Genomic DNA, 55,597 nt, shown 5'->3' on the forward strand with positions numbered 1-55,597 from the left:
CGGCCCTTCGTTCGAAAACGTAACGCTGAGCGCAGAAGAACGATTTACCTCCGGCGGCAGCCGTTTCCGGGTTTGTCAGCAATCTGAAGCGGCCCCCGGGGGGGCCGCCTGATCGGATGCGCGCCGCCCGGTTCCTCACAAAGAACCCGGCGGTCTGTGATCTGCGGCTCAGACAGCTGCCCTGAGCTTGTCTGCCAGATCGGTGCGTTCCCAGCTGAAGCCGCCATCGGCCTCCGGCGCACGACCGAAATGACCATAGGCAGAGGTACGGGCGTAGATCGGCTTGTTCAGCTCCAGATGCTGGCGAATGCCGCGGGGCGTCAGGCTCATGGCGTTGCGAATCGCCTTTTCAACCGCCGCATCCTCGACCTCGCCGGTGCCGTGGGTGTCGCAATAGATCGACAGCGGCTCGCTCACGCCGATGGCATAGGAAAGCTGGATGGTGCATTTGCTGGCCATGCCGGAGGCCACGACGTTCTTGGCCAGGTAGCGCGCGGCATAGGCGGCGGAACGGTCCACCTTGGTCGGATCCTTGCCCGAGAAGGCGCCGCCGCCATGCGGCGCGGCACCGCCATAGGTGTCCACGATGATCTTGCGGCCGGTCAGGCCCGCATCCCCGTCGGGGCCGCCGATCACAAAGACACCGGTCGGATTGACGTGCCAGACGGTGTCGTCGGTCACCCAGCCCTCGGGCAGAACCTCAAGGATGTAGGGTTCCACGATGGCGCGGATGTCATCGCTCGACTGGCTTTCGGATTCGTGCTGGGTGGACAGAACGATGGAGCTGACACCAACCGGCTTGCCGCCTTCGTAACGCACGGAAAGCTGGCTCTTGGCGTCGGGGCGCAGGGTCGGCTCGGTGCCGTCCTTGCGCACCTCGGCCAGTCGGCGCAGGATCGCATGGGCATAATGGATCGGTGCCGGCATCAGCTCGGGCGTCTCGTCGGTGGCGAAACCGAACATGATGCCCTGGTCGCCTGCACCCTCGTCCTTGTTCTCGGCCGCATTCACCCCCTGGGCGATATGCGCGGATTGTTCGTGCAGCAGATTGGTGATTTCGCAGGTCTCGTGGTGAAACTTGTCCTGCTCATAGCCGATGTCCTTGATACAGGCGCGTGCGATATCCTCGATCCGGCCCATGTATTCGCTCAGCTTTGCCTTGTCGGACAGCCCGACCTCACCGCCGATCACGACGCGGTTTGTCGTCGCAAAGGTCTCTGCCGCGACGCGGGCCTCGGGTTCTTCGCTGAGAAATGCGTCGAGAACCGCGTCGGAAATGCGGTCACAGACCTTGTCGGGGTGACCCTCGGAAACGGATTCCGAGGTGAAAATATAGTTCTGTCGGGACATGTCGTGCTCCAAATAAAAATCAAGACGCCACGTCAGGAAGCCGTTGTGGCGCGATTGGGTTGGCTTATCCGGCCTTCAAAGAGGCGTCAATCGCTTAGGGGATTCAACCTGAAATCGGCGTAAGAGTGATGCGCCAAACGCAAAATCATGCCCGGTTCCGACGCAACGCGCGCCCGCCGAGGAACGCCAGCGCGATGGTCACAAGCAGGGCAAGCGGCAGATCGCCGCTGCGCGCATAGGGTGTCACCGCCCCCGGCGTCGGCAGGGCCGCGTCGATGTAGCCGGCGGTGTTCAGCGGCAGGCTGGCGGTGATCCGGCCATGGGGGTCGATCATTGCGGAAATGCCGGTATTGGCCACGCGGGCAAGCGGCAGGCCCTGTTCGATGGCCCGCATCCGGGCCTGGGCCAGATGCTGGCGCGGACCGGCACCGCGCCCGAACCAGGCGTCATTGGTGATCTGGATCAGGAAATCCGGCCGTTCCGGCGCGGCATTCACGTCATGGGCAAAGACGGCCTCGTAGCAGATCAGCGGCAGCGCATGACCCAGCGGCCCGAAATCCAGCAGCCGCGCCCCCGGCCCTGCCGAATAGCCGTGGCCCTGGTTTGCCGCCAACCCATAGATGCCGAAACGGGCCAGCAGATCGCCCAGCGGCATGTATTCCCCGAAGGGCACCAGGTGGTGTTTGTCATAGGTCTGTGTGACCGCGCCGCTTTGGTCCAGGGTGATCATCGCGTTGAAATACCGCAGCCCGTCGCTGCGCTGCACCCCCAGCGCCACCGGGGCATCGCCCCCGGCGCGGGCGATCTCCTCCAGGGCGGTCCCGGCCCATTCAAGGCTCCAGGGGATCGCGGTTTCCGACCAGAGCACGAGGTCGGGCGCGGTCTGCTGGGGCGGGGCGGCTGTGAAGGCAAGTTGCCGTTGAAAGAAGACAGGGATCTTTTCCGGGTCCCATTTCTCCTTTTGCGGCGCATTGGGCTGGACCAGCCGCACCGTATGGCCCGAGAGCGGGGCATCGCTACGCATCACCGGCAGCAGCAGCGCCAGCAGCGTGGCCAGCACCACCGTTTCGCGCAGGATGCGCCAGCGCAGGGCGTGCGGCGGGCCTGTCAGCGCGCTGGCCGCCCAGACCGCCACCGCGATCAGGATCGCGTTCAGCCCGTGCGGCCCGATCCAGGCAAGGGCCTGTCCCGCCAGAACACCCACGCCGGACTGCGCCGGGCTGGCCCAGGGGAAGCCGGTAAAGATATAGGCACGCAGCAGTTCCGCCGCAGTCCAGCAGGGGATCAGCGCCCAGGGGCCTGCCCGCGACAACCGGCGCGCGCCCCAGAATGCCACGCCCCAGAACAGCGCCATGCCCGCCGCCATGAAGACAAGCGCAAAGGGGGCCATCCAGCCGTGGCGCGCCACATCCACCATGAAGGGCGACACGATCCATTGCAGCGCATGCATGAAATAGCCCAGCCCGAAGGCCCAGCCGGTAACGCCTGCCTGACGGGCCGTGACGCGGCCCTGAAACAGCCAGACCGCGCCGATCATGCCCATAAGCATCAGCGGCGGCAGATCATAGGGTTGCTGGCCGAATGCACCCCCTGCCCCGAACACTGCCGCCAGAAGATATGCCTGCCACGCCGTCAGGCGCTGGGTCATCCCGAGGCTCCGGTGGTGCGCACGCGCAGGCGTTTGATCCGTCGCGGATCGGCGTCGATCACCTCGAACTCCGGCCCGTCCGGGTGCAGCACAACCTCGCCCCGTGCAGGCACCCGCCCCGACAGCATGAAGACGAGACCGCCCAGCGTGTCGATCTCTTCCTTGTCCACATCGTCGTGGTCGGTCAGGGAATGTCCGATCTCGGCCTCGAAATCCTCAAGCGGGGTCTTGGCAAGGGCCAGATAGGTGCCCGGTTTTTCCTTGGTCCAGTATTTGCCTTCGTCGACGTCGTGCTCGTCCTCGATCTCGCCGATGACCTGTTCGATCAGGTCCTCGATGGTCACCAGACCGTCCACACCGCCGTATTCGTCGATCACCAGCGCCATGTGCCGGCGTTCCGCCTGCATCTTGGTCAGCAGGACACCGATGGTCATGCTCGGCGGCACGAACAGCAAGGGACGCACCATGGCGGCCAGATCGAAATCATGGGCTTCGCCGTTGAACCCGTATTGCAGTGCCAGGTCCTTGAGATGTGCCATGCCGACGGGGGTGTCGAGCGTGCCGTCATAGACTGGCAGCCGGGTCAGGCCGCTTTCCTTGAACACTTCCACCAGCTCATCCATCGTGGCGGTGACCGGCACCGCGATGATATCGGCTGTGGGGACCGACACGTCATCGACCCGCATCCGCCGCAAGTTCATCATGCCGCGCGCGCTGACACGGTCCACGGGGGGCAGCGTCAGTTCGCTTTCATCATCTGAATCGGAGGGGCTGAGCGCCCCGATCACACGAGAGAAAAAGCCGCCCTGTCGGGCATTGCTGTCGTCGATTTCGTCCAAATTGTCTTCGGCCAGCGCGCTACGCGCTGCACTAGAAGATCCGTCTGTATCGCCCATTGGGTCCTGTCTTAGTATGCGGGCAAATGCCCCTTCAGTTCCTATATGGGTCATTCAGACCCATTTTGCCAAGTATTTTGACTTCCAGCCCCTCCATGAGGGCCGCATCGGCGTCGGTTTCGTGATCATAGCCGAGCAGATGCAACAATCCGTGAACCACCAGATGCGTGACATGGTCGGAGACCGGCTTTCCGGCAGCATGCGCCTCGCGTGTGCAGGTGTCAAAACTGATCGCGATGTCGCCCAGTTCGCACAGCCCGTCAAGGCCGGGTTCCGGCGCCTGCGGATTGCCGCCGGGCTGGTCGGCCGCGCGCTCCTCCGCAGGCCAGCTCAGCACGTTTGTGGGGGTCGGCTTGGCGCGGAAATCTCCGTTCAGCACCGCGATACGAGCATCGTCACAGGCCAGCAGCGTGACTTCGCAATTGTCAGGCTCCAGCGCCAGTTCGGTCAGCGTGGCGCGGATTGCCGTTGCGGCAAGCCCCGCCAGCCCCAGCGCCTCCCAGCGCGGATCCTCGATCACGATCGACAGGTCATCCACAGCGCACCGCCCGGTGCCCGTCAGTGCCGGTCAGGAAATTGCCCCGATTCCGTTGCATCACCCGGTGCCTGTATCCGCCTCGTAGGCTTCGATGATGGCAGCGACCAGCGGATGGCGCACCACGTCCTTCGAGGTGAAATAATTGAAGCTGATCTTGGGAATGGTCTTGAGCAGTCGTTCCGCATCCGCCAGCCCCGAGGCGACACCGCGCGGCAGGTCGATCTGGGTGCGGTCGCCAGTGATCACCATGCGCGACCCTTCGCCGAGGCGGGTCAGGAACATCTTCATCTGCATCGAGGTGGCGTTCTGCGCCTCGTCCAGCACGACAAAGGCATTCGACAGCGTCCGCCCGCGCATGAAGGCCAGCGGCGCGATCTCGATCCGCTTTTCCTCCAGCAGTTTGGCCAGCTGCTTGCCCGGCAGGAAATCGTTCAGCGCGTCATAAAGCGGCTGCATGTAGGGGTCGACCTTGTCCTTCATGTCGCCGGGCAGATAGCCCAGTTTCTCACCCGCCTCGACCGCCGGGCGCGACAGGATGATGCGATCCACATGTCCGCCGATGAACATGCTGACGCCCACCGCGACGGCCAGGTAGGTCTTGCCGGTGCCTGCCGGACCGATGCCAAAGGCCAGTTCATTGTCGAACAGCGATTTGACATAGGCCTTCTGCGCCTCCGTGCGCGGCTCGACCCGTTTCTTGCGGGTCTGGATCTCGACCGTTTCGCCGATCTGCATTTCGATCTGGTCGCCCTGCCGCACCCCGGTGCCCGCATCGGACCCGCCCATGCGCAGGGCGCTGTCGATGTCCGCAGGTTCCACCGAACGCCCGCCTTCGAGCCGGGCATAAAGCGCGTTCAGCAGGCTGGCGGCGCGGTCGGCCGCATCGGCCTCACCCAGCACGCTCAGGTGATTGCCCCGGCGGACGATCTGCACCTCCAGCGCCTTTTCGATGGCAGCAAGATGCGCGTCATAGGCACCGCAGAGGTCGATCAGCAGGCGGTTGTCGGGAAATTCAAGCACACGGTCCACCGGGATATCCGGCGCTGTGGTCAGGTCGCTTGGGGTCAAGGGATGCTCCTTGGTTGGGTCATGAAGCTGAACTTAAGGGAGTCGTTTAATGCAAGCATAGAAAAAGGGCCGGCGTGTGCAACACGCCGGCCCCGATATTGCGACAATTGAGGTCAAATCAGTTCGGGTCCCAGATTTTGGAGCCACCTTTGAAGTCACCCACGGTATGGTTGGGCGGTGCGACGCCGGAACAGACCGGCTTGCCGTATTTGTCCAGACGCTGTGACAGGTATCCTTCGACACCATCGTCGATGATCCAGTGGTCACATCCGTTCGGGTCGACCCAGATGCCTGCCTGAAGCTGGCTCAGGTGTTTCTTGTCGATGCCCCGGTCCACGGATTTATCCGACGGATAGCCGCGGCCCAGGCCACCTTCGTAATCGGCGCAGGCTGACAGGCCAAAGGCACAGGCGGTCACCATAAGAATTTTAGTTTTGATCACGTGACTGTCCCCTTAGCGAATGCAGATGATTTCGACGCGGCGGTTCTTGGCCATGCCCGCAGCGGTGTTGTTGGGTGCCGCAGGCAGACGCTCGCCATAGCCGCGCACATCCGCAATCCGTGCCCCGGCCTGGGATGCGATTGCAGCAACCGCATTGGCACGGTTGTAGCTCAGACGCATGTTATAGGCATCCGAAGCGCGGCTGTCGGTATGTCCGGTGATGATATAGCTGACGGCACCGGTGGTCTGGAAGAAGTTCAGCAACCGTGCGCGGCCCGCGCTGTGAATGCGATAGCTGTCTGTGGCAAAGAACTGGTCGGTCTCCATCACGCCGCAGACGTTGCCCCGGTGGCAGACCGGAATACCCTGACGGCTGACATGCGGCGACATGTACCCTTCGGCACCGTCATCCATCACCCAATGTTCACAGCCATCGGGATCAACCCAGATGGTCGGGACATAAACCCCTTTGTCGCGTCCCGATTGCGACCGTGTCTGCGCGTCGGCAGCTGACGCTTGCAAGGCGATTGCCGCCACCAGCGACAGGCTCGCCACGGTGCGGATCGCTTTGGAGATAATATTCACCACAGCATTTTCCTTTTTATTCCCCCACGATAGGGCCGTCCGTCCCAGGTTCGGAACAGCCCCGCATATTCGGCAAGGTTAGGTAAATTTTGCCAAGCTGTGAAGCATGTATCACAGATTTCCGCCCTGTTTGTGCCGCGCAATCAATGAAATAGCGGTTTTCTTTCACGAATGACTTGAATTGCGCGGGTTAAACCAGCTTTGCGGTGCCGGTTCGGTGGCAGAATGGCGCAATCGCAAGACAGCCGCGCCGCAAAACGAATCTCGCCAATGCAATGCGCCGCCTTGGCGCGATTCACCCTGTCCGGCAGCGTCGGCGTGGTCAGGGCGATTTCGTGTTTCTCCGGGCAGATTTAGGGCAAAGTGGTGACGTGCAATTTCCCGATAAATACACGTTGGGGTAGTGCCCCCACACTATTGATCACGACCCCGGCACAATACCCGTAGTCACATCAGGATTGTCCACTTTGCGCCCGATTTCCTTGAAGAATTAGCTTGAAATGCCCCAGTTCTGCCTTAATCGTTGTTCCATTCCGTTCATGTCGCGACGGCCGGGCTGCTAACTGGCGTCATCACATTCGACCAAAACGGGCTGCAATGCCGAGCGTATCGGCCTTAACACCGGGGTGTGGGAAATGATCAAGAAAATTGTACTGGCTGCCGCCGTGGCCGCCATGGCCGTGCCGGCCGCTGCGGACCACAAGAGACACACGACCTACAGCTATCACTACGGCGATTACGGACCATCCGGCAACCGCATCGTGGTCAGCTGCTGGCGCGGCCCCTGGCAAGAGGTGATCTGGGACCGCCCGAACGCCGTCTTCGTCGATACGCTGGTCTCTGTCGGCTACGATTATTCGACAGCCGATGCCATCGCCACGCGGATCTGCCGCGACCCGAACCTTGTGGGGCGCCCCGGTGCGCTGAAAGCCACGATGGAGCGGATCTGGGCCGATCCCGGTTCGCACCGCCGCCACAATTACTGAAAATTGAACCCGGGGCCTGACCTTCGGGTCAGGCTCTGCGGGCTCAGATCTGGACGCCGCCGAGCGAATTCGTCTTGGCGTCCAGCACCCTGACGCGCGCAATCTCGCCCACCCCGGCAGAGCCATCCTGAACATGGACGGAATGCAGGTATTGCGATTTGCCGATCATCTGGCCGGGGTTGCGCCCCGGTTTCTCGATCAGCACATCCAGCTCGCGCCCGACCATGCTTTCCTGAATGTCACGCTGATGCGCGGTGATCAGCGCCTGCAGCCGTTGCAGCCTTTCGTCCGCCACCGCCGGGTCCACGCCCGGACGCTCTGCCGCCGGGGTGCCGGGGCGCGACGAATATTTGAATGAATAGGCATAGCCGTAGCGGACCTGCCGGACCAGCTCCATCGTCGCCTCGAAATCGGCGTCGGTTTCTTCGGGGAAGCCCACGATGAAATCGCCTGACAGCACGATGTCGGGCCGCGCTTCGCGGATGCGTTCGATCAGCCGCAGATAGCTTTCCGCCGTGTGGCTGCGGTTCATCCGTTTGAGGATGCGGTCGCTGCCCGATTGCACCGGCAGATGCAGATAGGGCATCAGCTTGTCCACTTCACCATGCGCCGCGATCAGGTCGTCGCCCATGTCGTTGGGATGGCTGGTGGTGTAGCGGATACGTTCCAGCCCGTCGATGCGGGCCAGTTCCCGGATCACCCCCGCCAGGGTCATGCCGCCGTGGTAGGCGTTCACATTCTGACCCAGCAGGGTCACCTCGCGCACACCCCGCTCCACCAGGTCGCGGGCCTCTTCCAGCACCCGGGTCGCGGGACGCGAGACTTCGGCGCCGCGGGTATAGGGCACCACGCAGAAGGCGCAGAACTTGTCACAGCCTTCCTGCACGGTCAGGAAAGCCGCCGGTGCGCGCCGCGCCTTGGGGCGGCCCTTCAGGTGGTCGAATTTGTCCTCCGCCGGGAAATCGGTGTCGAGCGCCGGTTTGCCCGCGCGCACCCGCGCCTCCATCTCGGGCAGGCGGTGATAGGTCTGCGGGCCGACAACCAGGTCAACGGCCGGCTGGCGGCGCATGATCTCTTCGCCCTCGGCCTGGGCGACACAGCCCGCCACGCCGATCTTCAGATCCGGGTTCAGATCCTTCAGCGGCTTCAGGCGCCCCAGTTCCGAATAGACCTTTTCCGCTGCCTTTTCACGGATGTGGCAGGTGTTCAGCAGGATCATATCCGCATCTTCGGGCGTCTTCGTCTCCACATAGCCCTGCCCGCCCAGCGCCTCGGCCATGCGTTCGCTGTCATAGACATTCATCTGACAGCCGTAGGTCTTGATAAAGAGCTTCTTGGTCATCGGTCCGGTCCTGATGCGGGGGAGATTGCCGTCTAACAGGGCGCGGCAAGGCTTGCAATGCACCGGGAATTAACCGATTCTGCCGCATAAAACCATCCAGAGCGCAGATATGCAGTACCCCGGCCTGACCGCCATGATCAAAGACAATACCGCGAAACTGGCCAAGGGGCCGGTGGCGCTGATCATGGTCGAAGACGATGTGGAGGTGGCCACGACCCTGCGCCACCACCAGCAGGCCGGGTTTACCAGCGTCGTCGCCCTGATGCCCGAGAGCTTCGATCTGCCCCGCGACCTGCAGGACACCGTGCTGCGGGTGGATTACAACATGAGCCTGGAAGGCGCGATGGAAACCGCCGTAAACACCGTCATCGATGCGGTGCCGGGCCAATGGCTGTACTATTGTTTCAACGCCGAATACCTGTTCCACCCCTTTTGCGAGACCCGCAATGTGATCGAGATGCTGGCGTTCCACAGCGAGGAACGCCGCGATGCGATGCTGACCTATGTCGTCGATCTATATGCCGAAGACCTGAAGCAATACCCGGACGCCGTATCGCTGGATCAGGCGCATATGGACCGCTCGGGCTATTACGCCCTGGCCCGCCCGGACGAGGACAACCACGGCCACCCCAAGGAACGGCAGCTTGATTTCTTTGGCGGTCTGCGCTGGCGCTACGAGGAACATGTGCCCGCCGTGCGCCGCAAGATCGACCGCATCGCGCTGTTCCGGGCCAAAAAGGGGCTGCGCCTGCGCTGGGACCACACTTTCAACGATGAAGAATACAATACCTATGCCTGCCCCTGGCATCACAACATCACGGCGGCCATCTGTTCGTTCCGCACTGCCAAGGCGCTGAAAAGCAATCCCGGCAGCAAGTTCGAGATCGAGACCTTCAAATGGCACAACTCGGCCCCGTTCGAATGGCACTCGCGTCAGCTGCTTGACCTTGGCCTGATGGAACCGGGGCAGTGGTTCTGAGGAGATGCGATGTGTTTCCGGCAAGCATCGTGGCATGAAAATTTCGCCACAAGCGTCGCAAAGCTGACCTTGACCGCGACTTGGAGCAAGGGCCGCTGAGCGGGACATTGCTGCCATCGTTTACTGGCACCCAGGCCCGGAACAAGCCGAAGGCGCCGGGCCATCGCCTGCCCGCCCGTCGCACCGAAGGTGCGTCGTTGATCGTCGGCATGCCTTTGGCATGACGGGTAGGCGATTTGGTGAGGCTGGGTGTTCCCTCGATGGAGTTCATCACGGTTGAGAAATTAAGTGGCATTTACACAAGTCGGCATCGCCCACCCCGGGCAGGCGCTGGCCCGGCTTGCGCTTCGCGTCACGCAGGGCTCAAACCCGCATTTTGCCGCATCGCTCACGAAAATCAGCACCGCGCATCACGGTCAAATTCCTGACCGGATCAGAGTGCCAGAACAAACCTTTGTCACGCCCCCCAAAGCACCGGAAACCAGTCTTCGCGCAGTTTTTGCCCCGGCACCATGTCATGCCCCGGAAACGGCGGCGAGGTCGGGCCGGGCCGTTCCACATAGCGCGCATCGTCGCCCACAAGCCGCAGCGAAAAAGCCCGCCTGCGCGCCGCGCTGGTGTTGCCCCGCGCCCCGTGCAGGATGCCATAGTTGAAAGCCACCGCATCGCCCGGCGCCATCTCCCATTCGCGGATATCCATGCCTTCGGCATCAGGGTCCGGCACGGGCATATAGGGTTCGGGGTCAAAAAACGCATCCCCCTTGACCCAGCGGGTCGGCAACACAGGCTTTTCCCACAGGTGCGACCCTGCGACGCAGCGCAGCGATGCCTCGCGCACCGGATCAAGCGGTGACCAGAAGCTGACCGTCTGCTGCCCTTCGACAAAGTAATACGGCCCGTCCTGATGCCAGGGCGTGGCCATGGAGGTGCCGGGTTCCTTGACCAGAACATGATCGTGGAACACCTGCGCCGTGGCGCTTTGCATCAGCTCCGCCGCCACCTGGGCCGCGTCGGAGCCGCGGATCACATCCTCGAATTCGGGAATGCGCTGCCAGTTGCAGTAATCGTCAAAGAAACGCCCGGTCTCGCCCGGTTTGTCATTGTTCGACGCATAGGGTCCGGGTTCGGCCATATTGCGTTCGACGCCGGCGCGCAGGGTGTCCACATGATCTGCAAACAACCCCTTGATCAGCACGACACCGTCGCGCTGATAGGTCTCGATCAGATCTGCGGAGAGCAGCGGATGGGTCATGGCCAGATAACCCTGAACGCGGTCAGGCCTTGCGCCGCAGGCGGATCACCACATCGACGGAGGCAATCTCGGCCCCTTCGGGGGCATCCGGCAGGTTCGAGATGATCAGCTGATCCGAGGGCGCGTCAGTCAGCTTGCCATCATCTTCCCAGTAGAAATGCGGGTGGTCATGGGTGTTGGTGTCGAAATAGCTTTTGGACCCGTCTACGGTGACTTCCTGCAAAAGCCCCGCTTCGCAAAAGGCGCGCAGCGTATTGTAGACAGTGGCAAGCGATACCGCATCGCCCTGCCCCTTGGCCGCCTCGAACAGGCTTTCGGCGGTGACATGGCGGTGCTTGCCGTCCCCCACCAGCAGACGCGCAAGTATGGCACGCTGACGCGTCGGGCGCACGCCCGCCTGCTCCAGCCATCTTGTTCCATTGTCCTGATGTGTCTGCGCCATCCCGGCCCCAATTGTCTGTTCCTCCTTCTGTACTAAGCACTTCGGGCGGGATTTTCAATTGATATTCGGAAATCGGGCAATAGGCTCGGGACCCTTGCGGCGCGCAATATCGCAATGCTAGACGGGACAGACTGGAATGACCCGAGCAGGAGAGCCGCCGCATGGCCGACTACCCCACGAGTTTCGACAAGGACGCACTGCTGAAATGCGCCGCCGGAGAATTGTTCGGCCCCGGCAATGCGCAATTGCCCGCGCCGCCGATGCTGATGATGGACCGGATCACCGATGTTTCCGGCGATGGCGGTGCCCATGGCAAGGGCCATATCACGGCCGAATTCGACATCACCCCGGATCTTTGGTTCTTCGAGTGCCATTTTCCCGGCAACCCGATCATGCCGGGCTGTCTGGGCCTTGACGGCCTGTGGCAGCTGACCGGCTTCAACCTGGGCTGGCGCGGCTGGCAGGGGCGCGGCTATGCGCTGGGTGTGGGTGAGGTCAAGCTCAAGGGCATGGTGCGCCCCGACCGCAAGATGCTGACCTACAAGATCGACTTCACCAAGGCGATCCAGACCCGCCGCCTGACCATGGGCGTGGCCGACGGCATCGTCGAGGCCGACGGCGAAGTGATCTATGAAGTCAAGGACATGAAGGTCGCGCTGAGCGAAAGCTGAGCCGCGCCGCCGCCCTGCCCCCTGCCGCCTGTGCGGCGGGGATGACAGGAAATACCGGCACGCGGCAAAGGGCCAGGGAAGGCGCCGGGCGCGCGCCCGCGATCACGTCCGGCCCGCCCAATCCGGTTGCGTGTCACGACAGACCTGTCCTAAACAGAACAAAGACCATCAAAGGAGTGCGCCCATGCGCCGCGTCGTCGTCACAGGTTTGGGGATCGTCTCATCCATCGGAAACAACGCCGAAGAAGTGCTTGCCGCTCTCAAGGCGGGCACATCGGGGATCGTTGCAAGCGAGGAAATGGCCGAACACGGCTTTCGCAGCCGCATCGCCGGGACGCTCAAGATCGACGTGACCGACCACATCGACAAACGCACCCTGCGCTTCATGGGGCCGGGTGCGGCCTATGCCCATATTGCCATGGGCCAGGCGATTGCCGACGCGGGCCTGGATGAAGCCACCATCAGCAACCCGCGCACCGGTCTGATCGCGGGCTCCGGCGGGCCCTCGACCTCGGCCATGCTCACCGCGCACAACGTGGTCCGGGACACCGGCGCGACCAAGCGCATCGGCCCCTTCGCCGTGCCCAAATGCATGTCCTCGACGATCAGCGCGAACCTGAGCACCGCCTACAAGATCAAGGGCATCAACTATTCCATCACCTCGGCCTGCTCCACCTCGCTGCATTGCATCGGATCGGCGGCAGAGCAGATCATGATGGGCAAACAGGACGTGATGTTCGCCGGCGGCGGCGAAGAACTGGACTGGACCCTGTCCTGCCTGTTTGACGCCATGGGCGCCATGAGCAGCAAATACAACGACACGCCCGAAAAGGCCTCCCGCGCCTTTGACGCCAACCGCGACGGTTTCGTGATTACCGGCGGCGGCGGCATCGTGGTGCTGGAAGACCTGGAGCACGCGAAAGCCCGCGGCGCGAAGATCTACGCCGAGGTCACCGGCTTTGCCGCCACCTCGGACGGGCATGACATGGTCGCCCCCTCCGGCGAAGGCGGCCAGCGCGCCATGGAACTGGCGCTGGCCACCCTGCCCAAAGGCCGCAAGGTCAGCTATATCAATGCCCATGGCACCTCGACCCCCGTCGGCGATGTGGGCGAGATCGAAGCCGTGCGCCGCGTCTTTGGCCAGGGCAAGACCCCGCCGGTCAGCTCCACCAAGTCGATGACCGGCCACGGACAAGGCTCTGCCGGCGCGATGGAGGCGATCTTCTGCCTGCTGATGCTGGAACATGATTTCATCACCCCGTCGATCAACGTCGAATCGCTGGACCCCGCGCTGGACCCTGCCGAAATCGCGACCAGGCGGGTGGATAATGCAGGTCTGGATTCGGTCATGACCAACTCCTTCGGGTTTGGCGGCACCAACGGGTCGATGATCCTGTCGAAGTTTCAGGGATAGGACCGGATCATGTCGGATATGCTCAAGGGAAAACGCGGCCTCATCATGGGGGTCGCCAACGAACGCTCCATCGCATGGGGCATCGCAAAGGCGATGGCAGAGGCAGGCGCGGAACTGGCCTTTACCTATCAGGGCGAAGCCTTTGGCAGCCGGCTGAAGCCGCTTGCGGAAAGCATCGGCGCGGATTTCATGGTTGATGTGGATGTCACCGACGACGCCTCGCTCGACCGCGCATTCGACAATCTGGAGGCGCGCTGGCCGACCATCGACTTTGTGGTCCATGCGATTGCCTTTTCGGACAAATCCGAACTGACGGGCCGGTTCCTGAACACCAGCCGCGCCAACTTCAAGCATTCACTCGACATTTCCGCCTATAGCCTCATCGAGGTGGCCCGCCGCGCCCATCCGCTGATGGTCGAGAATGGCGGCACCCTGCTGACCCTGACCTACCAGGGATCGAACAAGGTGGTGCCGAACTATAACGTCATGGGGGTGGCAAAGGCCGCGCTGGAAAGCGCGACGCGTTATCTCGCCAATGATCTGGGCCCCGATGGCATCCGGGTGAACGCCATCTCGCCCGGCCCGATGAAGACATTGGCCGGTGCCGCGATCGGCGGGGCGCGCAAGACCTACAAGCACACCGACATGAACGCGCCTCTGCGCGCCAATGCGACGCTGGAGGCCGTGGGCGGCACGGCGGTCTACCTGGCCTCCGATGCGGGCGCCTGCACCACCGGTGAGATCATCCATGTCGATGGCGGCTTTCACGTTCTGGGAATGCCACAGGCCGAAAACCTCTGAACCCGGGCGCGCAGCACGGAAGGGTCGCGCTGAAACCAAAACGGTGCGAGAATCGGACCTGAGACGTATTGATTGACGGAAACATAGCCCGCTTACCAGACTTTCACGCGCCTCGCGCCGAAGGTCCGGTTTGAGCCCGATCTGCGCTCTCCAAGTGAAGACCAATTGCCAAAGCAAAGCTTTGGCAGCGCCCGAACCGCCCCCGTCGCGCCAAGGTCCGGTTTGGACCCGAACTGCATGGCGCGATATGTGGATCCCCTGAAGTTCTGGCCGTCGAAAGAGGCAAAGAGTCGCGTTATCCAGTCCATGCCCCCCGGCCTCAGCGCAGCACCGGTGTCTGCCAGAGCCAGATCTTCATGCCGCCATGGGCCACCGGCGCGCCCTGCGGCTGCCAGGGCAGCCCTGTCGCCTTGGCCAGCGGCGGCTCGCTGGTGACCAGCCCGACACGCCAGCCCCTGAACCGGCTCAGCAGCGTCTGACCCAAAGTCCCGTAAAGCGGATAGAGCAGTTTCTTGTTGCCGATCCGCGCGCCATAGGGCGGGTTCACGATCACAAGGCCGGGGGGGCCCTCGGGCGGCATCACCTCGCCCGCCCCATGGCAGGCAAAGCTGATCCACTCCGCCACGCCTGCGCGCGCGGCATTGGCGCTGCTCATCCTTATGGCCCCCGCATCGCGGTCCGATCCAAAGAAGCGGTTTTCGGGCGGCGTGCCCGGCGCAGTGCTGCGCATTTCTTCCCAGCGCGCCGGATCGAAACTGGCAAGGTTCTCAAAGGTAAAGCTGCGGCTGCGTCCGGGTTTCAGGCCCGCCGCGATCTCCGCCGCCTCGATCAGAAAGGTGCCGGAGCCGCACATCGGGTCCAGCACCGGCCCGGTGCCGTCATACCCGCATTGCCGCAGGAAAAGCGCGGCCAGGTTCTCGCGCATCGGGGCCTTGCCCACCGCTTCCTTGTGGCCGCGCTTGTGCAGGGCCTCTCCGCTGGTGTCGAGGCTGATGGTCACCGTGTTGTCATGGATCCGCACCTTGATGACCAGCTCGGCCTCTGCCGAGACCGTGATGCCGTGACTTTCGCGCAGCGCCGTCTCGATCCGCTGGGTCGCGGCACCCGCGTGATAGATTTTCGAGGCCTTGCAGGTCACCTGCACCTTCACCGGCACATCCGCACGCAGCACCTCGCCCCAGGGGAACTTGCGCGCGCGTTTGTCCAGCTGCGCCAGGTGAAAGGCCATGAACTGCCCGATGCGCACCAGCACCCGCGTGGCCCCGCGCAATTCAAGGTTCGCGCGCCAGACCTCGGGCCAGCCGCCGCTGATCGTCACGCCACCCGGACCGGGTGCGGGCGCGGCAAAGCCTTTCTCGACGACCTCCTCAAGCAGGACGGTCTCCAGCCCCGGGGCGCAGACAAGGAAGATTTCAAAGGTGCTATCGCTGTTCATGCCCCTCCATAGGCCCAAGGACCGACATCTGCGAGGGGGGATCGGACTTTTCGAAAAGTCCGGCCCGGAAAATTCGAATTTTCCGTCCGCGTCAGAAATCAAAGGCGCGCCCTGTTTTTGCCGAATTCGGCTCGTAGAGGGCGGGCATGGACTTCTTCGAGACATACCGCCACGAAGTGCTGCAATCGCGCCGGGACCGGTCGCGTCGCGCGCTGTTCTGGTCCCGCATCCTGGGGATCGTGCTGATGCTGACCATCGCCGCCATCCTGCGGGCCGAGCCGGACCTGCGCCGCGCGCTGACAACCGCGGGCAGCGATGCGATCCTGGCCATGATGGGGCGCGATGCCGCGGCCACGCCGCAGGCCAGCCCGGCCGTGCTGCCGCAGGGCGCAGAGAACAACGCGGTTCAGGTCAGCACCCGCCCCCGCGACCGGGTCAAGGTGAACCGGCCCACCGCTGGCGCAACAGGCCCCGCGCTGGATCCGGCGGCAATGGCGAATGAAACAGGGGCGCAGCTTCAGACCCTGAAACCGCGCCCCTGAATTCCGGATGCGGGGTCCGGCCCCGCCTGCAAGCCTCAGCCGATGCTGACAACTTCGATGTCGAACTGCAGGTCCTTGCCTGCCAGCGGGTGGTTGGCATCCAGCGTCACGGTTGCTTCGTCCACATCCACCACGGTCACCGGCAGGGCCTGCCCGTCCGGGGTCTGCATCTGCAACTGCGTGCCGATTTCAAGCGGGATGTCCGCCGGGATACCTTCGCGCGGGACAGCCTGGCGCATTTCGGGGTTCACCGCGCCATAGGCTTCGGTGCTGGGCACTTTGACCACTTTCTTTTCGCCCACGGCCATGCCCGGCAGGGCACCGTCGAGGCCCGGAATGATCTGGCCGGAGCCGACTTCGAATTCCAGCGGGTCGCGCCCTTCGGAACTGTCGAATGTGGTGCCGTCCAGCAGCGTGCCGGTGTAGTGAATAGCAACTTTATCGCCTGATTTAACCTCAGTCATGAAGATCTCCAATCTGTTCGGGAATGTATTAAAGGCCGCGTATCTGCGCGGGTGCTTCGGATTCGCGCTACCCTTTCAAAGCATGGCACGGGTGTAAACCCCCCGCGCCCGGGGCGCGCAAAGCGCCATTTCGGGTCTTTCAAGCCCGGACGCACCGTGACAATCTGCCCCCAAGCAAGGAGACCGCGCATGCCCATCACCACCTGCGTTTTCGACGCCTATGGCACGCTGTTCGATGTCGCCGCCGCCGCGCGTCAGGCCGCATCGGAACCGGCATTTACCGCGATTCGGGACGACTGGCCGGTGCTGGCAGAGCATTGGCGCAGCAAGCAATTGCAATATTCCTGGCTGCGCGCCGTCACCGGGGCGCATGAGGATTTCTGGATTGTCACCCAGAACGGATTGGACTGGGCGCTGGAAAAAACCGGCCACGCGGGCGATCCCGCCCTGCGCGAAAGGCTGCTGGCGCTTTACTGGGAATTGCAGGCCTACCCGGAAGTCCCTGCGATGCTTGCCGCATTGAAACAGGGCGGGATGAACACCGCGATCCTCTCCAACGGATCCCCCGCGATGCTGCAGGGCGCGGTCGACAGCGCCGGGATCGGCGATCTGCTGGATGTCTCGCTCTCGGTGGAAAGTGTCGGCATCTTCAAGCCCGACGCCTCGGTCTATGGTCTGGTGGGCAAACATTTCGGTTGCGCGCGCGACGAGGTGCTGTTTGTTTCCTCCAACGGCTGGGACGCGGCGGCGGCAACCGGCTATGGCTTTGTCACCGCCTGGGTCAACCGTGGCGGAGAGCCGCTGGACCGCCTGCCCTGGACCCCTGCGCACCGGCTGCAAGACCTGACCGGCATCCCGGCACTGGCGGGCCTGTGATGGGGAAATTCACCACGTCCGACGGGTTGTCCCTGCATTACACCGACGAGGGCGACGGCCTGCCGATCCTTTGCCTTGCGGGGCTCACCCGTACCGGTGCCGATTTCGACTATGTCGCCCCGCACCTGGCGGGCAACCGGCTGATCCGGTTGGATTATCGCGGGCGCGGGCAATCCGGTTTCGATCCCGACTGGCAGAATTACACCCTGCCCGTCGAATGCCGCGACGTGCTGGAACTGCTGGCGCATCTGGGTCTCGACAAGGTGGCGATCCTGGGCACCTCGCGCGGCGGGCTGAATGCCATGGGGCTGGCAGCGGGGGCAAAGGACCGCCTGCTGGGCGTGGCGCTGAACGATGTGGGCCCCTTCATCGACCCGGCGGGGCTGGATTTCATCATGGGTTACATCGGGCGCAACCCGGCGGCAAAAACCCATACGGAAGCCGCCGCCGCCATGGCCCGCGCCTTTCCCGAATTCGAAGGGGTGCCCGAAAGCCGCTGGCTGGAAGAGGCGCAAAAACACTATGTTCAGGACGCGGAGGGGCTGAAGATCACCTATGATCCGCAGATGCGCAAAGCGGTTGAGGCGGCGATGGGCCAGCCCGCGCCCGACCTCTGGCCCTTTTTCGATGCTATGGCGGGCCTGCCGCTGGCGTGCATCCGGGGTGCCGCGTCAAACCTGCTGAGCGCCGAGACCCTGGCCGAAATGCAGAAACGCCGCCCCGACATGATCACCGCCGTGGTGCCGGGGCGCGGCCATGTTCCCTTTCTGGATGAACCGGAGGCGATTGCCGCCCTGAAAGAATGGATAGGAAAACTGTCATGAACATCGAGATGATCCGCGCCGCTGCCCAGCGCCTGGAGGGCCAGGCGCGGCGCACCCCGCTGCTGTCATCGCCCTTTCTGGACGAGATCGCGGGCCGCCGCCTCTGGGTGAAGCCGGAATGCCTGCAGCACACCGGCAGCTTCAAGTTTCGCGGCGCCTACAACGCGCTGGCGGCGATGGATGCGCAGGTGCGCCAGCGCGGTGTCATCGCCTTTTCCTCGGGCAACCACGCGCAGGGTGTGGCGCTGGCCGCGCGGATGCATGGCGTGCCCGCCGTCATCATCATGCCCGCCGACAGCCCCGCGCTGAAACTGGCGAACACCGCCGCCCTGGGGGCCGAGGTCATCACCTATGACCGCGCCACCGAAGACCGCGACGAGATCGGCGAAAGGCTCAGCGCGGAGCGTGGTCTGACGCTGGTCAAACCCTTCGACGAACCGCAGGTGATCGCGGGGCAAGGCACCTGCGGGCTTGAGATTGCACAGCAGGCGGCGGAACAGGGGATCGAGACCGCCGATGTCATTGTCTGTTGCGGCGGCGGCGGCCTGACCAGCGGCATCGCACTGGCGCTGGAGGCCGAAGCGCCGGGGCTGCGGGTGCGCCCGGCAGAACCTGCCGGGTTTGACGATGTGTCGCGGTCACTCGTCTCCGGGCGGATAGAGCGCAACGCGCAGGGTTCGGGCAACATCTGTGACGCGATCCTCACGCCGCAGCCGGGCAACATCACCTTCCCTATTCTCAGCCGCCTCTGCGGTCCCGGCCTTGTGGTGACCGAGGAGGAGGCGCTGGCGGCGATGGGTCAGGCCTTCAACCGGCTCAAGCTGGTGGCAGAACCCGGTGCTGCCGTGGCACTGGCTGCCGCGCTCTACCGCGCCGATCAGATCGCGGGGGAGGACGTGATTGTCACCATTTCCGGCGGCAATGTGGACCCCGCCATGTTTGCCCGGGCGCTCGCCACCCTATGACCGCTTTCACGATCGCCAGTTTCAACGTCAAGAACCTGATCGGGCCGGACAAGGAATATTACCGGTTCCAGTCCTACACGCCCGAGGAATACGCCTGGAAAGAGGATTGGCTGGCCGACCAGATCGCCACGCTGAACGCCGATGTGATCGGCTTTCAGGAAATTTTTGAAGAGGACGCCTTGCGCGCCACCATCGCCCGCGCCGACCGTTATGGCATGGACAGCAATGCCGCCAGCCTGCCGGGCGCGGACAAGCGCTATCGCCACCGGGCGATTTTCGACCGGCTGGCTTACCGCGATTACGGCAATGCCGCGCTGGCCTTTGCGCCCAATGTGCATGACGGCGCGCCGGGCCAGCGTCGCCCCGGTGTGGCGGTGTTGTCGCGTCTGGGGTTTGCCGAAGAGCCGCAGATCATTCAGGTGCTGGACCGGCCCTTGCAGATCCCCTTTCAGACCTTCGGCGGCGACGAGGGCGGGCATTTCACCATCCACAAGCTGAGCCGCCCCATCCTGAAGGTGCGGGTGCCGGTGGCAGGGCGGGTCATCACCGTTTTCAACTGCCACCTGAAATCGAAACTGGGCGAATACATCCGCCCGGAGGGGGCCGAATTCGCGCCAGAGGCCGACCTGACGCAGTATGATCCCATTGGCCGCGCGCTGGGTGCGGCCCGTGCCGCGATGCGCCGCATGGCCGAGGCCTGGGTGCTGCGCGGCGCCATCGTTCAGCAGTTGCGCGCAGGCAACCCGGTGATCGTGCTGGGGGATTTCAACGATGGCGAACATGCCGTCAGCACCGAGATCATCACCGGCGAAGTCCCCTTCAGGAACTATGCCTGGATGCTGCGTCATGATGCACAGCATCGCGGCGACCGTTATACCGAAGCCGAAAGCGCACAGATCACCGAAGACATCGAAGCGCTGCGGCTGCATCCGGCGGAAAAGCTCTTTGTGCGCAAATCCCTGCGCGACATGGTCTATACGGCGGCCTTCGGCGGCAATTACGAGAGTATTGACCAAATCATGCTGTCGCGGCATTTCCTGCCGGACTGGAAGGGGCATATCGGCGAAATGACCTATTTCAGCGTGTTGAATGACCACCTGACCGATGGCAGCCACCCCGAGGCGCCCTATAACAAGCTGGCCTCGGATCATGGGCAGATCATGGCCACCATAGAACTGAACGGAGACCCCTGATGAAGATTTTCGATACCGGCGACGTGCGCCTGCATTACCGTGTGGACGGCCCCGAAGACGGTGCGCCGGTGGTCTTTGCCAATTCGCTGGGCACCGACATGCGGCTTTGGGATCCGATCCTGCCGATGCTGCCTGACGGGCTGCGGATCATCCGCTATGACAAGCGCGGGCATGGGCTGTCTTCCTGCCCGCCTGCGCCCTATTCGATGGGTGCGCTGATCACGGATGTCGAACGGCTGCTGGATTTCCTCGGCGTCCGGCAATGCGTCTTTGTGGGCCTCTCCATCGGCGGCATGATCGGCCAGGGGCTGGCGACCAAGCGGCTGGACCTGGTCCGCGCCATGGTGCTGAGCAACACCGCCGCCAAGATCGGCAACCCGGATATGTGGGCCGAACGCATCGCCACCGTGGAAAAAGACGGCATCGAAAGCCTGGCCGATGCGGTGATGGAACGCTGGTTCGCCGCCGATTTCCGCGCCCGGCCGGAACTAGAACTCTGGCGCAACATGCTGGTGCGCGGCGAGGATGCCGGATACGCGGGCTGTTGCGCCGCGATTTCCGGCACCGATTTCTACACGCCCACCGCCTCCCTGCGCCTGCCGCTGCTGGGCATCGCAGGCTCCGAGGATGGCTCCACCCCGCCCGATCTGGTGCGCGAAACCATTGATCTTGTCCCCGGCTCGAAATTCCACCTGATCCGCAAGGCAGGCCACCTGCCCTGCGTGGAACAGCCCCGGGAATATGCCGGCGTGCTCAGTGATTTTCTGAAAGGGGTCGGACATGTCTGACACATCCACTCTGTCGGAGGGCCGGTTCTGATGGCGGCCTCGGTTTTCGATTCACCGCTTTTCGCGCAATTGTTCAACCCCGGCGAGACCGGTCGGCTGTTCACCGACAGCGCGGCGCTGCGCGCGATGCTGCTGGTCGAAGGGGCGCTGGCCAAGGTTCAGGGCGCGCAGGGTGTGATCCCCGAAATCTCCGCCGCCGCAATCCATCGCGCATCGCTGGAAATTGCCGTGGATCCGGGGGCGCTGGGGGCCAGCACCGGGCAGAACGGCGTGCCGGTGCCGGGCCTCGTGGCGGCCTTCAGGGCCGAGATGAACGCACCGGAACATGCGCAATACGTCCATTGGGGGGCCACCAGTCAGGACATCGTCGATACCGGGCTGATGCTGCGCCTGCGGCAGGCCCTGGCGCTGGCCGAAGCGGATCTGCGCCATATCCTCAAGGCGCTGGGGCAGAAAGCGGCGGAACATGCGCATCAGCCGATGCCCGCCCGCACCTATGGCCAATACGCCACGCCCACCACATGGGGCGCCGTGCTGGCCCAGTTCGGAACGCCGCTGCTGGACGCGCTGGCCGGGCTGGATCACCTGTGCAAGACCTCGCTCTGGGTGTCGCTCTCCGGCGCCTCCGGCACCGCCTCGGCACTGGGCCATGACGCGGCGGCGACACGCGCCGGTCTGGCAAAGGCCCTGGGCCTGCATGACCCGCAGCGGTCCTGGCACACCGACCGCACGCCAATCCTGCGCATCGCGGACTGGCAGGGTCAGGTCATGGCAGCGCTTGCGCATATGGGCCAGACCCTGATCGCCTTGTCAGGCAGCGACACGCAGGAAATCTCGCTCGGCTCCGGCGGGGCCTCCTCGACCATGCCGCAAAAGCAGAACCCGGTGGCCCCCTCGGCCATGGTGGCGCTGGGGCATCAGTTCACCGGCCTGCGCAGCAGCCTGCAATCCGCCGCCGCCCACCAGCACCAGCGTGACGGCGCCGCATGGTTCGCCGAATGGATGGCAGTGCCGCAGCTCACGCTGTCGCTGGCCGCTGCCCTCGGACATGCCAGGGAATTGGCCGACGGATTTGTCCCCCGCCCGGTCCGGATGCAATCTAACCTCGAAAGCGGGCTGGGCCTGATCCACGCCGAGGCCCTCAGCTTTGCCCTGGCCGAGATCATGCCGCGCCCCGAGGCGCAGAAGGTCACCAAGGCGCTTTGCCTCGACGCGCTGGACAAGCGCACCTCGCTGGAAACACTGGCGCTCGCCGATTACCCCCAGCTTGACCGCGCGGTCTTTGCCCCCGGCTCCGGCACCGGCGACGCCAGCAGGCAGGCGGAGCGCTTTGCCGCACGGACGCAGTCGCTCTGACACGGATGCGGCCCGCCGTCGTCTTCATCATGCTGACCGTGATGATCGATGCCATCGGCATCGGTCTGATGGTCCCGGTGATGCCGGATCTGATCCGCGAACTGCGCGGCGGCACATTGGGCGAAGCGGCGCTTTGGGGCGGCCTGCTGGCCACCAGCTTTGCGGTGATGCAGTTTCTCTGCGGCCCCGCGCTAGGCAGCCTTTCCGACCGCTTTGGCCGGCGGCCCGTCCTGCTGATATCGCTTCTGGTCATGGCAGCCGATTACGTGGTCATGGCGCTGGCGGGCAGCATCTGGCTGCTGCTGGCAGGCCGGATCGTCGGTGGCATCACCGCCGCCACCCAGAGCACCGCAACCGCCTATATGGCCGATGTTTCCGCCCCCGGCGAGCGCACCCGCAACTTTGGCCTGATCGGGGCCAGCTTTGGCGCGGGATTTGTGCTGGGGCCGCTGATCGGCGGCGTGCTGGCCGAATACGGCACCCGCGCGCCGTTCTGGGCCGCGGCGGGGCTTGCCAGCGGCAATGTCCTGCTGGGCTGGGTGGTGCTGCGTGAAACCGTCCGCCCGGAGAACCGCCGTGCCTTCGACTGGCGGCGCGCGAACCCGCTGGGCGTGGTGCGCCACCTGGGCCGCCTGCCCGGCCTGCGGCAATTGCTGCTGGTCTATTTCCTCTATCACGTGGCCTTTGCGGTCTATCCTTCGGTCTGGTCCTACTTCGGCCAGGAGCGTTTCGGCTGGACACCCGCCGTCATCGGCCTGTCACTGGGTGTCTTCGGCGCGGTGATGGCGCTGGTGCAGGGCGGCGCGATCCGGCTGGCGCTGCACTGGTTCGGCGAGCGCGGCACCGTCGTGCTGGGCCAGGTCTTTGCCATTGCCGCCTATGGCACGCTGGGGATCATCTCTTCCGGGCCGCTGGCATTGGCCCTGACACCGCTGGCGGCACTTGCCGGGGTGATCCCGCCTGCCCTGCAGGGCATCATGTCACAACGGGTCGCCGCCAATGCCCAGGGCGAATTGCAGGGCGCGCTGACCTCTGCCGCCTCGCTGGCGATGATCCTCTCTCCCCTGGCCATGACCTGGACCTTTGCCACTTTCGCCCAGCGCGACACCGCGCATTATCTGCCCGGCGCGCCCTTCCTGGTGGCCATGTGCCTCTCTGTTGCCGCGCTCTTGCTGTTCATCCGTCCCGCTGTGCGAACCGACGCAGCGTAAAGCGACACTCCCCGCCGCTTCCACGGTTGCGCCGCACCGCGGTTCCGGGTCAGGCTACCGCCCAGAGACCACGCCACTTGCCCCGGAAAGGATTTTACCCGTGCAAATGATCAAAGCCGCCGTCGCCCATGAATTCGGTGCTCCCCTCGTGATCGAAGAGGTGCAGCTGCGCGCGCCCGAGGGCAGCGAAGTCGAAGTGACGCTGGATGCGGTCGCGATCTGCCACTCCGACATTTCCTATGCCGAAGGGGCCTGGGGCGGCACATTGCCTGCGGTCTATGGCCACGAGGCCGCGGGCCGCGTATCGGCGGTTGGGGCCAATGTGCGGGGTCTTGAGGCGGGCGACAGCGTTGTCGTCACCCTGATCCGCGCCTGCGGCGCCTGCCCCAGCTGCGCCAGCGGCAGCCCGACGGTCTGCGAAACCCCCTATGACGGTGACAAGGGCCCGCTGAAGACGGCAGACGGCGGCACGCTGCATCAGGCCATGGCCTCGGGCGCATTTGCCGAAAAGGTCGTGGTCGAACAATCCCAGGTGGTCAAGGTCAGCCCTGACATCCCCAAGGAAGCCGCCGCCCTGATCGCCTGCGGCGTGATCACCGGGGTTGGTGCCGTGGTCAATGCGGCAGGTCTGCGCGCCGGTCAGGACGTTGTGGTGATCGGTGCAGGCGGCGTGGGGCTGAACGCCATCCAGGGCGCACGCATCGCAGGCGCGCGGCGCATCGTCGCCGTGGACATGAGCGAAGAGAAACTGGCCGTGGCAAAAGAATTCGGTGCCACCGACGGCGTGCTGGCCAGCGGGCCCAAGCCCTGGCGCGCGGCGCAAAAGGCGATGGGCCGCGGCGCTGACGCGGTCATCGTCACCGTGGGCGCGATCCCGGCCTATGACGCGGCACCGCGCTATCTGGCGGGCGGTGGCAAGGTGATCATGGTGGGCATGCCTCATTCCGGCGCAATGTCCTCTTACGAACCGGTGACCATGGCCTTCATGGGACAGGGCATGGTCGGCTCCAAGATGGGCGATGTGGTAATCCAGCGCGACATCCCCTGGATGGTGGACCTCTACCTTCAGGGGCGTCTGAAACTGGACGAGCTGATCTCCGGGCGCTGGTCGCTGGAGCAGATCAACGAGGCGATTGCCGATACCAAGGGTGGTGCCGCGCGGCGGAACGTGATCCTGTTCGACAGGTAACGCCCGGGTGGCCTGCCGCCCGGGGTACGTCGGACATACAGAAGGATTGAAGGCATGAAGCTGGCCGATCTGGACATCATCGTGACCGCGCCCCCGGCCCCGGGCTGGGGCGGGCGCTACTGGATCCTGGTGAAGGTGACGACGGATACCGGCATCACCGGCTGGGGCGAATGCTATGCCGCCTCTGTCGGTCCGGAGGCCATGCGCGCGGTGATCAAAGATGTCTTCGAGCGTCACATGGCCGGGGAGAACCCCGAAAACATCGAGCTGATGTTCCGGCGGGTCTATTCCAGCGGTTTCACCCAGCGGCCCGACCTGACGGTCATGGGGGCCTTTTCGGGGCTGGAGATTGCCTGCTGGGACATCCTGGGCAAGGACCGCGACCGCCCGGTGCATGCGCTGATCGGCGGGCGGATGAACGACAGGGTCCGCGCCTATACCTATCTCTACCCCCTGCCCCAGCACAGCCTGGCCGATTTCTGGACCTCACCCGGGATGGCGGCCGAAGCCGCCGCCGATTGTGTCGCGCGCGGCTATACGGCGGTGAAGTTCGACCCTGCCGGGCCCTATACCCTGCGCGGCGGCCATATGCCCGCGATGAGCGACATCAGCCAGTCCGTCGCATTCTGCGCCGCGATCCGCGCGGCGGTGGGCGACAAGGCGGATCTGCTTTTCGGCACCCATGGCCAGTTCACCACCGCAGGCGCGATCCGGCTGGGCCAGGCCATCGCGCCCTATTCCCCGCTCTGGTACGAAGAACCGGTGCCGCCCGACAATGTCGCTCAGATGGCGCAGGTGGCCGGTGCCGTCGGCATTCCCATCGCCACGGGCGAAAGGCTGACGACAAAGGCCGAATTCGCGCCCGTCCTGCGGGCCGGGGCGGCGGCGATCCTGCAACCTGCCCTTGGCCGGTCCGGCGGCATCTGGGAGACCAGGAAAATCGCCGCCATGGCAGAGGTCTATAACGCCCAGATGGCGCCGCATCTCTATGCAGGGCCGGTCGAATGGGCGGCCAACATCCAGTTCGCCGTCTCCATCCCCAACCTGCTGATGGCCGAAACCATCGAAACCCCGTTTCATGACGCGTTGATCAAGGGAAGTATCAGGGTGGAAGACGGCTTTATCCCCGCGCCCACCGCCGCCGGCCTCGGCATCGAGGTGGACGAGGATCTGGCCCGCGCCCATCCCTATACCGGCACCGGCCTGCACCTGGAAATGCAGGAAGCGCCCTGCGACTATGTGAATGGCAATAATTTCGAAGGGGGCGCACCCGCCCCGCGCGACCAAAGCGTCTGACGAATTACCTGAAGCATCAGAGATCACGTGACGCGTTGAAATCTCTGATTTCAGGCAGCGTCAGGTGATTGTGGTTTTTCGCATGACGCAACAGGATCAGAGTTCCGCTTCCGGCCCGGTTGGCTGCAATGCGCCGACAGCCGCGAAATGCGCATGCCTGAGCGCCTCGGTATCGCCGGCAGAGCTGCGCGGCGCGACCTGGCTGAGCACCTGAACCAGCACACCATTCAGCGCGGCATAGCTGTGCAACACGGTTGTCGCCTTCTTCGGCCCCGCAAGGCGATAGGTCAAAGTGCCAAAAGGTGCGCCATTGATCGACCGGCTGTCCAGATCGACAAATTCGAAGTCCTGCCCCACAGCCCCGGCGCGGGCATTGATCATCTCGATGATCCGCGCCTCGATCGCCTGCTGGGTGGCGGCAATCGTGCCGTCCTTTTCGGCCAGAACCTTGGAAATGAAGCCATCAGGATGCAGCCAATAGCTGATCCCCATGCTCTGCCCCTTGTCGATGCGCATGAAATCTTCCCCCGCGCAGAAGTTCAGCCCCGGCCCGGCGCGGCTGCATGCCGGATGGCCATCAGCCGCCAGGACCGGCTGGACACAAACGGAAAGAAGACAGGCGGCAAAAAAATTTCGAAACATGGGAACTCCTGTTGCGCTTTGCGCGTTAAAGCTAACCCGCGAGCGTTTTCAAAAGCAAAACACGACTGCAATATTCCGTTCACAATCCGGTTTGTTGCCCAAATATGGTGCAAAAATGCCCCGGCGGCACTCTCCGTAGTTGTGAATCCTCAACAAAACAGCGCCCGGCGGGGCCGGAGGCTGCGCTATGCCAGCGGGCATGGGATCATTCTCTTTTTGGCAGGAAATATCCGGAGGGGGAGTTTGAGGGGGAGGAACGCCCCCTCAATCCGGTGCCTTGCAGCGTCCCGCCTTTGACCTGATACACTCAGTATCGCCGATGTCCCGAGAGCGCGAAGCGCGGCAGGGTATCGGCGATTCAAATTTAAGGCGGGGCGCTTTAGCGCCCGGTCTTGAAGCTGTGACACGAACATCCTGCCGCGCCTGCGGCGCTTTCGGGACATTCATGTCACACGTTGCGTCAGATATAAGGTCGGGCGCTTTAAAAGAACGCCTGCAAGCCGGTCTGCGCACGGCCCAGGATCAGGGCATGCACGTCATGGGTGCCCTCATAGGTGTTCACGGTCTCCAGGTTCATCATGTGACGGATCACCTGGAATTCGCCGGAAATGCCGTTGCCGCCGTGCATGTCACGGGCGTGGCGCGCGACATCCAGCGCCTTGCCGCAGTTGTTGCGCTTGACGATGGAGACCATCTCGGGCGCCGCATTGGCCTGATCCATCAGACGGCCCACCTGCAGCGAGCCCTGCAGGCCCAGCGAGATTTCAGTCATCATGTCGGCCAGTTTCTTCTGGAACAATTGCGTCTGCGCCAGGGGCTTGCCGAATTGCTTGCGGTCAAGCCCGTATTGGCGTGCCGCGTGCCAGCAGAATTCCGCCGCTCCCATGGCACCCCAGGAAATGCCGTAACGCGCACGGTTCAGGCAGCCGAACGGCCCCTTGAGCCCCTGCACATGCGGCAGCAGCGCCTCTTCGCTCACTTCCACACCGTCCATGACAATCTCACCGGTGATCGAGGCGCGCAGCGACAGTTTGTTGCCGACCTTGGGCGCGCTCAGCCCCTTCATGCCCTTCTCAAGCACGAAGCCGCGGATCTTGCCGTCGTGTTCATCGGATTTCGCCCAGACAACAAAGACATCGGCGATGGGCGCGTTGGAGATCCACATCTTGGAGCCGGTCAGCTTGTAGCCGGTGGCAGTCTTGACCGCGCGGGTCTTCATCCCGGCGGGGTCGGAACCGGCGTCAGGCTCGGTCAGGCCGAAACAGCCGATCCATTCGCCGGTGCAGAGCTTGGGCAGGTATTTCTTGCGCTGCGCCTCTGACCCATAGGCATAGATCGGATACATCACGAGGCTGGATTGCACGGACATCATCGACCGATAGCCGGAATCCACCCGTTCCACCTCACGCGCGACCAGCCCGTAAGAGACATAGCCGCTGCCCAAGCCACCGTATTCCTCGGGGATGGTGATGCCCAGCAGTCCCATCTCACCCATCTCGCGGAAGATTTCCGGATCGGTTTCCTCGTTGGCAAAGGCGTCGATGACGCGGGGCTGCAGTTTTTCCTGGGCATAGGCATGCGCGGAATCGCGGATCATCCGCTCGTCTTCGGTCAGCTGGCTGTCCAGACGGAACGGGTCGGTCCAGTCAAAGGTGCCCAGATCGGGGGCATCCTTGGCGCGCAGGATTGGGGCTTCGGCGTTCATGGCAGTTCCTCCATTGGGGGGTGCGGTTGCGCGCAGTATTGCAAAAACGGCCCTGAATGACTATCGCTGCTTTGTCCTGCATATATGAGAAAAAGTCATAGATGATCGCCCCCCGCCGCTTCCTGCCGTCGATCTCTGCCTTGCTTGCCTTCGAGGCGGTGGCGCGGCTGGGCGCGGCCACCCGCGCGGCAGAGGAACTGTCGCTGACGCAATCCGCGATCAGCCGGCAGCTCAAGACGCTGGAAGCGCAACTTGGCGTCGAACTGCTGACCCGGCAGGGCCGGCAGCTTGTCCTGACCGAAGCCGGACAGACCTATGTCCGCCACGTCCGCGACATCCTGAACCGTCTGGCGCAGGCCAGCGTGGCGGCGCGGACCAACCCGCTGGGCGGCGCGCTGAACCTGTCGATCCTGCCCGCATTCGGAATGCATTGGCTGGCCCCCCGCCTGCGCGATTTCGCCCGCAGCCATCCGGAAGTCACCGTGAACCTCTCCACCCGGCTGAAACCCTATGCGATCGAGGACAGCACCTTTGACGCCGCGATCCATTTCGGGCGCGAGGACTGGCCCGGCGTCAGCTACCTGCCACTGATGCCCGAAACCGTGGTGCCCGTCTGCGCCCCCGACCTGATGCAGGCGCCGGTGCATGACGCGGCAGAGATGCTGAACCACCCCCTGCTGCATCTGGAAACGCGACCAAAAGGCTGGGCGCGCTGGCTGGCCGCCCTGGGCGTTGAAGCGGAGCCGCCCGCGGGCATGGTCTTTGATCAGTTTTCCACCATGGCGCAGGCGGCGATCCATGGGCTGGGCGTGGCGCTGCTGCCAACCTTCTTTGCCGACCCCTATCTGCGCGACGGGCAGTTGATCCTGGCCTCCGACCAGACCACCCAGAGCATCGGCAGCTACTATCTGGTCTGGCCGCGGGACCGCGACACCGGCGCGGCACTTGGCTCCTTCATCACCTGGCTCGCGGCCCAGGCCGGACAGGCCGAGGATTGAAGCGCTTCGCCTTTACCTGAAACCTTCGTCATCCCCGCTTGAAATCATGGATTTCAGGCGACCACAGGTCATTCAGACTGGCGTCCGAGCCATAGGCTTTACGCATTACGCGTTACACTTTCGACTTTTGCCGCCTGCTCCCTGCTCCCCTCACTTGCAGACATGTCATGCAAGACCTGTCATTTTTGACATGTCTTACATGACATGTCGTCCGTAGCGGAACGGCGCGCAGAGGCGTTTTTCGTAACGTTGAAATCCCTGATTTCAAGCAACGTTGCTTGAGTCAGGCTTTGCGCAGGACGGTTTGGGAGCAGGACGCCGGTCAGGAACTTATCGCGCCCTGCCTTGAACCTGCATCGCCAATACCCTGCCGCGCTACGCGCTCTCGGGACAGTGGAGATGTGATCTGCCCCGGGTCAAAGGCGGGACGCTGCAATAGGGGCACAAAGCGGCAATTCGCCAAATTTATGCCGCATTTACCTTCTAAGCAAATTTATCCGTAACCGGGTGGGGCCGTTACAAGGAGCACTTCGATGCTTACATCATTCTGCAAAGGCGCCTGCGCAATTGCCGCTGCCAGCACGCTTTGGGCCGGTGCGGCCCAGGCCGACAACCAATCCGTGCTGATCGTGGAAGGGTCCTATTTCCCTTCGACCATCTACGCAAAGCCCGGTGACAATGTCATTTTCACCAACCAGAGCGGCCAGGTTCAGCACCTCTCCGGCCCCGAGGATACATGGACATCCGGCCCGATCGAAGTGGATGCGACCTATCGCCTGAACCTGACCCATGCGACGCCCCTGACCTTCACCAACGGTGAAGACGGCGAAGGCCTGATGGAAGGCGAGATTTCATATGATCCCGCCCCGCTGAACGACTGATATCAAAAACGACCCCGCAAAGGGCCGCGTGACAGTGACGCGGCCCTTTTCTGCGTTCAGATTTCTTCGATCAGTTCCGGCCCTTCGGCGCGATTGGAATTGACGGCACGGTCCACCCGATGCCAGGTCAGCAGATCATCGGCTGCGGGCACCATCAGGGTTGCCGCCCCCTTGCCCGCCTCGCCAAGCCAGAGCGGCCAGTCCGCCGCCTCGATGATGACCGGCATGCGGTGATGGATCGCCCGCATCGGATCATTTGCGGCGCAGGTCACCACCGCACATGTCCGCAGCCCCTCATCAGTCTCCGCGCGCCAGTCCTGCCAGATCGCCGCCAGGGCCAGGGGCGCCCCGTCGCGCCGGGTGATGTACCAGGGGTCACGCCCCCCTTCCGCATCCTTGGTCCATTCATAGAACCCTGACGCCACGACAAGCCCCCGCCGTTCCCGCGCCGCCGCGCCAAAAGCCGGCTTTTCGGCAATCGTCTCGGCCCGGGCGTTGATCAGCAAGGGGCCATCGCCCGGTTTCTTGTACCATCGGGGGATGAACCCCCAGCGCATCGCGCCCAGCCTTCGCGGCCCATCGCCACTGCCAGTGACAATATGGACCTGGTTCGTCGGGCAGACATTATACTGCGGCACCTTCGGCAGGTTGTTGGCCGGCGTCGCCGCAAAGAGCCGCGCCATGGCATCATGGGGCAAGGTCACTGCAATCCGTCCGCACATCTGCTGTCCTTTCCGGCCGTCACCGGCCTTGAGCCTGTCCTGCGCCCCGAAAACCTGCAAAAGCGGCGGTCCCCGGATAATCGCAGACCCCACCTGTAAAAGGCGGGGCATATCTGGCAAGCTTCGGGCAATTGGCCATAGGATATCAAGAGATGATCAGACAATTCCTGCCCGTCAGCGCGCTTCTGCTTGGCTCCGCCTTCCTGCTCTTTGCAGGCGGAATCAACGGGTTGATCCTGCCCGTGCGCGGCACGATAGAAGGGTTCTCGGCCATTTCGCTGGGGCTGTTGGGCACCGGCTGGGCCGTGGGATATGTGTCGGGCTGCATCATGACGCCGCCGCTGGTGGCGCGGGTGGGCCACATCCGGGCCTTTGGCGCGATGGCCGCGATTGCGGCGATTTCCATGCTGGCCAGCGCCATCCAGATCACCCCCTGGGCCTGGATCGTGCTGCGCGGCGTCTGCGGTTTCTGCTTTGCCGGGGCGGCGATGATCGTGGAAAGCTGGCTGAGCGAGCAATCCACCCCGGACACCCGTGGCCGCATTTTCGGGGTCTACACAATGGTCAACCTCGCGGCGAGCACGGCAGGATCACTGATGCTGACGGTGGGGGACCCCTCGGGCTTCCTGTTCTTTGCCCTGGCGGCGATCTTCTATTGCATGGCACTGGTGCCGACCGCGCTCAGCTCCTCCTCCTCCCCCGCGCCGCTGGTCACCGTAAAGCTCAACCTCGCGGCGCTGTGGCGCAATTCGCCCGTCGCGGTCTTTGCGGTCTTCTGGGTCGGTGTCTCCAACGCCGCCTTCGGCACCCTGGCGGCGGTCTATGCGCAGAACGTGGGGCTGGTCCTGGCGGCGGTATCCTTTTTCATCTCGATCCCGATCCTCGCGGGGGCCATCATCCAGATGCCCGTGGGGCTGATGTCCGACAGGATGGACCGCCGCAAGGTGCTGGTCGGCGTGGCGGCGCTGGCGCTGGTGGCCGACCTTGGGTTTATCCTGCTGGCCCCGCAGGGGCGGATGATGAACCTGACATTGGCCGCGCTGCTGGGCGGCTCGATCTATGCGATGTATCCGGTGATCGTGGCCCATGCCAATGACCACGCCGAACCCGGCACGGCGATCCAGATCTCGGGCGGGCTGCTGCTGACCTTCGGCATCGGCTCGATCATCGGGCCGACGGTGGCGGGCCTTGCCATGGCCGAGATCGGGATCCGCGCATTGTTCATGACCACGGCGGTCTCGCACGGGGTAGTGATCCTTTACACGCTCTGGCGGATCTCCAAACGCGAGGCGGTGGCCGATGCGGAGAAGTCCAGCTTTCAGCCCCTCAACGCGGGCCGCACCTCTGCCTTGCAGACGGCCGAGGCCGCGCAGCAGCCGTCGGAACCGGCACAGGCCGCGCGCTGACCCCGCCGTCCGGGCGGTGACGATTTTTTTGAAAAAATCGGCCCGGACTTTTCGAAAAGTCCGGCGCCCGGTGGCAAAGGAAAAGGCGCGGCCGGGACCGGTCGCGCCTCTCCGTACTCAGGGCATATGCCTTACTTTACCGTGATGCGCCCGTCGGTATAGGGCTTGTAGGGCGCATTGGCCGCCAGGTAGTCGGCGGTCACATCGGCCAGATCGGGGCCGAAGTCATAGGCGTTCATTGCCGACTTGAACATGTCGTAGCCGTCGCCACCGTTGCGCACATAGTTGTTGGAGACCACGCCATAGGTCTTGCCCATGTCCAGTGGCTCTCCCGCGACCATCACGTCGCTGACCCGGCTGCCCGGTTCGGCACTGGCATCAAAGGCAAAGGTAATGCCCGCAACCTGCGGGAAACGGCCCGCGCCTTCCTCGACCTGGCTGACACCGTTTTCCAGCGCCGCCTTCAGGGTTTCACCACTCACCTGGAAGGTGGACAGGGTGTTCTGGAACGGCAGGACCGTCAGCACCTCGCCCATGGTCACATCGCCCGCGTCGATGGAGGCACGGATGCCGCCGCCGTTCTGGATCGCCACGTCAATGCCCTGATCGGCCACCCGCGCCAGCATGGCGTCGGCAATCAGGTTGCCCATGGTGCATTCCTGGGACCGGCAGACCTCGCGGTCGCCGCCGATGGCTTCATCCGTATGGGCAACGACCTTGCTGCGGATCTCCTCCAGCGGTGCCGCCGCTTCGCTGATGCGCGCGACAGTGCCCTCGTCCTCGGTCACCGCGGCATCCATGATCAGCGGCTCGCCGCTGGCCTCGGTCACATTGCCTTCATCGTCGAAAGTCACGTTCAGCTCGCCCAGGAACTTGCCATAGGCATAGGCCTGCACAATGGCGGTATTGCCCACCATGGTCGGATAGGGCCCTTCGGCACGGTCATTGGTGTTGCTCAGCAGCGTGTTGGAATGGCCGCCGACAATCACGTCCACGCCGGTGGTTTCAGCGGCAACGCGCTGGTCCACGCCGTAGCCGGAGTGCGACAGCACGATGATCTTGTTCACGCCCTCGGCGGTCAGCTTGTCCACCTCGCCCTGCACCGCAGCAACGGGGTCGGAAAAGGTGATGTTCTCACCGGGGCTTGCCAGCTCATCCGTATCTTCCGGCGTCAGCCCGATCAGGCCCAGCTTTTCACCGCCCCTTTCGATGATGGTGGATTTCGGCAGTTTGCCCGCAAGCAGCGGCTCTGCCGAGACATCGGCGTTGGACATCAGGATCGGAAAGTCGATCGTGTCCATGAAGCCTTTCAGAACCTCGGGCCCGTCGTCGAATTCGTGGTTGCCCACGGTCATCGCGTCATAGCCCATCTTGTTCATCATCTCGGCCGCCAGCGCGCCCTTGTAATAGGTATAGAACAGCGTCCCCTGAAACTGGTCGCCGCCATCCACCAGGATCGAGTTGTTGGACCGCGCACGGGCCTCGGTGATCGCTGTCATCAGCCGGGCGGAACCGCCAAAGCAGTCGCCTGCGGTATTGTCTTCGGCACCACAGGGACCGTCATATTTGCTGATCGGCTCGAACCGCGCGTGGAAGTCATTGGTGTGAAGAATGGTAAGCTGATAGTCGGCGGCAGCCGCACCGGCCGTCAGGCCCAGCGCTGCAACGCTTGTCAAGAATCGTTTCATTGCTTTTCCCCAGTTGGAACAGATGGCAGCATGGTGGCCTGCGCCCATGCGACTGTCAAAGCGCTTGTGCGCGGCATGCCGTTGGGTCAAGCGCTGCAGGCGGCAATGCCCAGCGCCCTTGCCGATGAAGCGCGGGCTTCGGGGTCCGGACGGGATATTTTGGCAAAAAGAAGAGAAAACCGGACTTCTTCATGCCCCAAATACTCAAATCCGACGGCAGGGGCACATCCAGGTGGTTGCGAGGGTCCGACCCGGCTTGACCCGCGTTGACTGCCGGGGCATGACTGCCTCATGTTGATTTTCAAGATATTTCTGGCCGACCAATGGACCACATTGCGCCAGGCCGGCAGCACCGATGGGGCGCCCATCGACATCGCCGATGGCTATGTGCATTTCTCGACCGCCGCACAGGTCGAAGAGACAGCAGCGAAGTATTTCGCCGGGGCCGAAGGGCTGATGCTGGTCGCGGTGGATGCGACAGCCGCAGGTGAGGCGCTGAAATGGGAACCCTCGCGCGGCGGGGCGCTGTTTCCGCATCTCTACCGCCGCATGACCATGGAGGATGTGGTCTGGGCGCAGCCGCTGCCGATCCTCGACGGGTGCCACCAGTTTCCCGCAGGTCTGGAGGAAGCTGGCCAATGAGCGATTTCATCGACCCGGACCGCGCCCAGTTCGACGCCTTCAAGGCGCTGGACCGCGATGCCCCCCTCAACATGCTCAACCTCGTGGCCTTCAACGATCTGGCGAACTACCCCGGCGATCACGAGCTGGCCCGGGACGGGCTGACCGGGGCGCAGGCCTATGCGCTATACGGCAGGCATTCGGCCCCGGTTCTGGCGCGGGTGGGGGGCAGCATCCTGTGGCGGGGCCAGTTCGACATGACCCTCATCGGCCCCCAGGATGAGAACTGGGATGCGATGTTCATCGCGGCCTACCCCAATGCCCATGCCTTTCTGGCGATGGTCTCGGACCCCGAATATCAGCGCGCGGTCATCCACCGGCAGGCCGCTGTCCGCAGTTCGCGGCTGATCCGCAGCACCCCGCTTGCCACCCGGGATGGCTTTGCATGATGTCGCTGATCGAGCGTCTGGGGCTCGGCGCGCTGCATCGGCTTGACCCGGAAGTGGCCCATGGGCTTGCCCTGCGGGCACTGCGCTGCAACCTGGCCCCCAGCCCCGGCCCGGTCACCACGCCACGGCTGCAAACCACCCTTGCCGACATGTACCTGCCCAACCCTGTCGGGCTGGCGGCAGGCTTCGACAAGAACGGCACCGCCGTCGCCCCGCTGTCACGCGCCGGGTTCGGCTTTATCGAAATCGGGGCCGCCACCCCCCTGCCGCAGCCGGGCAACCCGCGCCCCCGCCTGTTCCGGCTGAGCGAGGACGCCGCCGCCATCAACCGCTTCGGCTTCAACAACGAAGGCGCCGATGCCATCTGTGGCAGGCTTGCGCGGCGCGGCGCTGGCATTCCGGTTGGCCTGAACCTCGGCGCGAACAAGACCAGCACGGACCGCGCGGATGATTTTGCCCGGGTCATGATCGCGGCCCGCAACCATGTCGATTTTGCCACCGTCAACGTCTCCTCTCCCAATACCGAAAAGCTGCGCGACCTGCAGGGCAAGGCCGCGCTTGCGGCCCTGCTGGACGGGGTGATGGAGGTGCGCGGCGCAACCCCGGTCTTCCTCAAGATCGCGCCGGACCTGTCGGAGGCGGAAATCGCCGATGTGGCCGAGGTGGCAAATGCCGCGGGCATCTCGGCGATCATCGCAACCAACACCACATTGGGCCGCGACGGGTTGCGCTCGGCCCATGCGCAGCAGGCGGGCGGCCTGTCTGGCGCGCCGCTGTTCGAAAAATCGACCCGGGTGCTGGCCCGGCTCTCCACCCTTACCGATATCCCCCTGATCGGGGTCGGCGGTGTCGGCTCCGCCGAACAGGCCTATGCCAAGATCTGTGCAGGTGCCAGCGCGGTGCAGCTTTACACCGCCCTGGTCTACGGCGGCATTGGCCTCGTCGGCGAAATCGCCCGCGGCCTTGACACCCTGCTGGCCCGGGACGGGTTTGACCAGGTGGCCGATGCCGTCGGCAGCCGCAGAGGGGACTGGCTATGATCACCATCTGGCACAACCCGCGCTGCTCCAAATCCCGCCAGACCCTGGCGCTGATCGAGCAGAGCGGCGCCGAGGTCACCATCCGCCGCTACCTTGAGGACGCACCGACCGAGGCCGAGATCGACGCGGCCCGCAGGGCGCTGGGGCTGTCCTCCCTGCGCGACATGCTGCGCAAGGGAGAGAAGAGCTACAAGGAGCTTGGCCTGAACAGCGTGACTCCGGAAACTGCGCTGCTGTCGGCCATGGCGCAGAACCCGGTCCTGATCGAGCGGCCCATCGTATTTTCAGGCAACCGCGCGGTAATCGGTCGCCCTCCCGAGGCCGTGCAGGACCTGCTCTGACACGCGCTGCGGAATTTTGCAAAATTCCGGCGGCGATTTTTTCAAAAATCGCCTACAGCGTCCCGCCTTTTACCTGATACACGCCATATCGCCGATGTCCCGAGAGCGCGCAGCGCGGCAGGGTATCGGCGATTCAAGTTTAAGGCGGGGCGCTCTAAGCTGCCGCCCGTTCAAGCGCGGGATAGCGCAGCCCAAGGGTCACGGCCCGCGCCACGAAGGCAATCAGCATCGCTGCCCAGAGACCATGATTGCCGATGGCGGGCAGCAGCAGGGTCACCGCCCCCACGTAGATGCCGAAACTGATCGCCATCATGTTGCGCATGTCCCGAGACCGCGTGGCCCCGATAAAGACCCCGTCCAGCATGAAGGCCCCGCAGGCGATCAGGGGCAGGACAACGACATAGGGCAGAAAGACCCGCGCCATCTGCTGCACCTCCGGTGCCTTGACCATCAGGTCGATGATCTGCGGCCCGGCCAGCGCAAAAACCACCACGACCAGCGCCGAAGTGGCAAAGGCCCAGCCCATGCTCAGCATCGCGCTGCGGCGCAGGACAGCGCGCTGCCGCGCGCCCATGGCCTTGCCCACCAAAGCCTCTGCCGAAAAGGCGAAACCGTCCAGCCCGTAGGAGGTGATCATCAGGAAATGCAGCAGCACCTGATTGGCCGCCAGCGTCACATCACCCAACCCGGCCCCAAGAAACATGAAAGAGACAAACATCGCCTCCAGCAGCAGCGACCGGATCAGGATATCGGTGTTCAGCCGCACCATCTGAACCCATTTCAACCGGTTGAAAACCTGCAGCCAGTTGCGCCAGCCCGGTCCCCGGAAGGCCGCGCGGCAGAACCACAGACCAAGCATCGCCCCGGTCCATTCCGCGATGAAAGTGGCAAGGGCCACGCCCTGCACCCCCCATTCCAGCCCCAGCACGAACCACAGGTCCAGACCGATGTTCAGCCCGTTCATCACCAGCTGGATCACCAGCACCGCCCGGGTGCGCTCCTGTGCGATCAGCCATCCGGTGATGGCATAAAGCGCGATGGCCGCCGGGGCCGACCAGATGCGGATGGCCATATAGGACCGCGCAAGGCCCTCGACTTCCTCGGTGCCCGGAGAGACCAGGAAGGCCGCCCAGAACAGCGGCAGCTGCAGGGCCACCACGATCAGACCGGCCCCAAGGCCCACCAGCAACCCGCGCGTCAGCAGGGCGGCCACCTCGGCCTCGTCACCGTTGCCGGTTGCCTGCGCGGTCAATCCGGTGGTCCCCATGCGCAGGAACCCGAAGACCCAGTAGAAAGCGGAAAGGATGATCGCGCCCAGCCCCACCGCCCCCACCGGCGCGGCCAGCCCGATCTGTCCCACCACCCCGGTATCCACCGCCCCCAGCAGGGGCACGGTGGCGTTGGAGATGACGATGGGCAGCGCGATGTTCAGCACGCGCCGATGTGTGACCACATCGCGGGGCGCCAGCGCACCGGCCTTGATCGCGCGCACCTCGCCGTCGGAAATCGGATCTGTCACGTCACCCCTTGCGCTGCGGCATCACGAAATGGCCTGTCGCCTGGGCGAACATCCGTTCCCGGTTGTCCTGCCAGCCCTCGACGTGGACACTGGCATAGCGCCGCCCCGAGCGGTTGATCCGGGCGCGGGCATAGGCGTCGCGCGGCAGGCCGGAGCGCAGGTAGTCGACGGTGAAATCAATGGTCTTGGGCAGGCGCGGCAGATGCACATGGCTCAGATCGCTGACATCCAGCGCGCCGCTTTCCATATCCTCCCAGATAAAGGCCCAGCTCAGCGTGATGATCGCCGTGACCTCCAGAAACGCCGCTGTGGCACCGCCATGCAGCGCGGGCAGGATCGGATTGCCGATCAGATCGTCCTTGTAGGGCATGATCCCCGTCAGCTCATCGCCCCGGCGTTCAAAGGTGATGCCCATGAACTGCACATAGGGCACCCCCTCGACCAGGGCGCGCAAGACGGCATCGCGGCGCTGTTTGACGATCTGAACCGGTTCAGGTGCGGGACGCCGGGTCATTTGCGCCCCTCCACCGTGAAGGTCCCTGTGGCCATGGCCACGGGCGTCGCGCGGTCCTCGTCATGAGCGGTGGCGCGCACAAAGGCCACGGAGCGGGTGACATGGTAACAGGTGGCTTCGGTGGTGATCGTCTGCCCGGGCGTGGCGGCCCGCAGGTATTCGATGCGCAGATCAATGGTTGCGGTGCCCGCCGGATTGCTGGGATGGCTCATCACCGCAGCGCCGCAGGCCGTATCCATCAGCGCCGACACGGCGCCGCCGTGCACAACGCCTGTCTTGGGGTCACCGATCAGCCTCTCGGCATAGGGCATGGAAATGATCGCGGTTCCCATTTCCAGAGATTGCAGCTCCATCCCAAGCGCGCGCGCATGCGGCAAGGCGCGGATGAACTGGTTGGCTTGTTTCAATTTGTCCGTCATCGGCCCCTCTTTCGGGCACCGTTATCGGCTGGTGACACGCAAAGGACAAGACCACCTGTTGCGCTTGGCACGGCATCATCCTAGCTTGCGCTGCGGGAGATTGATGATGGCCGAAGAAAGACTGACCTTCAAACAGATGTGTGCACGGTTCGACGTCACACCACGCACGCTGCGTTACTATGAATACATCGAACTGCTGCAGCCGGAACGCGAAGGGCGGTCACGCTTTTACAGCCCCAGGGAATGCGCGCGGATGAAACTGATCCTGCGCGGCCGCAAGTTCGGTTTTTCCCTAGAGGGCATCCGGCAGTGGCTGCTGATCTACGAAAAGGAAGGAACCGAGGCGCAGATGCGCGCCTGGGTGACGGCCTCGGAGCGGCAACTCAAGGAACTGGCAGAGCAGCGCGCGCAACTGGATGAGGCCATGGCCGAATTGCAGCGCCTGCACGATGACACCGTCGGCGAGCTGGAAAAGAGAAGCGCTTAGGGTGAGGACCCATTAATCAAAGGTTTTCGACCCCTTGATCCGCGGCTCAGTCCCCGTCGGATCAGGTTTTGACCCCTTCATCCTGCAGGCGGTCGGCGGGCGCGATGACTTTTGCGATTCGGTCCATCTCTGCGGCGATCACGATCAATTCCGACACCAGCCCGCTGGAATGGGATGACGCCAGGTCGTAAGCAGCGTCTTCTACCAGCTTGGCCGCTTCCAACAGACGTTCACGGGGATCACATGTGGGAAGGGATTTCGCGGAATCGTTCATCTAGGAGCCTTTCGCAGTGCATGCTGCATGTGCAGCATAGCGCATGGACGGGTCAGATAGCCGTGGCAAACGCGCGGGTCACGTCACGCGAATGCGCTACACGATATCAAGTTCTTTAATTTGCAAAAGTCCCGACCCGAGCCCTTTGATGGCTGCGGTCGTGCGATCGTTAACATCCAATTTGTCAAATAGTCTGCGGCCTATGGTGTCAACCGTATGCCTTGAAATGCCCAGAATTTCGGCAATCACGCTGTTGCTTTTGCCCCGTGCCATCCAGCGCAGGATTTCCAGCTCCCTGGGGGAAAGATCGATGGTGCGCAGCGTGTCCTCTATCAGTTCGCAGAACCGAAGATGTGCGATCTGTGCCACGCATTGCATCTCGAAGGTGTTTTCGGGCCGGACCGTGACAACCGATTTTCCAAACCCGAGCCCGAAATAGGCGTTGCGCCCCTTCGGACCAAACACCGGAAGCGCGATCCCGTCGCCAAAGTCGGATGCCTTCCGCCGGCGTATGAAATCTGCTTCCTGTTCGGTCAGATTGGCGAGTTTCTCGATCTCGGACCACAGGAACGGCCGGGACAATCTGGCCGCAAGTCCGGGTATCGGGTCGATGACCTGCAGATTCGAGTCGATGTATTCGCAGATCCATTCTTCGGGGAATCCATCCTCGACAAAGCCCGTTCGCCCCCCCGGAAGGTCCTCGGCGTTGTCCAGATGATAGCTGACCATCTCTATGCCACAATTGTGGAAAAACGCGACAATGGTCCGCCAGAGGCTCGCGGCATCCGATGCAGCCGCGCAGTCCTTTACGAAACTCCTGACCGTTGTCTGGGACATAGATCCTCGCGATCCTTGCGCTATTCTACAAGATTTTGCGACATAAGTAGATTGAAAACTGCCGTCAAACCCCAATTTAACGGGGGCAAAGGCAGTTGCCCGGCATTGCAGCGGCTTGCCGCCTGTCCGGAAACGAAAGTGACGTGACGTATGACTTACGTAAACGTCAACCGCTGTTGTAAGAGACTTTCTGTATCCCCAGATCAAAATCAACGTGATGGTTTTCTGATGAGAGCAGAGATGATGACAACAGATACGCTGACCATTCGCCAGATGTGCGACACCTATGATGTCACCCCGCGCACTCTGCGTTTTTACGAGGCCAAGGAACTGCTTTTCCCGATCCGGGAAGGCCAGAAGCGCCTGTTCACCAAGCGGGACCGCGCGCGGCTGAAGCTGATCCTGCGCGGCAAGCGCTTTGGCTTCTCGCTGGAGGAAATCCGCCAGTTGCTGGACCTCTATCACATGGGCGACCAGCAGCAGACCCAGATCGCGCGGACCTATGAGATCGCGCGCGCCCGGCTTGCCGACATGGAAGCGCAGCGCGATGAGCTGAACGAGGCCATCGACGACCTGAAAGATCAGTTGAAATGGGGGGAAAAGATGATTGCCTCCATGACCCAATCCCGCAAGGCCGCCGAATAGGCGCCCTGCCCCACCGACACGCGTTTTAGGGAGAACCCCATGCCAAGCTACACCCCCCCCGTCAAAGACCTGCAATTCGTCCTGCACGATGTGCTGAACGTGACCGGCAGCAGCATCCCCGGCTATGATGAGCTGGAAGCCGATTTCACCTCTGCCATCCTCGAAGAAGCGGGCAAGCTGACCTCCGGCGTTCTGGCCCCGCTGAACGTGGTGGGCGACAAGGAAGGCTGCCGGCTGGAAAACGGCGTCGTCTATACGCCCAAGGGCTTCAAGGAAGCCTTCGAGCAGGTCAAGGAAGGCGGCTGGCCGGGTCTGGACATGCCGGAACAATACGGCGGGCAGAACATGCCCTATGTTGTGGGCACCGCAGTGGGCGAGATGTTCTCCTCTGCGAACCAGGCTTTCACCATGTATCAGGGTCTGACCCATGGTGCCGCCTCTGCCATCCTGGCGCATGGCACGGACGCGCAGAAAGACACCTATCTGCCGAAAATGGTCGCCTGCGACTGGACCGGCACGATGAACCTGACCGAACCGCATTGCGGCACCGACCTGGGCCTGATGCGCACCAAGGCGGCCCCGCAGGACGATGGCTCCTACAAGATCACCGGCCAGAAGATCTTCATCTCTTCCGGTGAACACGACATGGCCGAGAACATCATCCACCTGGTGCTGGCCAAGATCGAAGGCGGCCCGGAGGGGATCAAGGGCGTGTCGCTTTTCATCGTGCCGAAATTCATGGTGAACGAGGACGGTTCTCTGGGTGAACGCAACGGCGTTTCCGTCGGCTCCATCGAGGAAAAGATGGGCATCCACGGCAATTCCACCTGCGTGATGAACTATGACGGCGCCACCGGTTTCCTGCTGGGCGAGGAACACAAGGGCATGCGCGCCATGTTCACCATGATGAACGAGGCCCGTGTGGGCGTGGGCATGCAGGGTCTGGCGCAGGCCGAGGTCGCCTATCAGAACGCGCTGGAATACGCCAAGGACCGCCTGCAGGGCCGCGCGGTGACAGGTGCGCAAGCCCCCGACAAACCCGCCGATCCGCTGATCGTGCATCCCGACATCCGCCGCAGCCTGATGGATCAGAAAAGCTTTGCCGAGGGCGCGCGCGCCTTCATCCTCTGGGGCGCCACCATGATCGACGCGGCGCACCGCGCGGGCGACAAGGACGCGGACGGCCTCGTCTCGCTGCTGACGCCGGTGATCAAGGGCTTCCTGACCGATCAGGGTTACGACATGACCGTGAAGGCACAGCAGGTCTATGGCGGGCATGGCTATATCGAGGAATGGGGCATGTCGCAGTTCACCCGCGATGCCCGGATCGCGATGATCTATGAGGGGGCCAACGGCGTGCAGGCGCTTGACCTCGTGGGTCGCAAGCTGGCGCAGGACGGTGGCAAGCACGTCATGGCCTTCTTCGACATGGTGAAAGGTTTCATCAAGGAGAACGCCGGTCAGGACGCGGAATATGATGCGGGTTTCCTCGATCCGCTCAAGGCGGCCAGCAAGGACCTGCAACAGGCGGGCATGTACTTCATGCAGAACGGCATGAAGAACCCCAACAACGCGCTCGCCGGCTCCAATGATTTCATGCACATGTTCGGGCATGTCTGCCTCGGGCTGATGTGGGCGAAAATGGGCTTGGCAGCCAAGAAGGCGCTTGCGGAGGGCAAGGGTGACGCTTCATTCTACGAGACGAAACTGGCCACCGGGCGCTACTACATGGCGCGGCAACTGCCTGCCACGGCGCTGCACCTGACCCGCATCCAGTCCGGCGCGGATACGGTGATGGCACTGGAGGCCGCGAACTTCTGAACCCCGGTTTCGCCGCGAAACCTTGATTATTAACAAGAGGTTAAGATGCCGAAACGCTTCCGCCTGACCCGCCGCTTTCCCGTCGCCATGACGGAGGACGGGTACAGGCGGCTGAAGAAATTCAGCAACGAGGCGGGGCTTGACGAGGGCGAGGCGCTTTCATTCCTGTTCGAGAACTTCGGCAGCGTGATCAACGAGGAAAACCTGATCGCGCGGCTGAGGCTCTTCAACGCCGAACTCGACGACCGCAAGCGCTGAGCCGACAAGACAGACCTGGGGAGGGATCATGAACGACATGAGCACGACATCATCCAACTGGATGACGGACGAACACAGGATGATCGCGGATATGGCCGCGTCCTTCATCACCACCGAATGGGCCCCGAAGTTCGAGAAGTGGCGCAAGCAGGGCGAGATGGACCGCGAGACCTGGGCGCAGGCGGGCGAACTGGGCCTGCTCTGCCCCTCCATCCCCGAGGAATACGGCGGCGCGGGGGGCGACTTCGGCCATGAGGCGGCGATCCTGATCGAAAGCGCCCGGGCCAATCTGGCCAGCTGGGGCAATGGCATCCACTCCGGCATCGTGGCGCATTACATCCTGGCCTATGGCACCGAAGAACAAAAGAAACGCTGGCTGCCCAGGATGGTCTCGGGCGAGATGGTGGGCGCGCTGGCGATGACCGAACCCTCCGCCGGGTCCGACGTGCAGCGGATCAAGACCAAGGCGATCCGCGACGGCAACGCCTATCGGTTGTCGGGGCAAAAGACCTTCATCACCAATGGCCAGCATGCCAATCTGATCATCGTCGCGGCCAAGACGGACCCGAAGGAAGGTTCCAAAGGGGTCTCGCTGGTGGTGCTTGAAACCGAGGGCGCAGCGGGGTTCCAGCGCGGCCGCAACCTGGAAAAGATCGGCAAACATGCCTCGGATACCTCCGAACTCTTCTTCGACAACGTGGAAATCCCACCCGAGAACATCCTGGGCCAGGAAGAGGGCAAGGGCTTTTACCAGATGATGCAGCAGCTTCCGCAGGAGCGGCTGATCATCGGCTGCGAGGCTGTGGGGTCGATGGAGGGGGCCGTCGATCTGACGATCAGATATTGCAAGGAGCGCGAAGCCTTTGGCGGGCCGCTGACCCAGTTCCAGAACACCCGGTTCAAACTGGCGGAATGCAAGACCAAGGCCGCCGTGGGGCGGGCCTTTCTTGACACCTGCATCGCGGAACACCTGCGCGGTGAACTGACCGTGGACCGCGCGGCGATGGCCAAATACTGGCTGACCGACACCCAGGGCGAGGTGCTGGACGAATGCCTGCAACTGCATGGCGGCTACGGCTTCATGCAGGAATACGCGATTGGCGAAATGTGGACCGACGCCCGCATCCAGCGCATCTATGGCGGCACCAACGAAATCATGAAGGAGCTGATCGCGCGGGCGCTCTGACGCGCGGGCCCCTGCTCTTTTTGGTCATAAATATTCCCACGGGGGTCCGGGGGTGTGAAACCCCCGGTCCGGCCCCAGATACAGGAGAGACAGCAGATGACGATCAAACTCCATTGCTTTGGCGAATCGGGCCACAGCTACAAGGCCGCGCTGGCGCTGGAACTGTCCGGCCTCGACTGGGAACCGGTCAAGGTGGACTTCTTTGGCGGCCAGGGCCACTCGCCCGAATTCCGCAATGATCTCAACATCATGGGTGAGGCGCCGGTGATGATCGACGGCGATGTCCGGCTGACCCAATCCGGCGTGATCCAGGATTACATCTCCGAGAAAACCGGCAAGTTCGGTGGCCGCGACGCGGCAGAACGGCGCGAGATCCTGCGCTGGGTGCTGTGGGACAACCACAAGCTCAGCTCGCAGGCCGGGATGACCCGGTTCCTGATGAACTTCCTGCCCGAGGACAAGCGCCCGGCAGAAGTCATCGGTTTCATGCTTGGCCGTCTCAAGGCTGCTTATGCGGTGCTTGACGCACATCTGGCGGGCCGCGACTGGATCGTGGGCGACGGCGTGTCCAATGCCGACCTGACCTGCTGCGGCTACCTCTATTACCCCGAGCCCTTCGGCTTTGACCGCTCTGCCTGGCCCAACATCGACGCGTGGCTGACGCGTCTGTCCGAACAACCGGGCTGGAAAGCCCCCTACGACCTGATGCCCGGCAGCCCCGCTGACCGCGCCTGAGAAAGGAAGATACCACCATGACCGAAGCCTATATCTATGACGCCCTGCGCACCCCCCGTGGCAAGGGCCGCAAGGACGGCGCGCTGCACGAGGTCACGGCCCTGCGCCTGTCCTCCCAGACGCTGAACGCCGTCAAGGAGCGCAACAACCTCGATGGCCATGCCGTGGAGGACGTGATCTGGGGCAATGTGACCCAGGTGATGGAACAGGGCGGCTGTCTGGCACGCACTGCCGTGCTGGCATCCGACCTGGATGAGCGTATTCCCGGCCTCGCCATCAACCGGTTCTGCGCCAGCGGGATGGAGGCGGTGAACCTGGCCGCCAACCAGATCAGGGGCGGTGCCGGCATGGGCTATATCGCGGGCGGCGTCGAAATGATGGGCCGTGTGGCGATGGGCAGCGACGGGGCGGCGATTGCCGTCGATCCTTCCATCGCGATGGAGGGCTATTTTGTCCCGCAGGGCATTTCCGCCGACATCATCGCCACCGAATACGGGTTTTCGCGCGATGACGCCGACCAGCTGGCGATTGCCAGCCAGCAGCGCGCGGCAAAGGCCTGGAAAGAGGGGCGTTTCGACAATTCCGTCATCACCATCCGCGACCAGAACGGGCTGACCATCCTGGACCGCGACGAATACATGCGCCCGGAAACCGACATGCAGAGCCTCGGCAGCCTGAACCCCGCGTTCCAGGCCATGGGCGAGGTCATGCCCGGTTTCGACAAGGTCGCGATGCTGAAGTATCCGCATCTGGAAAAGATCAACCACATCCACCACGCCGGGAATTCTTCGGGCATCGTGGACGGTGCGGCGGCCGTGCTGATCGGCAACAGGGAATTCGGCGAGAAATACGGGCTGAAGCCCCGCGCCCGCATCCGCGCCACCGCCAAGATCGGCACCGACCCCACCATCATGCTGACCGGCCCGGTTCCGGTGACCGAAAAGATCCTCAAGGACAACGGCATGACCATCGGCGACATCGACCTTTTCGAGGTGAACGAAGCCTTCGCCTCGGTCGTGCTGCGCTTCATGCAGGCCTTTGACGTGGATCACGACAAGGTCAACGTGAACGGCGGGGCCATCGCCATGGGTCACCCGCTGGGGGCCACCGGCGCGATGATCATCGGCACCCTGCTGGACGAGCTGGAGCGCAGCGACAAGCAGGTGGGTCTGGCCACGCTCTGCATTGCCTCCGGCATGGGCGCCGCCACCATCATCGAGCGGGTGTGACATGATCCTGCGCGCAGGCAGCGTTCCCGGGACCGAAGCCCAGTCGGGCTATCCCGACCCCTTCAACCTGGGGCGGGGGTTCCTCAGCTATCTCAACTTCGGCGATGCCGGCGGGCTGACCCAGTTCGGCGTCGCGCTGGAGACCCTGCTTCCGGGCAAGCAATCCTCGCAGATGCACTGGCACGAGAAGGAAGACGAATTCCTGTACCTGCTGTCCGGTGCGCTGACCGTGGTCGAGGACGGCAAGGAAACCGCGCTGCAACCGGGCGACGCCTGCTGCTGGAAGGCGGGCGACCGCACCGCGCATTGCCTGCGCAACCACAGCGATGAACCCGCAACCTATCTGATTGTCGGCACCCGTGCCGAAGACGACATCTGCCATTATCCCGATCTGGACCTGCTGGCGACGCCGCAGGGTTTCACCCATCTCGATGGCACCCCATACCCCAAAAAGGGAGAGACCAAATGACCGATTTCACCATGAAGACTGACGCCGACGGCGTTGCCATCATCACCTGGGACGTGCCCGGCAAATCCATGAACGTGATGTCCATCGACGGGCTGAGCGAGTTGGACGCGCTGATCGACACCGCCCTGGCCGACGACGCCGTGAAGGGCATCGTGATCACCTCCGGCAAGGAAGGCTCCTTTGCCGGCGGCATGGACCTGAACCTGCTGGCCAAGATGAAGCAGGACGCGGGCGATGACCCGGCGAAGGGCCTGTTTGAGGGCACGATGAAAATGCATGCCCTGCTGCGCAAGATCGAACGCGCGGGCATGGACCCCAAGAAATTGACGGGGGGCAAACCCATCGCCGCCGCCCTGCCCGGCACGGCTGCGGGCATCGGGCTGGAGCTGCCGCTGGCCACCCACCGCATCTTTGCCGCCAACAACCCCAAGGCGCGCATCGGCCTGCCGGAAATCATGGTCGGCATCTTCCCCGGTGCCGGCGGCACCACCCGTGTCTCGCGCAAGCTGGGCGCGATGGCCGCCTCCCCCTTCCTGCTGGAAGGCAAGATGGTCGCCCCCGAGGCTGCCGTGAAGGCGGGCCTGATCGACGAGGTCGCCGATGACCCGGTGGCCGCGGCCAGAGAATGGGTGCTGAATGCCAAGGATGCCGATCTGGTCAAGCCCTGGGATGCCAAGGGGTACAAGATGCCCGGCGGCGCGCCCTATCACCCGGCGGGTTTCATGACCTTCGTGGGCGCTTCCGCCATGGTCAATGCCAATACCAAGGGCGTCTATCCCGCCGCCAAGGCGCTGCTGTCGGCGGTTTACGAGGGCGCGCTGGTCGATTTCGATACCGCGCTGAAGATCGAGGCGCGCTGGTTCACTTCCGTTCTGATGAACCCTTCGTCCTCGGCGATGATCCGGTCGCTGTTCCTGAACAAGGAAGCGCTGGAGAAAGGTGCTGTGCGCCCCGAAGGCGTTGCGGACCAGCGGGTGAAGAAGCTGGGCGTGCTGGGTGCGGGCATGATGGGTGCGGGCATCGCACTGGTCTCTGCACAGGCGGGGATCGAGGTGGTGCTGATCGACCGCGATCAGGAAGCCGCCGACAAGGGCAAGGGGTATGCCGCCTCCTATTTCGACAAGGGCATCGCGCGCCGCAAATCCACGCCGGAGAAGAAGGAAGCCGCCCTTGGCCTGATCACCGCCACACCGGATCTGGAGCAGCTCAAGGGTTGTGACCTGATCATCGAAGCGGTGTTCGAGGATCCATCGGTGAAGGCCGAGATGACCCGGAAGGTCGAGGCCGTGATCCCGGAGGATTGCATCTTTGCCTCCAACACCTCGACCCTGCCGATCACCGGGCTGGCGAAGGCATCGAGCCGCCCTGAGCAGTTCATCGGCATCCACTTCTTCAGCCCCGTGGAACGCATGGCGCTGGTGGAGATCATCAAGGGCGAAAAGACCGGCGACCGTGCGGTGGCCAAATCGCTCGACTATGTGCGCCAGATCCGCAAGACCCCGATCGTGGTCAACGACGCGCGGTTCTTCTATGCCAACCGCTGCATCATCCCCTATGGCGGCGAGGCGAACCGCATGATCACCGAGGGCGTGGCCCCCGTGCTGATCGACAACGCCGCGCAATTGCTGGGCTTCCCCGTGGGGCCAGTGCAGCTGGGCGATGAAACTTCTGTCGATCTGGCGACCAAGATCATGCGCGCCACCAAGGCGGCCATGGGCAACGAATACCCCGCCTCCGAGGCCGACGACCTGATCGTCTGGATGGAAGACCTGGGCCGTCTGGGCCGCAAGGCCAAGGCGGGCTATTTCGACTATGACGAAAAGGGCAAGCGCCTGGGCTATTGGAAGGGCATCCACGACAAATACCCGTTGGCCGAGGAACAGCCTGACTTGCAGGAAATCCAGGACCGGCTGATGTTCGTGCAGGTGCTGGAAGCCGTGCGCGCGCTGGAGGAAGGCGTGCTGATGGACATCCGCGAGGGTGACGTGGGCGCGATCCTGGGCTGGGGCTTTGCCCCCTGGTCGGGCGGGCCGTTCTCCTGGCTGGACATGATCGGCACACCCTATGCGGCGGAACGCTGCGACCAGCTGGAGGCCAAGTTCGGCCCCCGCTTCAAATGCCCCGACCTGCTGCGCGAGATGGCCGAGAAGAACCAGACCTTCTATGGCCGCTTCGGGCCAAAGGCTGAGGCGGCGGCCTGACCGCCCTTCGTATCTGATCGGAAAGGGGCGCTTCGGCGCCCTTTTTCATGTCCTGCCAAAAGGCTGCGACAATGCATCGTGCGGCATCCGGCCGCTTTATCCTAGTTTTTTCCTCGGATACTATTTCCTTATCAATTCGCTCGGGTATAAAAGGGGCCAGCCAGCCCTTACCAACCTGCCGTCAACAGGTGGACGGCAGACCCAGATACCAAAAGGACATTCCGATGAAACGTTCCACACTTCTTTCCACCGTTGCTTTGCTGATCTGCGCCACTCCGGCTCTGGCTGTCGAGAAGGCCGAGGTGATCGAGACCTATGCCGATATTGCAGCGGCGAAATACGCGGACAGTTTGACCACCGCCCAGCGCCTGCAGGAGGCTGTTGCCAGCTTTCTGGACGCCCCCTCGGCGATGGGCCTGACCCGGGCGCGGCAGGCCTGGCTGGCAGCGCGGGTGCCCTATCAGCAATCCGAGGTCTACCGTTTCGGCAATGCCATCGTCGACGACTGGGAAGGCAAGGTGAATGCCTGGCCGCTGGATGAAGGTCTGATCGATTACGTCGATGCCAGCTATGGCGGGCCATCGGACGAAAACGGGCTGGCCGCGCTGAACGTCATCGCGAACCCGACCTTCACCCTGTCCGGGACCGAAGTGGATGCCAGCACCATCACCCCCGAACTGCTGGGCGAAACCCTGCACGAGGCCGACGGGATCGAGGCCAATGTGGCCACCGGCTACCACGCCATCGAATTCCTGCTTTGGGGTCAGGACCTGAACGGCCATGACGCGGGTGCCGGCAACCGCCCCTGGACCGATTATGCGATGGGCGAAGATTGCACCAATGGCAATTGCGCCCGACGCGCCGACTATCTGGTTGCCGCCACCGACCTGCTGGTCTCGGATCTGGAGTGGATGGCCGCACAATGGGCCGATGGCGGCGCCGCCAGGACCGCGCTGCTGGAAGACGAGAACGCAGGGCTTGCCGCGATGCTGACCGGCATGGGCTCGTTGTCTTATGGCGAGCAGGCGGGCGAGCGGATGCGCCTTGGCCTGATGCTGAACGACCCCGAAGAAGAGCATGACTGCTTTTCCGACAACACCCACAACAGCCATTACTACGACGGGCTTGGCGTGCAGAGCACCTATCTGGGTGAATATGTCAGTGTTGACGGCACGCTGGTCTCCGGCCCCTCGCTCTCCGATCTGGTCGCAGAGACCGACCCGGCGCTGGACACAGAAATGCGCGAAAAGCTGAGCACAACGATGCTGGCGCTGGGGCGGATCAAGACCGCGGCCGAAGCCGGTTTTGCCTATGACCAGATGCTGGAGCGCGGCAATGCAGGCGGCGAGGCGCTGATCATGGGCGGGGTCAACGGGCTGATCGACCAGACCCGCACGATCGAACGCGTGGTCAAGGTTCTGGGGCTCGATCAGGTCGCCTTTGAAGGTTCCGACAGTCTGGACAATCCCAACGCCGTCTTCCAATAAGCAAACCGGATCAGCCAGCCTTACTGCCAGCCAGGTCTCAAATTCTCACAGGACAATAACAATGAAGAAACAGACACACCTTGCGGGGCTTTGCGGCCTCGCGGTGCTTTGTGGCCATGCGGCACAGGCTCAGGACGCAGGTTTCACCTGGGAAGCCGAAATCGAAATCGGCGTTGACAGCACGGTCAGCTCGGATGATCCGACGGCGGAATTCAGCGATCTCTACCTCAGCATCGAGGCCGCGTTCGAGGCGGCGATCACCGACCGCATCACCGCCTTCGGCGGGCTGACGCTGGAATCCGTCACAGACCCCACCGACGACCGCAGCTTCGATGACCTGGGGCTTTACGTCAATGAACTGGGCCTGCGCTTTGCCTTTGGTGAAACGCTGGTCTCCGTCGGCAAGCTGAGCCCGGTTTTCGGCGTGGCCTGGGACGATGCACCGGGATATTACGGCACCTCGCTTTCGGGCGATTACGAGCTGGCCGAGATGATCGGCCTGACCGTCGATACGCCTCTTGGCGCGGATGGCACCCTGTCCCTTGCGGTGTTTTATGCCGACAACAGTGTTCTGAGCGACAGCATCGGCAACCGGCGCGGGCGCAATTCGGTGGCGGCGGGCGGCGTCGGCAACACCGGCAAGCTGAACAACATCGCGCTGCAATTCAGCCGGGAATTCGGCGCCACCACCGCATGGGTCGGCGCACGCCACCTGGCAGCGGGCACGGGCGATGTCTCGGATGAAAACGGCGTTGTGGCCGGGCTGGCCCATGATTTCGGCAATGGCTGGGACATGATCGGCGAAATGGCCCATTTCAGTGGCGCGGGCGGCACGGCTGCGGATGCAACCTACAGCACCCTCGGCGCGACATATGAGCTGGACCAATGGTCATTCTCGGGCACGGGAACGGTGGTGAACACCAGCGGCGCAGGCCGTGACAAGATGCTCGCCCTTGGGATAGACCGGCAGATAACCGACAACAGCGAGATCAACTTTGGCCTGGCCCGCTTTGACGTGGGCGGTGTAAAATCGACAGCGGTCGGCCTGGCGGCTGTCGTATCTTTCTAAAGGAGCCGTCATGACAGCCAGCCAAAAGCCTGCCGCCACAGCGCGACGGGACCGGCCCGCCAGCATGTCACACCGGAAAGGTAAAATCTCCTGCGCCCTGGTGCCGCTGATCCTGGTGATGGGATCGGCGGCGCTGGCGCAGGAGGCGCCGGTGCTGGATGACAACCATCTGAATGTGATCCCCCGCACCGCCGCGGAGGCCGCGCGCATCGCGGCGGTGCTGGCGCCGCCCGCCGATTTCACATCCCCCGAACAATTCGAACAGCTTTCTGCCGGGGCCGCCACTGTGCGGGCGCGCAAGTCGGCGGATGCCTTTTCCCAGCCCTCCGGCAACATCAGTTTCGAGGATGAGCTGACCTTCAAGGTGGGCAACGGCCTGTTTCGCAAGCTCTGGGTTTCTGCCCCCTCCTCCACGCTGGCCTCTGACGGGCTGGGGCCGCTTTACAACGCGCGGTCCTGCCAGCGCTGCCACATCAAGGACGGGCGTGGCCATCCGCCCGAGGCGCAGGACGACAATGCGATCTCCATGTTCCTGCGGGTGTCAATCCCCGGAGACGAGAGCGACGCCATCGACGAGATCGAAGGCTATATCGCCAGCCGTCCCGACCCCACCTATGGCACGCAGTTGCAGGATTTTGCCGTGCAGGGGCATGCCGCTGAATACCGCCTTGATATCACGTACAAAGAAGAACCTGTCACGCTGGCCGACGGGACCGAGGTATCGCTCAGGCATCCCACCTACGGGGCGGCCGATCTGGGCTATGGCCCGCTGCATCCCGACGCCATGCTGAGCCCGCGCGTCGCGCCGCAGATGATCGGCATGGGCCTGCTCGAAGCGATCCCCGCCGCCGATATCCTTGCCCTGGCGGACCCGGATGATGCGGATGGTGACGGCATTTCGGGCCGGGCCAATATCGTCTGGTCCAAGGCGCTGGACAGGCCCATGCTGGGGCGCTTCGGCCTGAAGGCGGGCAACCCGTCGGTGCTGGAACAATCGGCCGGGGCCTTTGCCGGGGACATCGGCATATCGAACCCCCTGTTCACGGCGGGTTCTGGTGAATGCACCGATCTGCAGGCCGATTGCCTGGCCGCGATCCATGGTGACGGCGATGCGCGCGGCACCGAGATCGACGCCGAGGGGCTGGATCTGGTGACCTTCTACAGCCGCAACCTGGGCGTGCCGGAGCGCCGCAACCCGGGCGATCCGCAGGTGTTGCAGGGCAAGAAGGTGTTTTATGAGACCGGCTGCACCTCCTGCCACCAGCCCAAGTTCGTGACCAACCGGCTCGAAGATCAGCCGGAGCAGTCTTTCCAGCTGATCTGGCCCTATACCGACCTGTTGCTGCATGACATGGGCCCCGGTCTGGCGGACAACCGCCCCGAGGCACGGGCCAGCGGAACGGAGTGGCGGACGCCGCCGCTTTGGGGTATCGGTCTGACGGAACAGGTCAGTGGCCACAGCTATTTCCTGCACGACGGGCGGGCTCGGTCCCTGCTGGAGGCGATCCTTTGGCATGGCGGCGAGGCGCAGGCCCAGCGCGATGCGGTCATCGACCTGCCGACTGCCGAGCGCGAGGCGCTGATCACCTATCTGGAGAGCCTATGACCAGATTTTTCCTGAGCCTGATTGTTGCATTGATGCCCTTTGCCGCTGTGGCACAGGATGCCACGGCCAAGATCACCGATGTGGTCACGCATCACATCCTGCCGCGGTTTGACGCGCTGTCGGAGAATGCCGGGCGGCTGGCCGAGGTGGCCGGGAACGACTGCGCGCCCACTTCGCGGGAACTGCGCGACGCTTATGGCGTGGCGTTTGACAGCTGGGTCAGCGCCAGCCACCTGCGTTTCGGCCCGACCGAAGTTGGCGACCGGGCCTTTGCGCTGGCCTTCTGGCCCGACAGCCGGGGCGCGACCCCGCGTGCGCTGGCCGGTCTGATGGCAGAACGCGATGCGATCATCGACAGCGCCGAGGGCTTTGCACAGGTTTCCATCGCGGCACGGGGGTTCTACGGGCTGGAATACCTGCTTTATGATCCGGAGCTGACCGATGCTGCCGATCCCGCCTACCTGTGCGATCTGATCCGCGCGGTCACCGCCGATATCGCCGCAACGGCCGGGACCATCCGCGCGGAATGGCACGAGAGCTATGCGCCCGGGATGCTGAACCCCGGCCCGAATGGCACCTACCGCAGCGAAGACGAGGTGTTGCAGCAGCTTTTCACCGCGCTGACCACGGGGCTTGAGTTCACCGCAGAGACGCGTCTGGGGCGCCCGCTGGGCACCTTTGACCGCCCCCGGCCCAGGCGGGCGGAGGCCTGGCGCTCTGATCGGTCGGCGCGCCACGTGGGCCTGAGCCTGACCGCCCTGCGCGATCTGGCGGAACGTCTGGCCGCCGGTCACCCGCAGGTCGCCGCCGGGCTGGACCACGCCTTTGCCAAGGCCGTTGATCATCTGGCGACTTTGGACGATCCGGTCTTTGCCGGGGTGGCCCAGCCGCAACGCCGGTTGAAGGTGGAAGTGCTCCAGCAGGATGTCGAAGCCATCCGCGCCCTCGCCCGCAGCGCACTGGGGCCGACGCTGGGCGTGGCCGCGGGCTTCAACTCGCTGGATGGCGACTGAAGTGTCCGGGGCCCCGCAGCGCGGACGCCGACAGTTTCTGGGCGGGCTGATTGCCGCCGGGGTGCTGCCCGTCCCCAGCTGGGCCGATGCGGGATCCCCCGCCTATCTGGCCGCAGGCGCGCGGGCGGACGGGACCTATCTGCTGTGCGGTATCGCGGCGGACCTGTCGGTGCTGTTCGAAATTCCCCTGCCTGCCCGTGGCCATGCCGCAGCCGCCCATCCGACGCGACCGCAGGCGGTGGCCTTTGCCCGCAGGCCCGGCACTTTCGCGGTGGTGATCGACTGTGCGACGGGGCGGCAACAGGCCCGGCTGACCTGCCCCGACGGGCGGCATTTCTACGGCCATGGGGTGTTTTCGGCGGGGGGCGAATGGCTGTTCACCACCGAGAATGACTTTGAGGCCGGTGCAGGGCGCATCGGCATCTGGGACGTTGCCGCAGGCTACAGGCGCCGGGGCGAGATCAGCAGCGGCGGGATCGGCCCGCATGACATCAAGCGGCTGCCGGGGACGGACATTCTGGTGGTGGCGAATGGTGGCATCGACACCCATCCCGACACCGGAAGGACCAAGCTGAACATCCCCACGATGGCCCCGAACCTGAGCTATATCGACCAGGGCAAGATCGTCGAGCAGGCCGCCCTGCCCCATGCCCAGCACAAGAATTCGATCCGGCATCTTGCGGTTGGCCCGGGCGGCGATGTCGCCTTTGGCATGCAATGGCAGGGCGAAGAGCCGGTGGAAGCACTGGTGGGCAGGCACCGGAGGGGCGGGCAGATCGCCC

57 protein-coding genes and 1 riboswitch (1 of these 58 cut by a window edge) are annotated in these 55,597 nt (G+C 63.7%); of the genes, 36 read left to right on the forward strand and 21 right to left on the reverse strand.

Annotated elements, in window-relative coordinates; all coding sequences use genetic code 11:
• Positions 1–168: 168 nt before the first annotated feature.
• The 7 genes from metK to PVW51_RS04665 all read right to left on the reverse strand — a co-directional run bounded on the left by metK (position 169) and on the right by PVW51_RS04665 (position 6,530).
• On the reverse strand, positions 169–1,350 hold the full coding sequence (gene metK / locus PVW51_RS04635; protein WP_274573783.1) for a methionine adenosyltransferase: 1,182 nt from the start codon (positions 1,348–1,350) through the stop codon (positions 169–171).
• A gap of 4 nt (positions 1,351–1,354) precedes the next feature.
• Positions 1,355–1,405, reverse strand: a riboswitch (SAM-SAH riboswitch).
• Between the two features lie 90 nt (positions 1,406–1,495).
• Positions 1,496–2,998, reverse strand: coding sequence for an apolipoprotein N-acyltransferase (gene lnt / locus PVW51_RS04640; RefSeq protein WP_274573784.1), 1,503 nt, complete (start codon positions 2,996–2,998; stop codon positions 1,496–1,498).
• Complete coding sequence (locus PVW51_RS04645) at positions 2,995–3,894, reverse strand: hemolysin family protein (RefSeq protein WP_274573785.1); 900 nt, start codon at positions 3,892–3,894, stop codon at positions 2,995–2,997. The genes lnt and PVW51_RS04645 overlap by 4 nt, the downstream gene beginning before the upstream one ends.
• A 34-nt stretch (positions 3,895–3,928) precedes the next feature.
• The gene (gene ybeY, locus PVW51_RS04650; RefSeq protein WP_274573786.1) at positions 3,929–4,432 is read right to left on the reverse strand and encodes an rRNA maturation RNase YbeY; all 504 of its coding nucleotides are present in this window, start codon (positions 4,430–4,432) and stop codon (positions 3,929–3,931) included.
• Positions 4,433–4,489: 57 nt separating this feature from the next.
• Entirely contained in the window at positions 4,490–5,500 is a 1,011-nt protein-coding gene (locus PVW51_RS04655; protein ID WP_274573787.1) for a PhoH family protein, read from the reverse strand.
• Between the two features lie 118 nt (positions 5,501–5,618).
• Positions 5,619–5,942, reverse strand: coding sequence for a hypothetical protein (locus PVW51_RS04660; protein ID WP_274573788.1), 324 nt, complete (start codon positions 5,940–5,942; stop codon positions 5,619–5,621).
• A gap of 12 nt (positions 5,943–5,954) precedes the next feature.
• Positions 5,955–6,530, reverse strand: coding sequence for an OmpA family protein (locus tag PVW51_RS04665; RefSeq protein ID WP_443069508.1), 576 nt, complete (start codon positions 6,528–6,530; stop codon positions 5,955–5,957).
• Positions 6,531–7,162: 632 nt separating this feature from the next.
• On the opposite strand from PVW51_RS04665, the gene PVW51_RS04670 reads away from it, so the two are divergent.
• Positions 7,163–7,513, forward strand: coding sequence for a hypothetical protein (locus PVW51_RS04670; protein WP_114275351.1), 351 nt, complete (start codon positions 7,163–7,165; stop codon positions 7,511–7,513).
• Positions 7,514–7,556: 43 nt separating this feature from the next.
• On the opposite strand, the gene miaB is transcribed toward PVW51_RS04670, so the two are convergent.
• Positions 7,557–8,855, reverse strand: coding sequence for a tRNA (N6-isopentenyl adenosine(37)-C2)-methylthiotransferase MiaB (gene miaB / locus PVW51_RS04675; RefSeq protein ID WP_274573789.1), 1,299 nt, complete (start codon positions 8,853–8,855; stop codon positions 7,557–7,559).
• A gap of 109 nt (positions 8,856–8,964) precedes the next feature.
• Between miaB and PVW51_RS04680 the strand changes: the two genes are divergently transcribed.
• Positions 8,965–9,834: a hypothetical protein gene (locus tag PVW51_RS04680; protein WP_274573790.1), complete on the forward strand. Its 870-nt coding sequence runs from the start codon at positions 8,965–8,967 to the stop codon at positions 9,832–9,834.
• A 457-nt stretch (positions 9,835–10,291) separates the two neighbouring features.
• Here PVW51_RS04680 and PVW51_RS04685 read toward each other — a convergent pair whose 3' ends face one another.
• Complete coding sequence (locus tag PVW51_RS04685; protein WP_274573791.1) at positions 10,292–11,086, reverse strand: phytanoyl-CoA dioxygenase family protein; 795 nt, start codon at positions 11,084–11,086, stop codon at positions 10,292–10,294.
• A gap of 22 nt (positions 11,087–11,108) precedes the next feature.
• The gene (gene irrA / locus PVW51_RS04690; protein ID WP_269361085.1) at positions 11,109–11,528 is read right to left on the reverse strand and encodes an iron response transcriptional regulator IrrA; all 420 of its coding nucleotides are present in this window, start codon (positions 11,526–11,528) and stop codon (positions 11,109–11,111) included.
• A 161-nt stretch (positions 11,529–11,689) separates the two neighbouring features.
• Between irrA and fabA the strand changes: the two genes are divergently transcribed.
• From fabA to PVW51_RS04705, 3 genes are all read left to right on the forward strand, one after another.
• Positions 11,690–12,199: a bifunctional 3-hydroxydecanoyl-ACP dehydratase/trans-2-decenoyl-ACP isomerase gene (gene fabA, locus PVW51_RS04695; RefSeq protein ID WP_067287173.1), complete on the forward strand. Its 510-nt coding sequence runs from the start codon at positions 11,690–11,692 to the stop codon at positions 12,197–12,199.
• 184 nt (positions 12,200–12,383) lie between these two features.
• Positions 12,384–13,613 carry a beta-ketoacyl-ACP synthase I gene (gene fabB, locus PVW51_RS04700; protein ID WP_274573792.1) on the forward strand — a complete coding sequence of 410 codons (1,230 nt, stop codon included), beginning with the start codon at positions 12,384–12,386 and terminating at the stop codon, positions 13,611–13,613.
• Positions 13,614–13,622: 9 nt separating this feature from the next.
• Complete coding sequence (locus PVW51_RS04705) at positions 13,623–14,414, forward strand: enoyl-ACP reductase FabI (protein WP_274573793.1); 792 nt, start codon at positions 13,623–13,625, stop codon at positions 14,412–14,414.
• 319 nt (positions 14,415–14,733) lie between these two features.
• Here the strand turns inward: PVW51_RS04705 and PVW51_RS04710 are convergent, their stop codons facing one another.
• Positions 14,734–15,849 (reverse strand): THUMP domain-containing class I SAM-dependent RNA methyltransferase, encoded by a 1,116-nt coding sequence (locus PVW51_RS04710; RefSeq protein ID WP_274573794.1) that lies wholly within the window; start codon positions 15,847–15,849, stop codon positions 14,734–14,736.
• Positions 15,850–15,995: 146 nt separating this feature from the next.
• Here PVW51_RS04710 and PVW51_RS04715 point away from each other — a divergent pair, with 146 nt between their 5' ends.
• On the forward strand, positions 15,996–16,391 hold the full coding sequence (locus tag PVW51_RS04715; protein WP_274573795.1) for a hypothetical protein: 396 nt from the start codon (positions 15,996–15,998) through the stop codon (positions 16,389–16,391).
• A gap of 35 nt (positions 16,392–16,426) precedes the next feature.
• On the opposite strand, the gene PVW51_RS04720 is transcribed toward PVW51_RS04715, so the two are convergent.
• A complete protein-coding gene (locus PVW51_RS04720; protein ID WP_114275354.1) occupies positions 16,427–16,855 on the reverse strand; it encodes an FKBP-type peptidyl-prolyl cis-trans isomerase in 429 nt (142 codons plus the stop codon).
• 189 nt (positions 16,856–17,044) lie between these two features.
• On the opposite strand from PVW51_RS04720, the gene PVW51_RS04725 reads away from it, so the two are divergent.
• The 9 genes from PVW51_RS04725 (at position 17,045) to PVW51_RS04765 (ending at position 26,553) form a co-directional block, all read left to right on the forward strand.
• Positions 17,045–17,731 carry a haloacid dehalogenase type II gene (locus PVW51_RS04725; protein WP_274573796.1) on the forward strand — a complete coding sequence of 229 codons (687 nt, stop codon included), beginning with the start codon at positions 17,045–17,047 and terminating at the stop codon, positions 17,729–17,731.
• The gene (locus tag PVW51_RS04730) at positions 17,731–18,555 is read left to right on the forward strand and encodes an alpha/beta fold hydrolase (protein ID WP_274573797.1); all 825 of its coding nucleotides are present in this window, start codon (positions 17,731–17,733) and stop codon (positions 18,553–18,555) included. The genes PVW51_RS04725 and PVW51_RS04730 overlap by 1 nt, the downstream gene beginning before the upstream one ends.
• Complete coding sequence (locus PVW51_RS04735; RefSeq protein ID WP_274573798.1) at positions 18,552–19,520, forward strand: threonine ammonia-lyase; 969 nt, start codon at positions 18,552–18,554, stop codon at positions 19,518–19,520. The genes PVW51_RS04730 and PVW51_RS04735 overlap by 4 nt, the downstream gene beginning before the upstream one ends.
• Positions 19,517–20,713, forward strand: coding sequence for an endonuclease/exonuclease/phosphatase family protein (locus PVW51_RS04740; RefSeq protein ID WP_274573799.1), 1,197 nt, complete (start codon positions 19,517–19,519; stop codon positions 20,711–20,713). Before PVW51_RS04735 ends, PVW51_RS04740 begins: the two co-directional genes overlap by 4 nt.
• Positions 20,713–21,501 carry a 3-oxoadipate enol-lactonase gene (gene pcaD / locus PVW51_RS04745; RefSeq protein WP_274573800.1) on the forward strand — a complete coding sequence of 263 codons (789 nt, stop codon included), beginning with the start codon at positions 20,713–20,715 and terminating at the stop codon, positions 21,499–21,501. Before PVW51_RS04740 ends, pcaD begins: the two co-directional genes overlap by 1 nt.
• A gap of 30 nt (positions 21,502–21,531) precedes the next feature.
• Entirely contained in the window at positions 21,532–22,857 is a 1,326-nt protein-coding gene (locus PVW51_RS04750) for a lyase family protein (protein ID WP_274573801.1), read from the forward strand.
• A gap of 5 nt (positions 22,858–22,862) precedes the next feature.
• On the forward strand, positions 22,863–24,068 hold the full coding sequence (locus tag PVW51_RS04755) for a TCR/Tet family MFS transporter (RefSeq protein WP_274573802.1): 1,206 nt from the start codon (positions 22,863–22,865) through the stop codon (positions 24,066–24,068).
• 100 nt (positions 24,069–24,168) lie between these two features.
• Positions 24,169–25,257, forward strand: a complete 1,089-nt coding sequence (locus PVW51_RS04760) for a zinc-binding dehydrogenase (RefSeq protein ID WP_269361107.1) — start codon at positions 24,169–24,171, stop codon at positions 25,255–25,257.
• Between the two features lie 54 nt (positions 25,258–25,311).
• Positions 25,312–26,553: a mandelate racemase/muconate lactonizing enzyme family protein gene (locus tag PVW51_RS04765; protein WP_274573803.1), complete on the forward strand. Its 1,242-nt coding sequence runs from the start codon at positions 25,312–25,314 to the stop codon at positions 26,551–26,553.
• Positions 26,554–26,649: 96 nt separating this feature from the next.
• Here the strand turns inward: PVW51_RS04765 and PVW51_RS04770 are convergent, their stop codons facing one another.
• Together PVW51_RS04770 and PVW51_RS04775 are read right to left on the reverse strand one after the other, a co-directional pair.
• The gene (locus PVW51_RS04770; protein WP_269361109.1) at positions 26,650–27,195 is read right to left on the reverse strand and encodes a hypothetical protein; all 546 of its coding nucleotides are present in this window, start codon (positions 27,193–27,195) and stop codon (positions 26,650–26,652) included.
• 481 nt (positions 27,196–27,676) lie between these two features.
• Positions 27,677–28,900 carry an acyl-CoA dehydrogenase gene (locus PVW51_RS04775; protein WP_269361110.1) on the reverse strand — a complete coding sequence of 408 codons (1,224 nt, stop codon included), beginning with the start codon at positions 28,898–28,900 and terminating at the stop codon, positions 27,677–27,679.
• Positions 28,901–29,001: 101 nt separating this feature from the next.
• Here PVW51_RS04775 and PVW51_RS04780 point away from each other — a divergent pair, with 101 nt between their 5' ends.
• Both PVW51_RS04780 and PVW51_RS04785 read left to right on the forward strand, forming a co-directional pair.
• Positions 29,002–29,898: a LysR substrate-binding domain-containing protein gene (locus PVW51_RS04780; protein ID WP_274573805.1), complete on the forward strand. Its 897-nt coding sequence runs from the start codon at positions 29,002–29,004 to the stop codon at positions 29,896–29,898.
• A gap of 533 nt (positions 29,899–30,431) precedes the next feature.
• Entirely contained in the window at positions 30,432–30,779 is a 348-nt protein-coding gene (locus PVW51_RS04785) for a hypothetical protein (RefSeq protein ID WP_269361112.1), read from the forward strand.
• Positions 30,780–30,835: 56 nt separating this feature from the next.
• Here the strand turns inward: PVW51_RS04785 and PVW51_RS04790 are convergent, their stop codons facing one another.
• Positions 30,836–31,501 carry an SOS response-associated peptidase gene (locus tag PVW51_RS04790; protein WP_274573806.1) on the reverse strand — a complete coding sequence of 222 codons (666 nt, stop codon included), beginning with the start codon at positions 31,499–31,501 and terminating at the stop codon, positions 30,836–30,838.
• A gap of 152 nt (positions 31,502–31,653) precedes the next feature.
• Here PVW51_RS04790 and PVW51_RS04795 point away from each other — a divergent pair, with 152 nt between their 5' ends.
• On the forward strand, positions 31,654–32,907 hold the full coding sequence (locus PVW51_RS04795; protein ID WP_269361113.1) for an MFS transporter: 1,254 nt from the start codon (positions 31,654–31,656) through the stop codon (positions 32,905–32,907).
• 131 nt (positions 32,908–33,038) lie between these two features.
• On the opposite strand, the gene PVW51_RS04800 is transcribed toward PVW51_RS04795, so the two are convergent.
• The gene (locus tag PVW51_RS04800) at positions 33,039–34,595 is read right to left on the reverse strand and encodes a bifunctional metallophosphatase/5'-nucleotidase (protein ID WP_274573807.1); all 1,557 of its coding nucleotides are present in this window, start codon (positions 34,593–34,595) and stop codon (positions 33,039–33,041) included.
• 291 nt (positions 34,596–34,886) lie between these two features.
• On the opposite strand from PVW51_RS04800, the gene PVW51_RS04805 reads away from it, so the two are divergent.
• Genes PVW51_RS04805 through arsC form a run of 4 tightly spaced genes read left to right on the forward strand, consistent with a single transcriptional unit; the run spans position 34,887 to position 37,046 of the window.
• Positions 34,887–35,237: a DUF952 domain-containing protein gene (locus PVW51_RS04805; RefSeq protein WP_274573808.1), complete on the forward strand. Its 351-nt coding sequence runs from the start codon at positions 34,887–34,889 to the stop codon at positions 35,235–35,237.
• Positions 35,234–35,665, forward strand: a complete 432-nt coding sequence (locus PVW51_RS04810; RefSeq protein ID WP_269361117.1) for a DUF1330 domain-containing protein — start codon at positions 35,234–35,236, stop codon at positions 35,663–35,665. Before PVW51_RS04805 ends, PVW51_RS04810 begins: the two co-directional genes overlap by 4 nt.
• Positions 35,665–36,705: a quinone-dependent dihydroorotate dehydrogenase gene (locus PVW51_RS04815; RefSeq protein WP_274574041.1), complete on the forward strand. Its 1,041-nt coding sequence runs from the start codon at positions 35,665–35,667 to the stop codon at positions 36,703–36,705. The genes PVW51_RS04810 and PVW51_RS04815 overlap by 1 nt, the downstream gene beginning before the upstream one ends.
• Positions 36,702–37,046, forward strand: a complete 345-nt coding sequence (arsC, locus tag PVW51_RS04820) for an arsenate reductase (glutaredoxin) (RefSeq protein ID WP_274573809.1) — start codon at positions 36,702–36,704, stop codon at positions 37,044–37,046. The genes PVW51_RS04815 and arsC overlap by 4 nt, the downstream gene beginning before the upstream one ends.
• Before the next feature lie 154 nt (positions 37,047–37,200).
• Here arsC and PVW51_RS04825 read toward each other — a convergent pair whose 3' ends face one another.
• The 3 genes from PVW51_RS04825 to PVW51_RS04835 are packed head-to-tail and all read right to left on the reverse strand — an operon-like array spanning position 37,201 to position 39,498.
• On the reverse strand, positions 37,201–38,565 hold the full coding sequence (locus tag PVW51_RS04825; protein WP_274573810.1) for an MATE family efflux transporter: 1,365 nt from the start codon (positions 38,563–38,565) through the stop codon (positions 37,201–37,203).
• A gap of 1 nt (position 38,566) precedes the next feature.
• Positions 38,567–39,079, reverse strand: coding sequence for a PaaI family thioesterase (locus PVW51_RS04830; RefSeq protein ID WP_274573811.1), 513 nt, complete (start codon positions 39,077–39,079; stop codon positions 38,567–38,569).
• On the reverse strand, positions 39,076–39,498 hold the full coding sequence (locus PVW51_RS04835) for a PaaI family thioesterase (protein ID WP_269361125.1): 423 nt from the start codon (positions 39,496–39,498) through the stop codon (positions 39,076–39,078). Before PVW51_RS04835 ends, PVW51_RS04830 begins: the two co-directional genes overlap by 4 nt.
• Before the next feature lie 106 nt (positions 39,499–39,604).
• Here PVW51_RS04835 and PVW51_RS04840 point away from each other — a divergent pair, with 106 nt between their 5' ends.
• Positions 39,605–39,985 (forward strand): MerR family transcriptional regulator, encoded by a 381-nt coding sequence (locus tag PVW51_RS04840; RefSeq protein WP_114275099.1) that lies wholly within the window; start codon positions 39,605–39,607, stop codon positions 39,983–39,985.
• Positions 39,986–40,046: 61 nt separating this feature from the next.
• Here PVW51_RS04840 and PVW51_RS04845 read toward each other — a convergent pair whose 3' ends face one another.
• Both PVW51_RS04845 and PVW51_RS04850 read right to left on the reverse strand, forming a co-directional pair.
• On the reverse strand, positions 40,047–40,259 hold the full coding sequence (locus PVW51_RS04845) for a hypothetical protein (RefSeq protein ID WP_269361127.1): 213 nt from the start codon (positions 40,257–40,259) through the stop codon (positions 40,047–40,049).
• Positions 40,260–40,355: 96 nt separating this feature from the next.
• Positions 40,356–41,309: a helix-turn-helix transcriptional regulator gene (locus PVW51_RS04850; protein ID WP_274573812.1), complete on the reverse strand. Its 954-nt coding sequence runs from the start codon at positions 41,307–41,309 to the stop codon at positions 40,356–40,358.
• Positions 41,310–41,339: 30 nt separating this feature from the next.
• Here PVW51_RS04850 and PVW51_RS04855 point away from each other — a divergent pair, with 30 nt between their 5' ends.
• From PVW51_RS04855 to PVW51_RS04915, 13 genes are all read left to right on the forward strand, one after another.
• On the forward strand, positions 41,340–41,741 hold the full coding sequence (locus tag PVW51_RS04855) for a MerR family transcriptional regulator (RefSeq protein WP_114275358.1): 402 nt from the start codon (positions 41,340–41,342) through the stop codon (positions 41,739–41,741).
• A gap of 39 nt (positions 41,742–41,780) precedes the next feature.
• Complete coding sequence (locus tag PVW51_RS04860) at positions 41,781–43,562, forward strand: acyl-CoA dehydrogenase C-terminal domain-containing protein (protein ID WP_274573813.1); 1,782 nt, start codon at positions 41,781–41,783, stop codon at positions 43,560–43,562.
• 45 nt (positions 43,563–43,607) lie between these two features.
• Entirely contained in the window at positions 43,608–43,820 is a 213-nt protein-coding gene (locus tag PVW51_RS04865; protein ID WP_274573814.1) for a hypothetical protein, read from the forward strand.
• 37 nt (positions 43,821–43,857) lie between these two features.
• Complete coding sequence (locus tag PVW51_RS04870) at positions 43,858–45,006, forward strand: acyl-CoA dehydrogenase family protein (protein ID WP_274574042.1); 1,149 nt, start codon at positions 43,858–43,860, stop codon at positions 45,004–45,006.
• Positions 45,007–45,102: 96 nt separating this feature from the next.
• Positions 45,103–45,741 (forward strand): glutathione S-transferase family protein, encoded by a 639-nt coding sequence (locus PVW51_RS04875; RefSeq protein WP_274573815.1) that lies wholly within the window; start codon positions 45,103–45,105, stop codon positions 45,739–45,741.
• A 17-nt stretch (positions 45,742–45,758) separates the two neighbouring features.
• On the forward strand, positions 45,759–46,970 hold the full coding sequence (locus PVW51_RS04880; RefSeq protein WP_274573816.1) for an acetyl-CoA C-acetyltransferase: 1,212 nt from the start codon (positions 45,759–45,761) through the stop codon (positions 46,968–46,970).
• Position 46,971: 1 nt separating this feature from the next.
• Positions 46,972–47,439, forward strand: a complete 468-nt coding sequence (locus tag PVW51_RS04885) for a cupin domain-containing protein (protein WP_274573817.1) — start codon at positions 46,972–46,974, stop codon at positions 47,437–47,439.
• Entirely contained in the window at positions 47,436–49,640 is a 2,205-nt protein-coding gene (locus tag PVW51_RS04890) for a 3-hydroxyacyl-CoA dehydrogenase NAD-binding domain-containing protein (protein ID WP_274573818.1), read from the forward strand. Before PVW51_RS04885 ends, PVW51_RS04890 begins: the two co-directional genes overlap by 4 nt.
• Positions 49,641–49,864: 224 nt before the next feature.
• Positions 49,865–51,127: an imelysin family protein gene (locus tag PVW51_RS04895; protein ID WP_274573819.1), complete on the forward strand. Its 1,263-nt coding sequence runs from the start codon at positions 49,865–49,867 to the stop codon at positions 51,125–51,127.
• Positions 51,128–51,188: 61 nt separating this feature from the next.
• On the forward strand, positions 51,189–52,196 hold the full coding sequence (locus PVW51_RS04900; protein ID WP_274573820.1) for a hypothetical protein: 1,008 nt from the start codon (positions 51,189–51,191) through the stop codon (positions 52,194–52,196).
• 118 nt (positions 52,197–52,314) lie between these two features.
• Positions 52,315–53,802 carry a di-heme oxidoreductase family protein gene (locus PVW51_RS04905; protein WP_274574043.1) on the forward strand — a complete coding sequence of 496 codons (1,488 nt, stop codon included), beginning with the start codon at positions 52,315–52,317 and terminating at the stop codon, positions 53,800–53,802.
• Complete coding sequence (locus PVW51_RS04910; protein WP_274573821.1) at positions 53,799–54,815, forward strand: imelysin family protein; 1,017 nt, start codon at positions 53,799–53,801, stop codon at positions 54,813–54,815. The genes PVW51_RS04905 and PVW51_RS04910 overlap by 4 nt, the downstream gene beginning before the upstream one ends.
• A 1-nt stretch (position 54,816) precedes the next feature.
• Positions 54,817–55,597: the 5' portion of a DUF1513 domain-containing protein gene (locus PVW51_RS04915; RefSeq protein ID WP_274573822.1), read on the forward strand. Its footprint extends 302 nt past the window's final position; only the first 781 of its 1,083 coding nucleotides appear in the window; the start codon lies at positions 54,817–54,819; its stop codon lies off the right edge, out of view.

The organism is Sulfitobacter sp. PR48, from assembly GCF_028807335.1.
Taxonomy (GTDB): domain Bacteria; phylum Pseudomonadota; class Alphaproteobacteria; order Rhodobacterales; family Rhodobacteraceae; genus Sulfitobacter.

Bases quoted from the DNA above. Each gene is read 5' to 3' on its own strand.
- metK (WP_274573783.1), bottom strand. From the start codon at position 1,350: ATGTCCCGACAGAACTATATTTTCACCTCGGAATCCGTTTCCGAGGGT.
- lnt (WP_274573784.1), bottom strand. From the start codon at position 2,998: ATGACCCAGCGCCTGACGGCGTGGCAGGCATATCTTCTGGCGGCAGTG.
- PVW51_RS04645 (WP_274573785.1), bottom strand. From the start codon at position 3,894: ATGGGCGATACAGACGGATCTTCTAGTGCAGCGCGTAGCGCGCTGGCC.
- PVW51_RS04670 (WP_114275351.1), top strand. From the start codon at position 7,163: ATGATCAAGAAAATTGTACTGGCTGCCGCCGTGGCCGCCATGGCCGTG.
- miaB (WP_274573789.1), bottom strand. From the start codon at position 8,855: ATGACCAAGAAGCTCTTTATCAAGACCTACGGCTGTCAGATGAATGTC.
- PVW51_RS04680 (WP_274573790.1), top strand. From the start codon at position 8,965: ATGCAGTACCCCGGCCTGACCGCCATGATCAAAGACAATACCGCGAAA.
- PVW51_RS04685 (WP_274573791.1), bottom strand. From the start codon at position 11,086: ATGACCCATCCGCTGCTCTCCGCAGATCTGATCGAGACCTATCAGCGC.
- irrA (WP_269361085.1), bottom strand. From the start codon at position 11,528: ATGGCGCAGACACATCAGGACAATGGAACAAGATGGCTGGAGCAGGCG.
- fabA (WP_067287173.1), top strand. From the start codon at position 11,690: ATGGCCGACTACCCCACGAGTTTCGACAAGGACGCACTGCTGAAATGC.
- fabB (WP_274573792.1), top strand. From the start codon at position 12,384: ATGCGCCGCGTCGTCGTCACAGGTTTGGGGATCGTCTCATCCATCGGA.
- PVW51_RS04705 (WP_274573793.1), top strand. From the start codon at position 13,623: ATGTCGGATATGCTCAAGGGAAAACGCGGCCTCATCATGGGGGTCGCC.
- PVW51_RS04710 (WP_274573794.1), bottom strand. From the start codon at position 15,849: ATGAACAGCGATAGCACCTTTGAAATCTTCCTTGTCTGCGCCCCGGGG.
- PVW51_RS04715 (WP_274573795.1), top strand. From the start codon at position 15,996: ATGGACTTCTTCGAGACATACCGCCACGAAGTGCTGCAATCGCGCCGG.
- PVW51_RS04720 (WP_114275354.1), bottom strand. From the start codon at position 16,855: ATGACTGAGGTTAAATCAGGCGATAAAGTTGCTATTCACTACACCGGC.
- PVW51_RS04725 (WP_274573796.1), top strand. From the start codon at position 17,045: ATGCCCATCACCACCTGCGTTTTCGACGCCTATGGCACGCTGTTCGAT.
- PVW51_RS04730 (WP_274573797.1), top strand. From the start codon at position 17,731: ATGGGGAAATTCACCACGTCCGACGGGTTGTCCCTGCATTACACCGAC.
- PVW51_RS04735 (WP_274573798.1), top strand. From the start codon at position 18,552: ATGAACATCGAGATGATCCGCGCCGCTGCCCAGCGCCTGGAGGGCCAG.
- PVW51_RS04740 (WP_274573799.1), top strand. From the start codon at position 19,517: ATGACCGCTTTCACGATCGCCAGTTTCAACGTCAAGAACCTGATCGGG.
- pcaD (WP_274573800.1), top strand. From the start codon at position 20,713: ATGAAGATTTTCGATACCGGCGACGTGCGCCTGCATTACCGTGTGGAC.
- PVW51_RS04750 (WP_274573801.1), top strand. From the start codon at position 21,532: ATGGCGGCCTCGGTTTTCGATTCACCGCTTTTCGCGCAATTGTTCAAC.
- PVW51_RS04755 (WP_274573802.1), top strand. From the start codon at position 22,863: ATGCGGCCCGCCGTCGTCTTCATCATGCTGACCGTGATGATCGATGCC.
- PVW51_RS04765 (WP_274573803.1), top strand. From the start codon at position 25,312: ATGAAGCTGGCCGATCTGGACATCATCGTGACCGCGCCCCCGGCCCCG.
- PVW51_RS04770 (WP_269361109.1), bottom strand. From the start codon at position 27,195: ATGTTTCGAAATTTTTTTGCCGCCTGTCTTCTTTCCGTTTGTGTCCAG.
- PVW51_RS04775 (WP_269361110.1), bottom strand. From the start codon at position 28,900: ATGAACGCCGAAGCCCCAATCCTGCGCGCCAAGGATGCCCCCGATCTG.
- PVW51_RS04780 (WP_274573805.1), top strand. From the start codon at position 29,002: ATGATCGCCCCCCGCCGCTTCCTGCCGTCGATCTCTGCCTTGCTTGCC.
- PVW51_RS04785 (WP_269361112.1), top strand. From the start codon at position 30,432: ATGCTTACATCATTCTGCAAAGGCGCCTGCGCAATTGCCGCTGCCAGC.
- PVW51_RS04790 (WP_274573806.1), bottom strand. From the start codon at position 31,501: ATGTGCGGACGGATTGCAGTGACCTTGCCCCATGATGCCATGGCGCGG.
- PVW51_RS04795 (WP_269361113.1), top strand. From the start codon at position 31,654: ATGATCAGACAATTCCTGCCCGTCAGCGCGCTTCTGCTTGGCTCCGCC.
- PVW51_RS04800 (WP_274573807.1), bottom strand. From the start codon at position 34,595: ATGAAACGATTCTTGACAAGCGTTGCAGCGCTGGGCCTGACGGCCGGT.
- PVW51_RS04805 (WP_274573808.1), top strand. From the start codon at position 34,887: ATGTTGATTTTCAAGATATTTCTGGCCGACCAATGGACCACATTGCGC.
- PVW51_RS04810 (WP_269361117.1), top strand. From the start codon at position 35,234: ATGAGCGATTTCATCGACCCGGACCGCGCCCAGTTCGACGCCTTCAAG.
- PVW51_RS04815 (WP_274574041.1), top strand. From the start codon at position 35,665: ATGTCGCTGATCGAGCGTCTGGGGCTCGGCGCGCTGCATCGGCTTGAC.
- arsC (WP_274573809.1), top strand. From the start codon at position 36,702: ATGATCACCATCTGGCACAACCCGCGCTGCTCCAAATCCCGCCAGACC.
- PVW51_RS04830 (WP_274573811.1), bottom strand. From the start codon at position 39,079: ATGACCCGGCGTCCCGCACCTGAACCGGTTCAGATCGTCAAACAGCGC.
- PVW51_RS04835 (WP_269361125.1), bottom strand. From the start codon at position 39,498: ATGACGGACAAATTGAAACAAGCCAACCAGTTCATCCGCGCCTTGCCG.
- PVW51_RS04840 (WP_114275099.1), top strand. From the start codon at position 39,605: ATGGCCGAAGAAAGACTGACCTTCAAACAGATGTGTGCACGGTTCGAC.
- PVW51_RS04845 (WP_269361127.1), bottom strand. From the start codon at position 40,259: ATGAACGATTCCGCGAAATCCCTTCCCACATGTGATCCCCGTGAACGT.
- PVW51_RS04855 (WP_114275358.1), top strand. From the start codon at position 41,340: ATGACAACAGATACGCTGACCATTCGCCAGATGTGCGACACCTATGAT.
- PVW51_RS04860 (WP_274573813.1), top strand. From the start codon at position 41,781: ATGCCAAGCTACACCCCCCCCGTCAAAGACCTGCAATTCGTCCTGCAC.
- PVW51_RS04865 (WP_274573814.1), top strand. From the start codon at position 43,608: ATGCCGAAACGCTTCCGCCTGACCCGCCGCTTTCCCGTCGCCATGACG.
- PVW51_RS04870 (WP_274574042.1), top strand. From the start codon at position 43,858: ATGAGCACGACATCATCCAACTGGATGACGGACGAACACAGGATGATC.
- PVW51_RS04875 (WP_274573815.1), top strand. From the start codon at position 45,103: ATGACGATCAAACTCCATTGCTTTGGCGAATCGGGCCACAGCTACAAG.
- PVW51_RS04880 (WP_274573816.1), top strand. From the start codon at position 45,759: ATGACCGAAGCCTATATCTATGACGCCCTGCGCACCCCCCGTGGCAAG.
- PVW51_RS04885 (WP_274573817.1), top strand. From the start codon at position 46,972: ATGATCCTGCGCGCAGGCAGCGTTCCCGGGACCGAAGCCCAGTCGGGC.
- PVW51_RS04890 (WP_274573818.1), top strand. From the start codon at position 47,436: ATGACCGATTTCACCATGAAGACTGACGCCGACGGCGTTGCCATCATC.
- PVW51_RS04895 (WP_274573819.1), top strand. From the start codon at position 49,865: ATGAAACGTTCCACACTTCTTTCCACCGTTGCTTTGCTGATCTGCGCC.
- PVW51_RS04900 (WP_274573820.1), top strand. From the start codon at position 51,189: ATGAAGAAACAGACACACCTTGCGGGGCTTTGCGGCCTCGCGGTGCTT.
- PVW51_RS04905 (WP_274574043.1), top strand. From the start codon at position 52,315: ATGGGATCGGCGGCGCTGGCGCAGGAGGCGCCGGTGCTGGATGACAAC.
- PVW51_RS04910 (WP_274573821.1), top strand. From the start codon at position 53,799: ATGACCAGATTTTTCCTGAGCCTGATTGTTGCATTGATGCCCTTTGCC.